Source organism: Amycolatopsis sp. MtRt-6 (assembly GCF_017308975.1).
Taxonomy (GTDB): Bacteria; Actinomycetota; Actinomycetes; order Mycobacteriales; family Pseudonocardiaceae; genus Amycolatopsis.
Map to the genome: position 1 here is coordinate 57,672 of NZ_JADWPD010000028.1, position 57,003 is coordinate 114,674.

Annotated in this window: 52 protein-coding genes and 1 pseudogene (2 of these 53 running past the window's edge); 27 read left to right on the forward strand and 26 right to left on the reverse strand. The window is 71.6% G+C overall.

All coding sequences use genetic code 11. From position 1 onward, the window contains the following. The 6 genes in view from I4Q55_RS36105 to I4Q55_RS36130 are tightly spaced (at most 19 nt apart) and all read left to right on the forward strand, a layout consistent with a single transcriptional unit that may run on beyond the window. Positions 1 to 615 carry the 3' portion of an ABC transporter substrate-binding protein gene (locus I4Q55_RS36105; RefSeq protein WP_242546940.1) on the forward strand. Its footprint begins 315 nt before the window's first position, so 615 of the gene's 930 nt are visible here — the last part of the coding sequence; its start codon lies beyond the left edge, outside the window; its stop codon occupies positions 613 to 615. Then, positions 615 to 1,538, forward strand: a complete 924-nt coding sequence (locus tag I4Q55_RS36110) for an amino acid ABC transporter permease (protein WP_242546939.1) — start codon at positions 615 to 617, stop codon at positions 1,536 to 1,538. Before I4Q55_RS36105 ends, I4Q55_RS36110 begins: the two co-directional genes overlap by 1 nt. After that, positions 1,535 to 2,302: an amino acid ABC transporter ATP-binding protein gene (locus I4Q55_RS36115; RefSeq protein WP_206791961.1), complete on the forward strand. Its 768-nt coding sequence runs from the start codon at positions 1,535 to 1,537 to the stop codon at positions 2,300 to 2,302. The genes I4Q55_RS36110 and I4Q55_RS36115 overlap by 4 nt, the downstream gene beginning before the upstream one ends. 2 nt (positions 2,303 to 2,304) lie before the next feature. Continuing rightward, a complete protein-coding gene (locus I4Q55_RS36120) occupies positions 2,305 to 2,796 on the forward strand; it encodes a RidA family protein (RefSeq protein ID WP_206791960.1) in 492 nt (163 codons plus the stop codon). Continuing rightward, on the forward strand, positions 2,793 to 3,899 hold the full coding sequence (locus tag I4Q55_RS36125; protein ID WP_206791959.1) for an alanine racemase: 1,107 nt from the start codon (positions 2,793 to 2,795) through the stop codon (positions 3,897 to 3,899). Before I4Q55_RS36120 ends, I4Q55_RS36125 begins: the two co-directional genes overlap by 4 nt. Before the next feature lie 19 nt (positions 3,900 to 3,918). Next, complete coding sequence (locus tag I4Q55_RS36130) at positions 3,919 to 4,653, forward strand: SDR family NAD(P)-dependent oxidoreductase (protein WP_206791958.1); 735 nt, start codon at positions 3,919 to 3,921, stop codon at positions 4,651 to 4,653. A 12-nt stretch (positions 4,654 to 4,665) separates the two neighbouring features. Here I4Q55_RS36130 and I4Q55_RS36135 read toward each other — a convergent pair whose 3' ends face one another. The 6 genes from I4Q55_RS36135 to I4Q55_RS36160 all read right to left on the reverse strand — a co-directional run bounded on the left by I4Q55_RS36135 (position 4,666) and on the right by I4Q55_RS36160 (position 11,641). After that, a complete protein-coding gene (locus tag I4Q55_RS36135) occupies positions 4,666 to 5,337 on the reverse strand; it encodes a GntR family transcriptional regulator (protein ID WP_206791956.1) in 672 nt (223 codons plus the stop codon). 105 nt (positions 5,338 to 5,442) lie between these two features. After that, a complete protein-coding gene (locus I4Q55_RS36140) occupies positions 5,443 to 6,900 on the reverse strand; it encodes an NAD-dependent succinate-semialdehyde dehydrogenase (protein WP_206794600.1) in 1,458 nt (485 codons plus the stop codon). Further along, a complete protein-coding gene (locus tag I4Q55_RS36145; protein ID WP_307793334.1) occupies positions 6,897 to 7,982 on the reverse strand; it encodes a phosphotransferase in 1,086 nt (361 codons plus the stop codon). The genes I4Q55_RS36140 and I4Q55_RS36145 overlap by 4 nt, the downstream gene beginning before the upstream one ends. Positions 7,983 to 8,004: 22 nt before the next feature. Next, complete coding sequence (locus I4Q55_RS36150; protein ID WP_206791955.1) at positions 8,005 to 9,354, reverse strand: aspartate aminotransferase family protein; 1,350 nt, start codon at positions 9,352 to 9,354, stop codon at positions 8,005 to 8,007. Positions 9,355 to 9,488: 134 nt separating this feature from the next. Next, the gene (locus tag I4Q55_RS36155; protein ID WP_206791954.1) at positions 9,489 to 10,661 is read right to left on the reverse strand and encodes an ROK family transcriptional regulator; all 1,173 of its coding nucleotides are present in this window, start codon (positions 10,659 to 10,661) and stop codon (positions 9,489 to 9,491) included. 287 nt (positions 10,662 to 10,948) lie between these two features. Then, positions 10,949 to 11,641, reverse strand: a complete 693-nt coding sequence (locus I4Q55_RS36160) for a type 1 glutamine amidotransferase domain-containing protein (protein WP_307793333.1) — start codon at positions 11,639 to 11,641, stop codon at positions 10,949 to 10,951. Positions 11,642 to 11,825: 184 nt separating this feature from the next. Between I4Q55_RS36160 and I4Q55_RS36165 the strand changes: the two genes are divergently transcribed. Next, on the forward strand, positions 11,826 to 12,677 hold the full coding sequence (locus tag I4Q55_RS36165) for a helix-turn-helix transcriptional regulator (protein ID WP_307793332.1): 852 nt from the start codon (positions 11,826 to 11,828) through the stop codon (positions 12,675 to 12,677). Here the strand turns inward: I4Q55_RS36165 and I4Q55_RS36170 are convergent. Continuing rightward, a complete protein-coding gene (locus tag I4Q55_RS36170) occupies positions 12,624 to 13,055 on the reverse strand; it encodes a winged helix-turn-helix transcriptional regulator (RefSeq protein WP_374194514.1) in 432 nt (143 codons plus the stop codon). The genes I4Q55_RS36165 and I4Q55_RS36170 overlap by 54 nt on opposite strands. A gap of 94 nt (positions 13,056 to 13,149) precedes the next feature. Between I4Q55_RS36170 and I4Q55_RS36175 the strand changes: the two genes are divergently transcribed. From I4Q55_RS36175 to I4Q55_RS36200, 6 genes are all read left to right on the forward strand, one after another. Further along, positions 13,150 to 14,022 (forward strand): alpha/beta hydrolase, encoded by an 873-nt coding sequence (locus I4Q55_RS36175; RefSeq protein WP_307793331.1) that lies wholly within the window; start codon positions 13,150 to 13,152, stop codon positions 14,020 to 14,022. Positions 14,023 to 14,215: 193 nt separating this feature from the next. Then, complete coding sequence (locus tag I4Q55_RS36180) at positions 14,216 to 15,496, forward strand: sensor histidine kinase (protein ID WP_206791951.1); 1,281 nt, start codon at positions 14,216 to 14,218, stop codon at positions 15,494 to 15,496. Continuing rightward, positions 15,493 to 16,122 carry a response regulator transcription factor gene (locus I4Q55_RS36185; protein WP_206791950.1) on the forward strand — a complete coding sequence of 210 codons (630 nt, stop codon included), beginning with the start codon at positions 15,493 to 15,495 and terminating at the stop codon, positions 16,120 to 16,122. Before I4Q55_RS36180 ends, I4Q55_RS36185 begins: the two co-directional genes overlap by 4 nt. 120 nt (positions 16,123 to 16,242) lie before the next feature. Beyond that, on the forward strand, positions 16,243 to 17,148 hold the full coding sequence (locus tag I4Q55_RS36190; protein WP_206791949.1) for an ABC transporter ATP-binding protein: 906 nt from the start codon (positions 16,243 to 16,245) through the stop codon (positions 17,146 to 17,148). A 10-nt stretch (positions 17,149 to 17,158) separates the two neighbouring features. Next, on the forward strand, positions 17,159 to 17,902 hold the full coding sequence (locus I4Q55_RS36195) for an ABC transporter permease (RefSeq protein WP_206791948.1): 744 nt from the start codon (positions 17,159 to 17,161) through the stop codon (positions 17,900 to 17,902). After that, entirely contained in the window at positions 17,893 to 19,389 is a 1,497-nt protein-coding gene (locus I4Q55_RS36200; RefSeq protein ID WP_206791946.1) for a glycosyltransferase family 39 protein, read from the forward strand. Before I4Q55_RS36195 ends, I4Q55_RS36200 begins: the two co-directional genes overlap by 10 nt. Before the next feature lie 23 nt (positions 19,390 to 19,412). On the opposite strand, the gene I4Q55_RS36205 is transcribed toward I4Q55_RS36200, so the two are convergent. Then, a complete protein-coding gene (locus I4Q55_RS36205; protein WP_206791945.1) occupies positions 19,413 to 25,769 on the reverse strand; it encodes a beta-ketoacyl synthase N-terminal-like domain-containing protein in 6,357 nt (2,118 codons plus the stop codon). Between the two features lie 641 nt (positions 25,770 to 26,410). On the opposite strand from I4Q55_RS36205, the gene I4Q55_RS36210 reads away from it, so the two are divergent. Next, positions 26,411 to 27,163, forward strand: a complete 753-nt coding sequence (locus I4Q55_RS36210) for an SDR family oxidoreductase (protein WP_307793329.1) — start codon at positions 26,411 to 26,413, stop codon at positions 27,161 to 27,163. Here I4Q55_RS36210 and I4Q55_RS36215 read toward each other — a convergent pair. Next, a complete protein-coding gene (locus tag I4Q55_RS36215; protein WP_206791944.1) occupies positions 27,121 to 27,990 on the reverse strand; it encodes a trans-aconitate 2-methyltransferase in 870 nt (289 codons plus the stop codon). The two genes, I4Q55_RS36210 and I4Q55_RS36215, sit on opposite strands and share 43 nt — an antisense overlap. A gap of 12 nt (positions 27,991 to 28,002) precedes the next feature. After that, the gene (locus tag I4Q55_RS36220; RefSeq protein ID WP_206791943.1) at positions 28,003 to 29,277 is read right to left on the reverse strand and encodes an MFS transporter; all 1,275 of its coding nucleotides are present in this window, start codon (positions 29,275 to 29,277) and stop codon (positions 28,003 to 28,005) included. Positions 29,278 to 29,297: 20 nt separating this feature from the next. Here I4Q55_RS36220 and I4Q55_RS50745 point away from each other — a divergent pair, with 20 nt between their 5' ends. After that, entirely contained in the window at positions 29,298 to 30,518 is a 1,221-nt protein-coding gene (locus I4Q55_RS50745; protein WP_206791942.1) for a glycosyltransferase family 4 protein, read from the forward strand. An 8-nt stretch (positions 30,519 to 30,526) separates the two neighbouring features. Here I4Q55_RS50745 and I4Q55_RS36230 read toward each other — a convergent pair whose 3' ends face one another. After that, positions 30,527 to 31,321, reverse strand: coding sequence for a phytanoyl-CoA dioxygenase family protein (locus I4Q55_RS36230; RefSeq protein WP_206791941.1), 795 nt, complete (start codon positions 31,319 to 31,321; stop codon positions 30,527 to 30,529). 182 nt (positions 31,322 to 31,503) lie between these two features. Here I4Q55_RS36230 and I4Q55_RS36235 point away from each other — a divergent pair, with 182 nt between their 5' ends. After that, entirely contained in the window at positions 31,504 to 31,977 is a 474-nt protein-coding gene (locus tag I4Q55_RS36235; RefSeq protein WP_242546938.1) for a DUF6130 family protein, read from the forward strand. A 22-nt stretch (positions 31,978 to 31,999) separates the two neighbouring features. On the opposite strand, the gene catC is transcribed toward I4Q55_RS36235, so the two are convergent. From catC to I4Q55_RS36255, 4 genes are read right to left on the reverse strand one after another with little or no spacing between them, the layout of a single operon-like run. Continuing rightward, positions 32,000 to 32,281: a muconolactone Delta-isomerase gene (gene catC, locus I4Q55_RS36240; protein WP_206791940.1), complete on the reverse strand. Its 282-nt coding sequence runs from the start codon at positions 32,279 to 32,281 to the stop codon at positions 32,000 to 32,002. Further along, positions 32,281 to 33,123: a catechol 1,2-dioxygenase gene (catA, locus tag I4Q55_RS36245; protein WP_206791938.1), complete on the reverse strand. Its 843-nt coding sequence runs from the start codon at positions 33,121 to 33,123 to the stop codon at positions 32,281 to 32,283. Before catA ends, catC begins: the two co-directional genes overlap by 1 nt. Before the next feature lie 13 nt (positions 33,124 to 33,136). Beyond that, the gene (locus I4Q55_RS36250; RefSeq protein ID WP_206791937.1) at positions 33,137 to 34,240 is read right to left on the reverse strand and encodes a mandelate racemase/muconate lactonizing enzyme family protein; all 1,104 of its coding nucleotides are present in this window, start codon (positions 34,238 to 34,240) and stop codon (positions 33,137 to 33,139) included. Continuing rightward, entirely contained in the window at positions 34,240 to 35,145 is a 906-nt protein-coding gene (locus I4Q55_RS36255; protein WP_206791936.1) for a LysR substrate-binding domain-containing protein, read from the reverse strand. The genes I4Q55_RS36250 and I4Q55_RS36255 overlap by 1 nt, the downstream gene beginning before the upstream one ends. A gap of 612 nt (positions 35,146 to 35,757) precedes the next feature. Here I4Q55_RS36255 and I4Q55_RS36260 point away from each other — a divergent pair. Genes I4Q55_RS36260 through I4Q55_RS36270 form a run of 3 tightly spaced genes read left to right on the forward strand, consistent with a single transcriptional unit; the run spans position 35,758 to position 38,404 of the window. After that, positions 35,758 to 36,204 (forward strand): CBS domain-containing protein, encoded by a 447-nt coding sequence (locus I4Q55_RS36260; RefSeq protein ID WP_206791935.1) that lies wholly within the window; start codon positions 35,758 to 35,760, stop codon positions 36,202 to 36,204. A 16-nt stretch (positions 36,205 to 36,220) separates the two neighbouring features. Beyond that, complete coding sequence (locus tag I4Q55_RS36265) at positions 36,221 to 37,513, forward strand: SLC13 family permease (protein WP_206791933.1); 1,293 nt, start codon at positions 36,221 to 36,223, stop codon at positions 37,511 to 37,513. Positions 37,514 to 37,534: 21 nt separating this feature from the next. Next, on the forward strand, positions 37,535 to 38,404 hold the full coding sequence (locus I4Q55_RS36270; protein WP_206791930.1) for an SAM-dependent methyltransferase: 870 nt from the start codon (positions 37,535 to 37,537) through the stop codon (positions 38,402 to 38,404). A 53-nt stretch (positions 38,405 to 38,457) separates the two neighbouring features. Here I4Q55_RS36270 and I4Q55_RS36275 read toward each other — a convergent pair whose 3' ends face one another. The 7 genes and pseudogenes from I4Q55_RS36275 to I4Q55_RS36300 all read right to left on the reverse strand — a co-directional run bounded on the left by I4Q55_RS36275 (position 38,458) and on the right by I4Q55_RS36300 (position 44,399). Further along, a complete protein-coding gene (locus I4Q55_RS36275) occupies positions 38,458 to 39,030 on the reverse strand; it encodes a hypothetical protein (protein WP_206791929.1) in 573 nt (190 codons plus the stop codon). Between the two features lie 187 nt (positions 39,031 to 39,217). After that, entirely contained in the window at positions 39,218 to 40,315 is a 1,098-nt protein-coding gene (locus tag I4Q55_RS36280) for a hypothetical protein (RefSeq protein ID WP_242546937.1), read from the reverse strand. A gap of 118 nt (positions 40,316 to 40,433) precedes the next feature. Continuing rightward, a complete protein-coding gene (locus tag I4Q55_RS49720; RefSeq protein WP_242546936.1) occupies positions 40,434 to 40,742 on the reverse strand; it encodes a hypothetical protein in 309 nt (102 codons plus the stop codon). Positions 40,743 to 40,758: 16 nt separating this feature from the next. Then, a pseudogene (locus I4Q55_RS51085) lies at positions 40,759 to 41,091 on the reverse strand (thioesterase domain-containing protein); the annotation flags it as partial. 189 nt (positions 41,092 to 41,280) lie between these two features. Beyond that, complete coding sequence (locus I4Q55_RS36290; RefSeq protein WP_206791927.1) at positions 41,281 to 42,756, reverse strand: alpha/beta hydrolase; 1,476 nt, start codon at positions 42,754 to 42,756, stop codon at positions 41,281 to 41,283. 26 nt (positions 42,757 to 42,782) lie between these two features. Beyond that, complete coding sequence (locus I4Q55_RS36295; RefSeq protein ID WP_206791926.1) at positions 42,783 to 43,502, reverse strand: ABC transporter permease; 720 nt, start codon at positions 43,500 to 43,502, stop codon at positions 42,783 to 42,785. A 12-nt stretch (positions 43,503 to 43,514) separates the two neighbouring features. After that, positions 43,515 to 44,399, reverse strand: coding sequence for an ABC transporter ATP-binding protein (locus I4Q55_RS36300; RefSeq protein ID WP_206791924.1), 885 nt, complete (start codon positions 44,397 to 44,399; stop codon positions 43,515 to 43,517). A gap of 108 nt (positions 44,400 to 44,507) precedes the next feature. Here I4Q55_RS36300 and I4Q55_RS36305 point away from each other — a divergent pair, with 108 nt between their 5' ends. Then, positions 44,508 to 45,641 carry a sensor histidine kinase gene (locus tag I4Q55_RS36305; RefSeq protein ID WP_206791922.1) on the forward strand — a complete coding sequence of 378 codons (1,134 nt, stop codon included), beginning with the start codon at positions 44,508 to 44,510 and terminating at the stop codon, positions 45,639 to 45,641. Continuing rightward, positions 45,638 to 46,240 carry a response regulator transcription factor gene (locus tag I4Q55_RS36310; protein ID WP_206791921.1) on the forward strand — a complete coding sequence of 201 codons (603 nt, stop codon included), beginning with the start codon at positions 45,638 to 45,640 and terminating at the stop codon, positions 46,238 to 46,240. Before I4Q55_RS36305 ends, I4Q55_RS36310 begins: the two co-directional genes overlap by 4 nt. 158 nt (positions 46,241 to 46,398) lie before the next feature. Here I4Q55_RS36310 and I4Q55_RS36315 read toward each other — a convergent pair whose 3' ends face one another. Further along, on the reverse strand, positions 46,399 to 46,698 hold the full coding sequence (locus I4Q55_RS36315; RefSeq protein WP_206791920.1) for an EthD family reductase: 300 nt from the start codon (positions 46,696 to 46,698) through the stop codon (positions 46,399 to 46,401). 312 nt (positions 46,699 to 47,010) lie between these two features. Here I4Q55_RS36315 and I4Q55_RS36320 point away from each other — a divergent pair, with 312 nt between their 5' ends. Beyond that, positions 47,011 to 47,880: a universal stress protein gene (locus I4Q55_RS36320; RefSeq protein ID WP_307793328.1), complete on the forward strand. Its 870-nt coding sequence runs from the start codon at positions 47,011 to 47,013 to the stop codon at positions 47,878 to 47,880. A 298-nt stretch (positions 47,881 to 48,178) separates the two neighbouring features. On the opposite strand, the gene I4Q55_RS36325 is transcribed toward I4Q55_RS36320, so the two are convergent. Further along, on the reverse strand, positions 48,179 to 49,090 hold the full coding sequence (locus I4Q55_RS36325; protein ID WP_206791918.1) for an NADP-dependent oxidoreductase: 912 nt from the start codon (positions 49,088 to 49,090) through the stop codon (positions 48,179 to 48,181). Between the two features lie 105 nt (positions 49,091 to 49,195). Further along, positions 49,196 to 50,044, reverse strand: coding sequence for a MerR family transcriptional regulator (locus I4Q55_RS50750; RefSeq protein WP_307793327.1), 849 nt, complete (start codon positions 50,042 to 50,044; stop codon positions 49,196 to 49,198). 179 nt (positions 50,045 to 50,223) lie between these two features. Between I4Q55_RS50750 and I4Q55_RS36335 the strand changes: the two genes are divergently transcribed. The 5 genes from I4Q55_RS36335 (at position 50,224) to I4Q55_RS36355 (ending at position 55,988) form a co-directional block, all read left to right on the forward strand. After that, positions 50,224 to 50,466, forward strand: a complete 243-nt coding sequence (locus I4Q55_RS36335; protein ID WP_242546935.1) for a hypothetical protein — start codon at positions 50,224 to 50,226, stop codon at positions 50,464 to 50,466. Between the two features lie 356 nt (positions 50,467 to 50,822). Next, positions 50,823 to 52,052, forward strand: a complete 1,230-nt coding sequence (locus I4Q55_RS36340) for an HNH endonuclease signature motif containing protein (protein ID WP_206791917.1) — start codon at positions 50,823 to 50,825, stop codon at positions 52,050 to 52,052. A 104-nt stretch (positions 52,053 to 52,156) separates the two neighbouring features. Continuing rightward, entirely contained in the window at positions 52,157 to 53,044 is an 888-nt protein-coding gene (locus I4Q55_RS36345) for a pyridoxal-phosphate dependent enzyme (RefSeq protein WP_307793326.1), read from the forward strand. Positions 53,045 to 53,166: 122 nt separating this feature from the next. Further along, a complete protein-coding gene (locus I4Q55_RS36350) occupies positions 53,167 to 54,219 on the forward strand; it encodes a prolipoprotein diacylglyceryl transferase family protein (RefSeq protein ID WP_206791916.1) in 1,053 nt (350 codons plus the stop codon). Positions 54,220 to 54,299: 80 nt separating this feature from the next. Next, positions 54,300 to 55,988: a DUF4157 domain-containing protein gene (locus I4Q55_RS36355; protein ID WP_206791915.1), complete on the forward strand. Its 1,689-nt coding sequence runs from the start codon at positions 54,300 to 54,302 to the stop codon at positions 55,986 to 55,988. A 14-nt stretch (positions 55,989 to 56,002) separates the two neighbouring features. Here I4Q55_RS36355 and I4Q55_RS36360 read toward each other — a convergent pair whose 3' ends face one another. After that, positions 56,003 to 57,003: the 3' portion of a tryptophanase gene (locus I4Q55_RS36360; protein WP_206791914.1), read on the reverse strand. 397 nt of this gene lie beyond the right edge of the window; the window shows 1,001 of its 1,398 coding nt (coding positions 398-1,398); its start codon lies beyond the right edge, outside the window — the gene reads right to left on this strand; the stop codon is at positions 56,003 to 56,005.

The window sequence follows — 57,003 nt, forward strand, 5'->3', positions numbered from 1 at the left end:
AAGCTCCAGATCGACAACGTCAAGTTCGACACCATCGTCCCCGGCCTGCAGGGCAACAGATTCGACTTCACCGCCACCACCATGGGCGCCACCGCGGAACGGCTCAAGGTGCTCGACATGATCAACTACTTCCAGAACGGCACCGGCGTCGCCGTACCGCGCGGCAACCCGCAGAAGCTCGCCGTCCACGAGCTGTGCGGACGCCGCGTCGGCGTGCAGTCCGGCACCACGGCGGAAATCAAGTGGCTGCCCCAGCTGAGCGACAAGGACTGCACGAGCCAGGGAAAGCCGGCCATCACCGGAGTCACCCTGCCCAGCGTCAACGACTCACTGACCCAGCTCTCCTCCAAGCGCCTCGACGCGGTGATGTACGACTTCACCTCGCTGTCGTGGACCGCCAAACGACAGCCCAACGTCCTGGAAGTCCTTCCGGAGCGGGTGGTCTCCGCGACGGTGAACGTCGCACTGCCCAAGGGTTCCCCGCTCACCCGCGCGATCCAGGCGGCGATCCAGTCCGTCATCGACAGTCCCAAGTACACCGAAGCACTCGACCGCTGGGGCTTCCAGGGCCTCGGCATCAAGACCGCCGCGATGGCCGTTCCGCTGGGGCAGTGATGACGACGAACACGATCGATCCGACGACCAAGGGCCGGCCGTTGCCGGAACTGCTGCCGGAGAACAAGAAGCGGATCACACCGAAACGTCCGCGCGACGTCGCCTGCTGGGCGGTCGCGATCGCGATCGTCGCCGGTCTGATCTACACCACGGCGACCAACGAGAACTACCAGTGGCCGGTGGTGTTCGGCTACTTCACCACTCAGTCCATTCTGGACGGACTGGTCCTCACCCTGGTCCTGACCGTGGTCAGCATGGGACTGGGCGTGCTGCTCGGGTTGCTGCTCGCCGTCATGCGCATGTCGCACCAGACACCGATTTCGGGCCTGGCGCGGCTCTACATCACCTTCTTCCGCGGCACACCCGTACTCGTGCAGCTGATCTTCTGGTTCAACATCGCCGCGCTGTACCCGCACATCTCCCTCGGCATCCCCTTCACCGACATCTCGACCCCCGTGGACGTCAACGCGGTCATGACCCCGCTGACCGCCGCCATCGTCGGCCTGACGCTGAACGAGGCCGCCTACATGGCCGAAATCATCCGCGGCGGCTTCGCCTCGGTCAGCCGTGGCCAGTACGAAGCCGCGGACTCCCTGGGCATGCGCGGTTTCACCAGGCTCCGCCACGTGATCATCCCGCAGACCATGCCCGCGATCATCCCCGCCACCGGTAACCAGGTGATCGGCATGCTCAAAGGCACCTCACTGGTCAGCGTGCTCGGCGTCGCCGAACTCCTCAACAGCGCACAATCCATCTACGCCCGCACCTACCAGACCATTCCCCTGCTCATCGTCGCCAGCCTCTGGTACCTGGTCATGACACTGGCCCTCAGCGTCCCCCAGTCCATGATCGAACGCCGCTTCTCCCGCTCCACCCGCCGGCCGGCCGCAGTCGCCACCGCGACAAAGGAGTCGTTGCTGTGAAAGCAGACGGAACGATCGTCGCGCGCAAGCTGCACAAGAGCTTCGGCAGCCACCAGGTCCTGCGCGGAATCGACCTGGCCGTGGCGGCGGGCGAGATCTCGTGCATCATCGGCCCCAGCGGATCCGGCAAGTCCACACTGCTGCGCTGCGTCAACGGACTGGAAACCATCGACCGCGGCGTCCTGCGGGTCAACGGCGAAGACTTCGGCTACACCGAGACGGACAACGCCTACCTCGCCCTCCCCCCGCACCGACTGGCCGAGCAACGCGCCCACATCGGCATGGTCTTCCAGCAGTTCAACCTGTTCCCCACCATGACCGCCGAAACCAACGTCATGTCCGGACCAGTACTGGTCAAGAAAACGAACCGCAAGACCGCCAGGGAACAGGCCCAAGAACTCCTGGCCCAAGTCGGGCTCGCCGGCTGCGGCCACAAATACCCCGCCCAGCTCTCCGGCGGCCAGCAACAACGCGTCGCCATCGCCCGCGCCCTCGCCATGAACCCCAGCATCATGCTGTTCGACGAACCCACCAGCGCACTCGACCCGGAGCTCGTCGGCGAAGTCCTCGCCGTCATGCGCGACCTCGCCCACAACGGCATGACCATGCTGCTGGTCACCCACGAAATGGGCTTCGCCCGCGACGTCGCCGACGAAATCCTCTTCATGGACGACGGAATCGCCGTCGAACGCGGCGACGCCCGCGAAGTACTCGCCAACCCCCAAGAAAAACGAACCCAAGAGTTCCTGGAAAGGGTGCTGTGACTGTGCTCGAAAGTGCTGTGAAGGCAACGGAGCGGCTCCGGGCTCTCGGTCTGGAGCTGCCCGCCCTCGGATTCGGTGCGAGCCCGCACTTCGTGAACCACCGGACGGTGGACTCGAGCGTCCACATCTCGGGCCAGTTGCCGTACCGGGACGGCGTGCTGCTGGGCCAGGGCATCGTCAGCCGGGACGTCGACGTGCCGACGGCGCGCGACCTGGCCCGGCAGACCGCGCTCAACGCACTCGCCGTCGCCGCGGACGCGGTGGGAGACCTGGACCGGGTCCGGATCGTGCAGATGCTGGTTTTCGTGGCAAGCACACCGGATCTGGGCGAGCAGTCGCGCGTCGCCGACGCGGCCAGTGACCTCCTCGTCGACGTGCTCGGTGAGAACGGGCGGCACGCGCGCACCGCGATCGGCGTCGCGGGGCTGCCGCGCAACAGTCCGGTCGAGATCCAGCTGGTCTGCACCGCGGTGGAGGAGAGGAGTGCACCGTGAGCCGGCTCCAGCACGCGCTCGCCGCCTTGGCGGGGCGGATCGACACCCCGGCGCCGATCGTGCTGGTCGACGTCATGCAGGACAACATCGACCGCATGCAGGCCTTCGCCGGCCGGCACGGTCTCCACGTCCGGCCGCACGTCAAGACGCACAAGTGCGTCGAGATCGGCAGGCGCCAGCTCGCGGCGGGAGCGGTCGGCATCACCGCCGGCAACGTCGGTGAGGCCGAGGTCTTCGCCGCGGCCGGATTCGACGACATCTTCCTCGCCTACCCGGTCTGGCCTTCGGGAACCAAGGGGGCGCGGCTGCGCAGGCTGGCCGAGTCCGTCCGGCTGCGGGTCGGCGTGGACAACGTCGCGGCGATCGACGCACTCGCCGACGCGATGGCGGGCGAGCCGGAGCGGCTGGAGGTCGTGATCGAGGTGGACTGCGGCGCCCGGCGCTCCGGGGCACCGCCCGAGCTCGCGGGCGACCTCGCGCTGGCCGCCGGCCGGCGCGGCCTGGTGCCGGTGGGCGTCTTCACGTATCCGGGTCACGGCAGTGCCGGTCCGGACGCTCGCCTGCGCGCCGCGCGCGACCAGGACGCCGCGCTCGTCACCGCGGTGCGCAGCCTCTCCGGTGCCGGGATCAGCGCGCAGGTGGTGAGCGCCGGCTCCACCCCGACCGTCGAGTTCACCAGCAGCGGCGTGATCACCGAGATCCGCCCCGGCGAGTACGTCTTCGGTGACCTGGACAACACCCGGCTCGGCTCCTGCACGGACGACCAGGTCGCACTGTTCGTCGCCACCACCGTGGTCAGCGACTGGGTCCCCGACCAGGTGATCGTCGATGCGGGCACCAAAGCCCTCAGCCGGGAAGGCAGCGCCGAACGCGGCTACGGCGGCGTCGCCGGCACGAAGGCCGTCCTGACCAAGCTCAACGAGTACCACGGATTCCTCGGGCTGCCCGCCGGTGAGTTCCGCCCCGGCATCGGCACCGTCCTACCGGTGGTGCCGAACCACGTCTGCCCGGTCGTGATCAACTTCGAGGAGCTGATCGTCACCGACAGCACGGGCACGTCGCTGGAACGATGGCCGATCGACGCCCGCGGTTTCCTCAGCTGACCCACAGGAGTTGCCCGACATGAGACTCGACCACGTGACGGCGCTGGTGACCGGTGCCGGCAGCGGCATCGGCGAGGCGGTGAGCTCCCACTTCCGCCGCGAGGGCGCACGACTGCTGCTCACCAGCCGGAGGGAGCGACTCGACACGGCGCAGCCCGACGACCGGTACGTCCCCGGCGATCTCAACGACGAGGCGTTCGTCGAAGCCCTGGCCCGCCAGGCCGCCGAGTCGTTCGGCACCGTCGACGTCGTCGTCCTGAACCACGGCCTGCAGGCCAGCAGCCCGCTCACCGAGATGACCGGCGAGGCCGCGAAGAACGTGCTCGACAGCAACCTGCTCAGCGCGTTCCTGGTGATGAAGCACTTCGCGCCGCTGATGCCCGCCGCGGGAGGCGCGTTCGTCTGCGTCAGCTCACGGCTCGGCATGGTCGGCAAGGCGGGCGAAGTCCTGTACTCCGCGGCCAAGGGCGGCCTCATCATGCTCGCGAAGGGCGCGGCGATCGAGTGGGCCCCGCGCAACATCCGCGTCAACGTCGTCGCCCCCGGCCTCACCGTCACGCCGATCATCGAGGCGTCGTTCCGGCGCAGCGCCGACCCCGAGGCCCATCGTCGCGAGCGTGAGACGCAGATCCCGCTCCAGCGCCTCGCCACCCCGGAAGAGGTCGCCGACGCGGTTCTCTTCCTCGCGTCCGCGGAATCGACCTACATCACCGGAGCGGTGCTGCCGGTCGACGGCGGCTACACCGCCTTCTGACCCGGCCCGGCCTCACGCCTTCCGGGGGTGGACCTCGGCCTTGCCGCTCAGTCCCGTCCGGAAGTGGGCGGCTAGCTCCTCGCGGAACTCGTCGATGTCACCCTCCAGCGCGACCGCGGCCAGCCTCTCGTGCTCGACGGCCAGCTCGCGCGGGTCGCTGTAGGTCTGGTGATCGACGCTGAGGTAGAGCCGCAGCTTGGCCTCCCAGCCGTTCCAGAGGTTCTGCAGAGCGCCGCTGCCGGAGAGGTCGTAGAAGAGCCGGTGGAAGCCGAGGTGCGCGTCGACGCTGGCCGGGATGTCGTTCTTCGCCAGGGCCTGGTGGAGGTCCTCGACGGTCCGCAGGAACCTCGACCGCTCGGGACCGCGCAGCGCTTCGTAAGCGAGCTCGGCCGCGTACGGCTCGACGAGCAGGCGGATCGCGTCGATCTCGGCGATGTCCTGAGCGCTCACCTCCGCGACGAACGCCCCGCGGTAGGGGATCTTGACGATGAGCCCCTCTTCCTCCAGCTTGGTCAGCGCCTCGCGCAGCGGGGACCGGCTGATGCCGAGGTCCGTGGCGATGTGCGCCTCACGCAGCGGCCCGCCAGGAGGCACGGTCCCGTCGAGGATGGCAGCACGCAGCACGCGGTAGACGCCATCCGGCGTCGTCGTCCGGTCTTCGATCCACTTGAACTTGCGGTCCATTCCCCCGCCGCCCTCCCGATTGTCTTTTGTCGACTATACCGGCCCGGCACGGGCGGACGGGGGCCCCTCGGCGGATTCACCTCGGGGCAAGGCCCCGGCGCGGCGTCAGTTCCCCGTGGGGATCGCGATGTACTTGTACTCCAGGAAGCCGTCCATGCCGGCCCGTCCGCCTTCCCTGCCGAGGCCGGACTGCTTCACACCGCCGAACGGTGCGGCGGGATTGGAGACGACCCCGGTGTTGAGGCCGACCATGCCGCTCTCCAGCCGCTCGCTCACCCGCAGCGCGCGATCGAGATCGCGGGTGAACACGTAACCGACGAGACCCCAGTCGGTGGCGTTGGCGGCGGCGACGACCTCGTCCTCGTCGTCGAACGTGCGCAGCGCCGCCACCGGACCGAAGATCTCCGTCCGCGCGATGGCGGCCCCGGCGGTGATTCCGGTCAGCACGGTCGGCGGGTAGAAGCAGCCGGGGCCGTCGGGCAGTTCGCCGCCCGTGACGAGCTTGGCGCCGTGCCGCACGGCGTCGAGCACGAGCTGGTGGACCTTGCCGCGGCCCGTGTCGTCGATGAGGGGGCCGACGTCGACGCCCGGTTCGGTGCCCACGCCGACGGTGAGGGCTTGCATGCGGCCGGCCAGGCGCGCTGCGAACTCCTCCGCGAGCGAGCTGTGGACGAAGATCCGGTTGGCGGCGGTGCAGGCCTCGCCCATGTTGCGCATCTTCGCCTGCATCGTGCCCTCGACCGCGATGTCCAGGTCGGCGTCGGCGAAGACGATCACGGGTGCGTTGCCGCCCAGTTCCATGGACGCGCGCACGACCGTGTCGGCGCACTGGGCCAGCAGGATCTTGCCGACCTGGGTGGAGCCGGTGAACGAGAGCTTGCGGATCTGCCCGCCGCGCAGCAGAGGCTCGACGACGCCTGCCGCGTCCGAGGTGACGACCACGTTGAGCACGCCGTCGGGCAGCCCGGCCTCGGTGAGGATCGCGGCGAGCGCGAGGGTGGACAGCGGGGTCTGCGGAGCCGGCTTGAGAACCATGGTGCAGCCGGCGGCGACCGCGGGGCCGATCTTGCGGGTCCCCATGGCCAGCGGGAAGTTCCACGGGGTGATGAGCAGACAGGGACCGACGGGCTGACGCAGCACCATCAGGCGGTTCTTGCCGTCCGGGGCGGTCGTCATGCCTCCGTCGACGCGGACGGCCTCTTCGGAGAACCAGCGGAAGAACTCGGCGGCGTAGGCGACCTCACCGCGCGCCTGGTCGAGAGGTTTGCCCATCTCGAGGGTCATCAGCAGGGCGAGTTCCTCGGTGCGGGACACGATGATGTCGTAGGCGCGGCGAAGGATCTCGCTGCGGACGCGGGGTGCGGTCGCGGCCCAGCCGGGCTGGGCCGCGACCGCCGCTTCGGCGGCGCGCCTGCCGTCGGCGGGCGAGGCGTCGGCGACCAGGCACAGCTCCTCGCCGGTGGCCGGGTCGTCGACGGCCAGGGTGCGGCCGGACTCCGCGTCCTGCCAGGCACCGGCGATGAACAGCTGCTTGGGGACGTCCTTGATCACAGTCGGGCTCATGGGTGCTTCCTCGGAGTTCGGCTTCGGCGGAGTTGGGCGACGACCTCGTCGAGGGGCACGGCGAGCGCCTGCTCGACGTTGCTCCAGTCGTCTTCGGCGTGGGCCAGGAGGTAGTCACGCCGTTGTGGGACACGCTGCGCGCGCCAGTTCGTGATCAGCGCGCGCAGCGTGAGCCGGGCAAGCGCGGCGACGGGCAGGAGCGCGAGTTCCGAATCCTCGACCGGCCGGACGCGCTCGTAGCCCTGCAGGAAGGCGCAGGCGTCCTGCCAGGGGTTCTCCTGGCCGCGGCCGAGCAGGTTGGCCATGGGCACGGCGGGGTCGAAGATCAGGGCGCTGCGCACCGTGTCACCGAAGTCGATGACGCCGGTCACGAACGGCTCGCCGTGCGGGTCGACGACCACGTTGTGCGGGCTGTAGTCACCGTGGATCACCTGTGTTTCCAGGCCGTTCAGGCGCGGTAGGACGAACTCGCCGAACAGCCGGGAGACCTCCCCGGCCAGCCGGCGGTGCCCGGCGTCCGGCGTGTGCGTGACCAGCCCGGCCAGGTGGGGGAAGTGCTTGATGTCCCACGCCAGCCCCCGCCCGCCGGCGGGGTGGGCGAATCCTGCGAGTGCCACGTCGATCCGCCCGAGCATCTCGCCCGCCCCGGCGAGCTGCCGCGCGTCCCGGTTCGCCCCGGCCCAGACCGGGCCGGGGACGAAGCCGAACACCCGCAGGATTCGCGTTCCGTGGCCGTCCCCGCCGACGGCCACGCAGTCGTTCCCGTCGACGGTCAGCCGCACGCGCTGGACCGGCAACGCGGGAGCGGTGGCCTCCAGAAAGCGCATCGCGGCGGTCTGCAGGTCGACGACGCTCTCGTTCTCACCCGGCGGCGACACCTTCACGAGGTGGTCACCGGAGCCGGTCATGAGCCGGAACGTGTCGTCCTTCTCCGTCGCGAGCCGCGCGAGCCGTCCGCGCAGCCGGTAGTGCTGCTCGAGGAGCGTCCCCACCAGCGTCACGTCGACGGGTTCGTGGGCCGACGCCAGTCCGCTTTCGACCATGAGGCGCCTGCCGGGGTCCGCCGGCGGTGAGGTGGTCACGGTGCGTCCCTCCGGTCAGCCGCTACAGCCGGTCCCGGGCGACCTGGGCGAAGGTCTCCAGGAACCGGGTCACGTCAGCGGCGTCGAAGGCCAGCGGAGGGCGGATCTTCAGCACGTTCGCCCCGCGCGCGGTGCCGCTGATGAGCACCCGCCGGTCACGCAGATCGTTGATGACGTCCTCGGCGAGCGCACGGTCGGGTTCGCGCGTCTCCCGGTCCTTCACGAGCTCGACGCCGACGTAGAGGCCGCTGCCGCGGACTTCGGCGACGTACGGCGACTCCCGCGTGATCTCCTCGAGCCCGGCGCGCAGTGCCCTGCCGTTTTCGAGGACCCGCTGCTGCACGTTCTCCCGCTCGAAGACGTCCAGCACCGCGGCCGCCGCCGCCACGGGGATCGAGCTGCCGCCGAAGGTGTTGAAGTAGCGGACGTTGCGCCCGAACTCGTCGGAGACCTCGGGGCGGAAGACCACCCCGGAGACCGGCAGCCCGTTGCCCATCGGCTTGCCCATGGTCACGATGTCCGGCACCACGCCGTGGCGCGCGAAGCCCCACATGGACTCCCCCAGCCTGGCGAACCCGGACTGCACCTCGTCGGCGATGTAGACACCGCCGGCCGCGTGCACCTCCTCGACCACGGCCTTCAGGTAGCCGACCGGGTCGGTGAAGATCCCGTCACTGGTGTGGGCGCAGTCGGTGATCAGGGCGGCGAGCCGGTAGCCGTGGCGCTCGAGGTCGTCGATCGCGCCACGCACCTGCGCACGCATGTGGTCGGCCAGCGTCGACCCCGGCGCGACGAGCCGCGGGTCGGGCGGGTCGATCAGCCTGACGTTCGGCCCCAGCGGCGATCCCGCGCCCAGGTGCGGCGAGAAGCTCGCGACCTCGCTGGTGATGCCGTGGTAGGCCCAGCGGGTCACGATGATCCCGGTGCCGCCGGTGTGGAACCTGGCCACGCGCACCGCGAGGTCGTTGGCCTCCGAGCCGCTGCACGCCACGCTCAGCTTCGACAACTCCGCGGGAAAGGTCGCGAGCAGTCGTTCCGCGTAGTCCACCAGCGAGTCCTGGACGTAGCGCGTGTTGGTGTTGACCGCCGACATCTGCCGGGCGACGGCCGCCACCACGTGCGGGTGCGCGTGCCCGACGCACGGGACGTTGTTGTAGGCGTCGAGGTAGTCGTTGCCGTCGCGGTCGACGAGGTGCGCGCCGTGACCGGAGACGAACTCGACCGGCGTGCGGTAGATGAGGGTGTAGCCGGGTCCCAGCACCTCGGTCCGGCGCCGGATCGTGTCCTGGAGACGGTCGGGGAGCGCATCCAGCACGGCCGGGTCGAAGCGGTTCGGGTAGTTGGCGATCGCCCGGCTCAGTGTCGAAGTCATCGGCCGTCACTTTCCGTCTGGTTCCGCCGGAGTCTCCTCCGCTGGTGGTCTCACCGTACCATTTGTTGTTCCAGTTCCAAACTGAAACTTTTTGGGTGCACATCGTCCCCCGGCGGGACGATGTCACGGGCGGCTCAGAAGGCGGGCGAGGGCCGCTGGTCCGCTTGCGGCGCTTGACAACGTGCGTCGAGCAGCGCCTCCCGCAACCGGGCCTGAGCCAGCGCCAGGCACGAGTGCACCGCGCCACGCGCTGTCGACAGCCCGAGCACCTGCGTGGCGACGGTGACCCGCGGAACGGCGGGAAGACGCTCCTCAAGGCGTTTGCGCACCTCCGGCAGGACTTCCTCGACCAGCGTGCGCAGCCTGCCCACGAGGTAGATCGACTCCGGGTCCAGGGTCACGACGACGGTGGTCACAGCAGTCACCAACGCCGTGGTGAACGCCTCCACCACCGCCGTGCGCGCCTCGTCGTGGTGCGTCTCACCCCAGAGATCGTCGATGCGTTCCAGCCCCAGCCCCTGCTCACGCGCGAACGCGAGCAGGCCTCCCGTGCTCAGCAGGCCGTCGAGAGGTTTGCCGCGCACTCCGGAGAAGAGCACGCCGACGTCACCGAACGACGGAGTGCTCCCGCGCGCCGGCTCGCGATCGGCGCGGCAGGCGAAGCTGAGCATGCTGCTGAGACTGAAGAGTGCGGCGTTCCCGATCGTGACGTCGTCGGTGAGGATGCCCAGCAAAGACGCGTTCGCATCGCTGTCGAGCAGCACCGGAGCGCCGACCAGGTCCGCCAGCGCGCCTTGCAGGCGGGAGCCGGCGAGGTAGGTCATCGACTCCGCCGGGCCGAAGATCTCGCCACCGTCGCGGACCCGGCCGGGCACGGCCACGACGACCTGGCGCAGCGGCCCTGCCGCGGGCCGGCTGGCGCCGGCGACCAGGCCGGCCAGCCAGGCGGCGGCCTTGCCGGCGTCGTCGTGGTTCGCGGTGGGCACGATCACGTGCTGGATTTCGCGTCCTCTCAGGTCGCTCACGAGAACACCGGTGGTCTGCGCACCGAAGCTCACGCCGGCGACGTGCCCGGTGGTGCCGGGAATGTCCAGGCAGGTGGACGGCCGGCCACGACCGGCGACCGCGTCGACCCCGCGGTCCACGACGAAGCCGTCGGCCCGCAGTTCCTCCACCGCCCTCGACACCGTGGCCTTGCTCAGACCCGTCAGCTCGATGAGCTTGTTGCGCGTCATGGGCGCCTCAGCGAGAACGACGTCGAGGACCGACGCTTTGTTGTGGTCGCGCGTGGTCGGGTTGATCGGCACACCGCCACCATAACAAAGGTTTCAGTTTGGAACTGGAATAATAGCTGGTGGCGCCTGCCCGCCGCACAGAACCTGGTTGTCCACCACTGCCACGCCTCCGCCGGTTCGGCAGACCGTCACGAAAGACACTCGGCCGAACCGCCTCGGGCAGGGGGCAGTGCGGCGAGAAGCCACGCGGCCTGGCGGATGGCTTGTGCGGCAGGCCGGTTGCCGTTTTCCGGTGTCAGGTGGTCCGCATCGGCGTAGGGGGATCGGGCCGGGGCAGAGCGGCGATCACGGGTTCCTCGCTACTCGAGCGCGCCGATCATGGCCTCGGCCATGGGGGCGCTGGAGGCCGGGTTCTGGCCGGTGAAGAGGTTCCGGTCCTGCACGTTGTACGCCTGGTACGCCGGTCCCCCGGAATGCTTCGCCCCCTTCTGACGCAGCGTCCCGGCCAGGAGCCACGGAGCGCCTTCCGCGGTGCCGAAGCTCTGCTCCTCTTCGTCGGTGAAGGCCGTCATCTCCCGGCCCGCGAACAGCCATTCGCCGTCTTCGTCCACAGCGGACAGAAGGCCGGCGGGGCCGTGGCAGACGGCGCCGATGATCTTCCCGGCCGCGTCCGCCTCGGTGAGCAGCCGGCCGAGGTCGCGGTCCTGGTAGAGGTCGACCACCGGGCCGTGCCCGCCGGGGATGACCACGGCGGCGTAGTCGTCGATGTCGATTTCGTCCAGCTTGAGCAGCGGACCGAACTCACTCAGCGCCCGCGCGGCGTGCGCCACGTAGTGCGCGCAGTCCGGGCCGGCGATCTCCGGGTCGGCGCTGTGGGCGTCGAGCGGCTGCAGCACGCCGCCCGGGGAAGCGAAGTCGACCGTGAAGCCGGCCCGCACGAACTTCTCGTGGGGCGCGGCGACCTCTTCGGCCCAGTATCCGGTCGGGTACTCCGAGCCGTCGGTGCGCTCCCAGATGCTCGCGGCGGACATGACGATCAGGATCTTGCGCACGATTGTTCCTTCCGGTAACGAGTCGGCGAAGTCGGTGACGCCGGCGGTCTGTGCGGTGGCCTCAAGCGTCGCCCACCGCAAGCCCTTCCGGGGGCCCATCTCGCGCCCTGCGGAGACGCGGTCTTCGGAACCTGGGACTCGCCGGTCCACCCAGGGCCGCGCCGGCTCGGGGGATACTCGACCCGTGCCCAGGACCAACCCGGAACTCGCCGATTTCCTGCGGCGGGCCCGCAGCCAGATCGATCCCGCCCGCGCCGGCCTGCCCCCCGACGGGCGCGTCCGCCGCGTACCCGGCCTCCGCCGCGAAGAAGTCGCCCGCCTCGCCGGCGTGTCCACCGACTACTACGCCCGCCTCGAACAAGGCCGCCGGATCGTTCCCTCCGCCGCCGTCGTCGAAGCCATCGGCCGCGCCCTCGGCCTCGACGCCGCCGGACGCGCCCACCTCGACGACCTCATCGGCCTGACCTCGGCACCGGCCCACCGCCGAGCCCGCGACGTCCAACGCGTCCGCCCCGGCCTCTACCAGCTCCTCGACGCCCTCGACGGCGAGCCCGCCCTCATCCTCGGCCGCCGCACCGACGTCCTCGCCGCCAACCGCATGGCCAAAGCCCTCTTCACCGACTTCGACCAGCTCCCCGCCGCCCACCGCAACTACGCCCGCTGGATGTTCCTCGACGACGGCGCCCGGGCCCTCTTCCTCGACTGGCCCGACCAAGCCCGCGCCGCCGTCGAAAGCCTCCGGTTCGAAGCCGGCCGCCACCCCGACGACCGCGTCACCACCGACCTCGTCACCGAACTGCGCGAACACAGCCGCGAATTCGACCAGTGGTGGGAACAACACCGCGTCCACCAGCGCACCCACGGCTCGAAACGCCTCCGGCACCACCTCGTCGGAGACCTCACCGTCGACTACGAAACCCTCACCCTCCCCGGCGACCCCGAGACCACCCTGTTCGTCTACACCACCGAACCCGGGTCGCCCTCACGCCGAGCCATCGACATCCTGGCCAGCTGGACCGCCACCACCCCCACCTAGCGGGAACGCGGCGTCGAACGCCGAACCGTGGTGCTGCACCACGGACATGTACTGCTCAGCCCACGCTCGCAGGCTCCCCAGTGGCGCGACGAGCGTCGTGCCCAGGCCGGTGAGCCGGTAGTACACCCGCGGCGGCTTGCTCGCCTCGACACGACGACCGACGAGCCCGTCTCGTTCCAGCGCCCGGAGGGTCTGCGCCAGCATCTTCTGCGACACACCGGCCATCCCGCGTTTCAGCTCGCTGAACCGCAGCTCGCCCTCGGCGGCGGCGAGCGTCAGCACCGCCATGGTCGTCCACCGCGACCCCACCCGGTCGAGCAGCTGCCTCGTCGGACACCGAGGATCGAACAGGTCCCCCTGCCGCGAGGCGGTTACCACGGGGTTACCTGGTGCGGGAAAAGTGCCTTCTTCCCCGTTCATCGGGGGTTTCCTACGGTGACCACGTTCCCGACCGTAACCAAGGAGAGTTCCTGTGCGCCAGCTGACCCTGTCCGCTCACCTTCCGGGCGCGACCGTGCACCGGGTACCGATCGACGGGGTCGAACTCGTCGTGGAGACCCTCGGGCAGGGCCCGGCCGTCCTGCTGCTGCACGGCTTTCCGCACACCCGCGCGATCTGGCGCGGTGTCGCGCCCCGGCTGGCGGCGGCCGGGTTCCGGGCCATCGCGCCCGACCTGCACGGGCTGGGCGACAGCACGCCCGCCGTCCGTGGCTACCACGCCTCCGCGATCGCCGCGGACCTGCTCCGGATGCTGGCCGTCCTCGGTGACCGCGAGGCCCACGTCGTCGGCACCGATCTGGGTGTCACGCCGGCCTTCGCCCTGGCGGCATCGTCGCCCGGGCGCGTGAGCAGCCTGACCCTGTCCGAAGGGCTGATCGGGCTCCTGCCCGGTGCCGAGGCCTTCCTGCGGCAGGGGCCGCCGTGGTGGTTCGGCTTCCACCAGGCGCCCGGTGGCCTGGCCGAGGACGTCCTGGAGAGCTCGGCGGAGCGCTACGTCCGCTTCTTCCTCTCCGCCGGCAGCCGCCGGGGTGTGCCGGCGGACCTCACCCGGGTGATCGTCGAGGCCTACCGGGGCAGAACAAGTCTCGGCAACGCCTTCGACCACTACCGCGCGATGCCGGCCACCGCGGAATGGATCGGGAACTGGGCGCGGGACCGGCGGCTGACGACGCCGGCCCTCGCCATCGGCGGTGGCGTGCTCGGCGCGGCCACCGCCCGCCAGCTCGAGCCGATCACCGGCCACCTCGACCAGCACCTGCTCGAAGACTGCGGTCACCTCACCCCGATCGACCAGCCGGACGCCTTCGCCGACCTCCTCGTCGAGCACGCCAGGGCCACCCCGTAGTCCTCCGATCGGTGGATACGGCTTGGCCGTCCGGTGGACCGGGTTTCCACCGCCGGCCTTCGATTCGGTCGATGTGTGCCCGGTGCCGGTGTGGGACGGTGTGCCGGGACGGGAAACCAGCACTTCGCTTGCGGAACCAGGAGTTGTCCGGCATGGGCACCACCGGCGCGAAAGCGTGCGATCATTGCAGGTCGTGAGTGTCGAGGCCGAGTTGCGCGAGGAGTTCTCCCGCTGGGAGCGCAGGGAGACCGCGATCCTGAAAGTGCTCCCGTACCCGCTGCTGGCGGTCAGCGTCGTGCTGCCCCTGCTGCAGCCGCTGTGGAACGCGGAGGTCCAGCTTCCGGCGGTGCTCGGGCTCTCGGCCCTGCTCACGGCGTGGGTCGTCTGGTTCCACACGTTCCACCCGGAGTCGCACCGCAACGCGCCCTTGATGGGCCTGTACTACACGGGGCTCGTGGTGTTGACCGCCTTCCTGGTGCTGCTCACGCCCTGGTTCGGCTTCTTCGCCTTCATCGGCTACGTGCACGCCTTCCAGTACCTGAAGGGCCGGTGGCGGTACGTCGGCGTGGCCGTCACGTCCGCGGTCTCGGCGGTCTCCTACGTGGGAGGGGCCGACGGCATCACGGCCGACCAGTGGTGGAAGTGGCCCGCCGTCAGCGTGCTCACCACGGTGATGGCCACGGTGGCCTTCCACGCCGACGTGATGTCCGACCGGCGCAATCACCGGCAGAAGCGGGCGCTGGTCGAGCTGCACAAGACCAACGCCGAGCTGGAGAACGCTTTGGCGGAGAACGCGGGCCTGCACGCCCAGCTGCTGGCGCAGGCCCGCGAGGCCGGCGTGCTCGCCGAGCGGCAGCGGATGGCGCGGGAGATCCACGACACCCTCGCGCAGGGACTGGCCGGTATCCTCACCCAGCTCCAGGCCGCCGAGCAGGCGACGGACGAACCGGCGGTGTCGCGCCGGCACGTGGCGAACGCGATGGACCTGGCCCGCGACAGCCTCACCGAGGCCCGCCGGACGGTGCACGCGGTGGGACCGTCCGCACTGGCGCAGGCCCGCCTCCCGGACGCGATCGGCGACGTGGCCGAGCGCTGGTCGAAGCTGAACCGCGTCGAGGCGGTGCTGACCACGACCGGCGACGCCCGGCCGATGCACACCGACGTCGAGGTGACACTGCTGCGGACCGCGCAGGAGGCGCTCACCAACGTCGCCAAGCACGCGGGGGCCAACCGGGTCTCCCTGACCCTGTCGTACATGGAGGACCTGGTGACGCTCGACGTGCTGGACGACGGAGTGGGTTTCCGGCCCGGCGCCGAGCGTGCCGGCGGTTCCGAGGACGGGGGCTTCGGGCTCGCCGGCATGCGGCAGCGGGTGCAGCTGCTCGCCGGGCGGCTGGACGTCGAGTCCGAGCCGGGCGGGGGCACCGCGATCACGGTGACGGTGCCGGCGATCCCCGCCGGGAGCGAAAGTTGATCTCCCTGCTGATCGTCGACGACCACCCGGTGGTGCGGGACGGGCTGCGCGGCATGTTCGGCGCCGATCCACGTTTCGAGGTGGTCGGCGAAGCCGGTGACGGTGCGGAAGCGGTCTCGGCCGCGGAGCGCCTCCGCCCCGACGTGATCCTCATGGACCTGCGGATGCCCGGGACCGACGGGGTCGCCGCCATCAAGGAGCTGGCGAAGCGCGGGGTGCCGGCACGGGTGCTGGTGCTCACCACGTACGACACGGACAGCCACGTGCTGCCGGCCATCGAAGCCGGCGCCACCGGCTACTTGCTCAAGGAGGCGCCGAGGGCGGAGCTCGTCCGCGCGGTGGAGGCCGCGGCACACGGACAGGCGGTGCTTTCCCCCGCCATCGCGACCCGGCTCCTGGGACAGGTGCGCAAGCCGGCCCAGGCACCGCTGTCACAGCGCGAACTGGAAGTGCTGGAGCTGATCGCCCAGGGCTCGACGAACCGCGAAGCGGCGAAGCGGCTCTTCATCAGCGAAACGACGGTCAAGACGCACCTGCTGCACGTGTACGCGAAGCTGGGCGTCAACGACCGGGCAGCCGCCGTCGCCGCCGCGTTTTCCCGCGGCTACCTGGCGCCGCGAGACTGACACACCGATCACCGCATCCTCCGAACGAAGGAGGCGATGCGGACCGTTGTGCCGACGCGCCGGGCCGGGGCGCCACGGGATTCTCGATCCGTCGGAAACGGATCGGGAAGGGACGGCGGCATGCCGGTCATCGAGGTCGAGCACCTCCACAAGCGGTACGGGGACAAGGTCGCGGTCGACGACGTTTCGTTCGACGTCGAGCGCGGGGAGATCTTCGGCATCCTGGGCCCGAACGGCGCGGGCAAGACGACGACCGTGGAGTGCCTGGAAGGGCTCCGGGTGCCCGACGGCGGGAGGCTGTCGGTGCTGGGGCTCGACCCGCGCCGCGACCGCGCCGAGCTGCGCCAGCGCGTCGGCGTCCAGCTCCAGGAGAGCCGGCTGCAGGACAAGCTGCGGGTCGGCGAGCTGCTCGACCTCTACGCCGCGTTCTACCGGACGCCGGCCGATCCCGGCGAGCTGCTGGCCACGCTCGGCCTGACCGAGCACCGGAACACCGCGTACAAGAAGCTGTCCGGGGGCCAGCAGCAGCGGTTGTCCATCGCGCTCGCGCTCGTCGGGAGCCCGGAGCTGGCGGTGCTCGACGAGCTCACGACCGGCCTCGACCCGCAGGCCCGCCGCGACACGTGGGACCTCATCGAGACCGTGCGCGCCAAGGGCGTGACCATCCTGCTGGTCACCCACTTCATGGAAGAAGCCGAACGGCTCTGCGACCGGATCGCCGTCGTCGACGCCGGCCGCGTCGTCGCCCTCGACTCGCCGGCCGGGCTGATCGCCGGGGTGACCGACAAGCAGGTCGTGCGGTTCCGGCCGTCGGCGCCGCTCGACCCCGGCGCGCTCGAAGCGCTGGCGGATGTCCGCCGCGTCGAACGGCGCGGCGAGCAGTTCGTCGTCAGCGGCCACGGCAACGTGCTCCACGCGGTGACGTCGCTGCTGGCCCGGCGGGGAGTGATCGCCGGGGACCTGCGCGTCGAGCAGGCCGGCCTCGACGACGCGTTCGCGGCCCTGACCGGCCACCGGCCGGAATGAGGGGGAAACCATGTCCGTCCTGACCAAGCTGACCACCGCCGAGGCGAAGGTGTTCCTGCGGGACCCGGGCGCGCCGGCCATCGTCGTCGGCATCCCGCTCGCGCTGCTGCTGGTGTTCGGGCTGCTGCCCGGGGTGAACGAGCCGGACCCCGAGTTCGGCGGGCACAGCGTACTGGCCACCTTCATCGCGCCGATGGCCATCACGATCCTGCTGGCCATGCTGGCGCTCACGCTGTTCCCGGCCGCGATGGGCACCTACCGCGAAAAGGGCCTGCTGAAGCGGCTTTCCGCCAGTCCCGTGCCGCCGAGCCTGCTGCTCGCCGCGCAGCTGCTGGTGAACCTCGCCGCCGCCGTCGCCGTGGTCGTGCTGATCGCCGGGGTCGGAGGCCTCGCGCTCGGCATCCCGTTGCCGGGCAACCCGGGCGGTTTCCTGCTGTCACTCGTGCTCGGGGCCGTCGCGCTGTTCTCCGTCGGCCTGCTGGTGGCAGCCCTGGCCCCGACCGGCCGCGCGGCCAGTGGCATCGGGAGCGCGCTGTTCTTCCCGATGCTCGCGCTGGGCGGGGTGTGGGTGCCGAAGGAGAAGCTGCCGGTCTTCCTGCAGCACGTCGCCGACGTCCTGCCACTGGGCGGCACGCTCAACGCGCTGCGCGCCACCTGGGCCGGCGACGCCCCGGAGCTGCTGCAGCTCGGCGCGATGGCGGTGTTCGCCATCGGCTGCTCGACGATCGCGGCGCGGGTGTTCCGATGGGAGTGACGACCGCGCCCGCCCCCGCCCGGCTCCACCCGGTCGCCGTGAAGCCGGTGGCGGTCGTGATGGGGGTGCTGGCGATCCCGTTGCTGCTGACGGCGAACCGCTACGGCTACTTCGGCGACGAGCTGTACTTCCTGGCCGCCGGACGGCACCTCGCCTGGGGATACGTCGACCAGCCGCCGCTGCTTCCGTTGCTGGCCCAGGCGATGGACGCGCTCGGGCACTCGCCGTTCGTGCTGCGGATCCCGGCGATGCTGGCCATGCTCGCCGGAATCGCGCTCACCGCGCTGATCGCCCGCGAGCTGGGCGGCGGCGGGAAAGCCCAGACGCTCGCCGCGGCCACCTTCGGCGTGTCGTCGCTGTTCCTGGCGGGCGGGCACTACCTCGCCACGTCCACAGTGGACCCGCTTTTGTGGACACTGGTGCTGTGGCTGCTGGTCCGCTGGCTGCGCACCCGCGCCGACGGCCTGCTCGTCTGGGCCGGCGTCGTCACGGCGATCGCGCTGTACACGAAGTTCCTCATCGCCGGCTTCTGGCTCGCCGCCGGTGTCGCGGTCCTCGTGTGCGGACCACGGGAACTGCTGCGCCGGCCCGGGTTGTGGCTCGGCGCGGCGATCGCCGCGGTGGCGCTGGTGCCGACGCTGCTGTGGCAGGCCACGCACGGCTGGCCGCAGCTGGGCATGGGCGCGGCGATCTCGGCGGAAGTCGAAGACACCTGGGGCGGCCGGCTGACGTTCGTGCCGGGGGCACTGTTCGTCGCCGGCCTCCCGGTCGGCGCCGTCCTGCTCTGCTACGGCCTGTGGCGGCTCTTGCGCAACCGGGAACTCCGCTTCCTCGGCTGGACGGTGGTGCTGCTGACCGTGGTGTTCCTGGCGGTGAACGGCCGGCTCTACTACCTCGCCGGGCTGTACCCGGTGTGCTGGGCCATGGCCGCGGTCGCGCTCGAACGGGGAGAGCCGGCGCGCTGGTGGCGGTGGATCACGACCTGGCCGTGCTACGTGCTGTCCGCGTTGCTCGTCCTGCCCCTCACGTTGCCGATCTGGCCGCGGGCGTGGCTGACCGAGCACCCGTCGCTGCCGTCCCCGCCGCTGGCCTACGCCGAGATCGGCTGGCCGGAGGCCGCCCGCTCGGTGGCCGGCGCGTTCGCGCGGCTGCCCGAGCGGGCTCGGACCGCGGTGGTGACCGAGACCTACTGGGAAGCGAGCGCGCTCGACCGCTACGGCCGCGACCTCGGCCTGCCGGAGCCGGCCAGTGGCAACCGCGGGTACGCGACGCTGGTCGTGCCGTCCGAGGAGATGACGGACGTGCTGTTCGTGGGCGCCGACCCGCGGCCGCTGCTCGGGCACTTCGCCGAGCTGCGGCCGATCGGGAAAGTCGACACCGGCGCCGCGAAACCGAGCTACTTCGACGGCGTGCCGTTGTGGCTCGCGAGCGGCCGGACCGAGCCGTGGTCCGCGCTGTGGCCGAAGCTGGTGAACACCCGCGCATGAGCCACCGCCCCGGTGCGGTGTTCCTACCGAGCAATGCCCGCGGTACGCCGGAGATCCAGGAGGTGCCGCGCCAGCTCGGCGACCGTGGGCCGGTCGAAGACGACGGTGGCGGGCAGGTCGATGCCCGACAACCCGGCGAGGCGGGTGCGCAGCTCGATCACGGTGAGGGAATCGAACCCGAGTTCCGGGAACGGGTGGTCGTCGGCGATCACGGCGGCGTCCGGGTGGCCCAGGACCGCCGCGACCTCCGCTCGCAGCAGCTCACGCAGCTCCGGCTCGGCCGGGTTCTCCGGCCAGCTCTGCCGCGCCGCGGGCAAGCGGGCGGACGAACCGGCGGTCGGCGGTGCCAGCGGCGCCGCCGGGTCGAACCGGACGGGCACCAGCACGGGTTCGGCCGAGCCGAGCGCGGCGTCGAACAGCGCCAAGCCCTGCTCGGCCGTCAGCCCTTCCACGCCGGACGCGCGGATCCGCCGCCGGGCCGTGGCCGAGATCCGGTCGCCCAGACCGGTGCCCAGCTCCCACAGCCCCCACGCCAGCGACAACGCCGGCCGTCCGGCCGCGCGGCGGCGGCACGCCAGCGCGTCCAGCACCCGGTTCGCGGCCGCGTAGTTCGCCTGCCCGGCCTTGCCGAACACGCCGGCAACCGAGGAAAACAGGATGAAGGCCGTCAAGGGCAGATCCCGGGTCACCTCGTCGAGGACCAGCGCCGCGTCCGCCTTGGGGCGCAGCACCGCGTCCAGGCGTTCCGGCGTCTGGGCCGCCAGGACACCGTCGTCGACCACGGCCGCGCTGTGCACGACCGCCGTCAACGGCGGATCGCAGCTGCCGGCCAGCCGCGCCACGGTGGCCCGATCCGCGACGTCGGCCGCGACGATCCGCACGTCCGCGCCCAGTGACCGCAGGGACGCGAGCAGTTCGCCGGCTCCGGGTGCCGCCGGCCCGCTGCGGCTCACCAGCAGGAGGTGCCGGACGTCGTGCGCGGTGACGAGGTGCCGGGCCAGCAGGGCGCCGAGGGCCCCCGTCCCGCCGGTGATCAGCACCGTCCCGGACGGGTCGACCGGCTGCGCCGGCGCCGGGGCGGCGCGGGTGATCCGCAGCGCGTGCGGCACGCCGTCGCGGACGGCGACCTGCGGCTCCGCGCTGCCGCCGGCGAGGTCCGCGGCCCGCGCCGCGGGGAACCCCGGTTCGAGGTCGACCAGGCCGATCCGGCCCGGGTGTTCCGCCGCGGCCGCGCAGCCCAGGCCCCACGCCGCCGCGGCGGCCGGGTCGGGGTCGGGGCCGGTCGCGTTGCGGGTGACGAGGAGCAGCCGGTCGCCGCTGCCCTGCCAGTCCTGCAGCACAGTGAGCGCGTGCCCGGCCGCCGCGCGCACGTCACCCGGCGTGATTTCGACGGTCCGGACCGGTTCGGTGGCCGCCACCGGCGACATTGGAATCCACTGTGGACGGTAGAGCATCGTGTCGGGCGCCGCCATCGGCCGGGTCGTCAGCGATTCGACCACCGCCACCGGGTTCCCGGCTTCGTCGTACAGCGTGACGCGGACCGCGCCGGAGCCGAGGCGGACACCGTGCACCCGGGCCCGCCGGGCACCGGGCGCGTAGACCTCGACCCCGCTCCAGAGGAACGGCACCCGCGGCTGCGCCGCCGGCCCCTCGGCGAGCGCGGTCGCGTGCACGGCCGCGTCCAGCAGGACCGGGTGCAGCTCGAACCGGCCCCCGGCGCCCGGCGGCACCTCGACCTCGGCGAAGAACTCGGCATCGCGCGCCCACAACCGTCGCACGGCTCGGAAAGCCGGTCCGTAGGCGTGCCCGCGGTAGGCCTCGGCGACGTCGGCTTCCGCGGCCCCGGCCGGCGGCCACTCCCCGCTCCAGCCGGACGGCCGCGGACCGCGCGGGCGCAGCTTCCCGCCGGCGTGCTTCCGCCAGTGCTTCTCGTCGCGCCCCCGGGCGTAGACGTCGATCCTCGGCTCGTCCACCACGACCTGGACGTGGACGTCCTCGGTGCCGAGGCGCAGCGGGGCTTCGATCGCGAGTTCCCCGACGGCCGCGCCACCGGCGTGCAGGGCCAGCTCGGCGAACACCGTCCCGGGCACCAGCACGGATCCGCCGACGACGTGGTCGGCGAGCCACCGGTGGCGGCGGACGCCGAGCGAGCCGCCGTGGACCACCCGCGGCGAGCCGGGCGCCTCGAGCGCGGGGCCGAGCACGGCGTGGTCGCCGCCATCCTGTTCCGGGGCCGGCTGGTCCAGCCAGTACCGGGTGCGCTTGAACGGGTACGTGGGCAGCGGCGTGATCCGCGCGCCCGAGCCGGCGAACACCGCGGGCCAGTCCACCCGGCCGCCGGCCGTGTGCACCGCGCCCGCCGCGGCCAGCATCCCGGAGTCCGACTTCGTGGCCGTCACGACCGGCATGACGCCGGCGGCCAGGCGGCCGAGCACCGGAGCCGGGCCGATCTCGAGGCCGACGGCCGGACCGGGCGCCGCCGCCGTGGCGAGCGCGTCGGCGAACCGCACGGTCGAGCGGGCGTGCCGGCGCCAATGGCCGGGTTCGATCTCCTCGACCGGTTCTCCGGTCACGCAGGAGACGAGCGGAAGCACGGGACGGTGGTGCCGCAGACCGGCGGCGACCTCGTGGAACTCGTCGAGCATCGGCTCCAGCAGCGGCGAATGGAAGGCGTGGCTGACGCGCAGCAGCGTCCCGCCGCCGAAGCGATCGGCGAGTGCCGTCGTCGCGGCCCTCTCCCCGGAGAGCACCACCGAACGCGGCCCGTTGACCGCGGCGACGGCCACCGCGTCGCCCACGTGCGGGACCACCTCCGCCTCGGTGGCCTCGACGGCGATCATCACCCCGCCGCCGGGCAGCGCGGCCATGAGCCGGCCGCGCGCCGCCACGAGCGTCGCCGCGTCCGCCAGCGTCAGCACGCCGGCGACGTGCGCGGCGGTGATCTCCCCGATCGAGTGGCCCAGCAGGACGTCCGGGCGCAGGCCCCACGACTCGAACAGCCGGTACTGCGCGACGCCGAAGGCGAACAACGCGGCTTGGGCGTGGTCGGTGCGGTCCAGCGCTTCCCCGCCGGAGAAGGCGATGGCGCGCACATTGCCCCCCAGGGCTTCGCACGCCTCGTCGAAGGCGTCGGCGAACACCGGGAACTGCTCGGCCAGGTCCCGGCCCATCCCGGCCCGCTGCGCGCCCTGCCCGCCGAACAGCACGGCCAGCCGGGTTCCACTTCGGACGGTCCGGCCGGGCACGCGCCCTTCGGCAACGGCTCGCAGGGCCTCCCGGTTCGCCGCGGGCACCAGCACGCGGTGGGCCAGAGGCGTCCGCCGGGCCAGGGTGTAGGCGACGTCGACGGTGTCGGGCGCTTCGGCCAACCCGGCCGCGACGAGCCGGAGGGCGTCGCCGTCCGCGGCGCTGAGCAACCAGGGCGCCGCGGGGAACGGCCGCCGCGCCGGCGCCTCCGACCGCGGTGCCTCCTCGACGATCACGTGGGCGTTGGTGCCGCCGATCCCGAACGCCGACACGCCCGCCCGGCGGACCCGGTCCGTCCGCGGCCACGGCCGGCCCTCCGCCAGCAGCGCCACCCCGCCGGCCGGCCAGTCGACGTGCGGGCTCGGCTCGTCCGCGTGCAGCGACGGCGGCAGGTGCTCGTGCTGCAACGCCGTCACCGCCTTGATCACGCCGGCGATCCCGGCCGCGGCCTGGGTGTGGCCGATGTTCGACTTCACCGAGCCCAGCCACAGCGGCTCCCGGCGCGGGCCACGCCCGTACGCCGCCATCAGCGCGTCCGCTTCGATCGGGTCGCCCAGCGGCGTTCCCGTCCCGTGCCCTTCGACGGCGTCGACGTCCGCGGCGGCCAGTCCCGCGTCCGCGAGCGCCGCCGCGATCAGCGCCTGCTGGGCGCGTCCGCTGGGCGCGGTCAGGCCGTTCGACGCGCCGTCGGCGTTCACCGCGCTGCCGCGCAGCACCGCCAGCACCGGGTGCCCGTGCCGGCGGGCGTCGGACAGCCGTTCGAGCAGGATCACCCCGGCGCCCTCGGACCACGCCGTGCCGTCCGCTCCGGCCGCGTAGGACCGGCAGCGGCCGTCCGGTGAGAGGCCACGCTGCCGGCTGAAGGCCAGGAACGTCCGCGGGGTGGCCATCACGGTGGCCCCGCCGGCGAGGGCGAGCGAACACTCGCCTTCGCGCAGCGCCTTCACCGCGAGGTGCAGCGCGACCAGCGACGACGAGCAGGCCGTGTCGACGGTGAGGGCCGGTCCGGTGAGCCTGAAGGTGTAGGAGATCCGGCCCGAGGCCACCGCGTGCGAGGAGCCGATGCCCAGCCACGCCTCGAGTTCGTGGGGAGTGGTGAACCGGCTCGCGTAGTCCTCGTGCATCACGCCGACGAACACGCCCGTGTCGCTGCCGCGCAGCGCGGCGACGTCGAGGCCCGCCCGTTCGAACGCCTCCCAGGACGTCTCCAGCAGCAACCGCTGCTGCGGGTCGGTGGCCAGGGCTTCCCGCGGGGAGATGCCGAACATCCCGGGGTCGAAGTCCGCGAACCCGTCGAGGAACCCGCCGCGGCGGGTCACCGAGTGCCCGATCCGGTCCGGATCCGGGTCGTACAGCCCCGCCACGTCCCAGCCGCGATCGGCGGGGAATTCCCCGGTCGCGTCCACCCGGTCCGCCACGAGCCGCCACAGGTCCTCCGGCGAACGCACCCCGCCGGGAAACCGGCACGCCATCGCCACGACGGCGATCGGTTCCGCGGACGGCGCCTTCTCCGGTCGCGCCGGCACCGCCGGGCCCGCCGAGCGCAGCCGCGTCAGCTCGGCGATCACCGCGCCCGGCGTGGGGAAGTCGTAGATCAGCGAGTGCGGGACGGGCACGCCGGTCAGCGCGGTGATCCGGTGCCGGAACTGCACGCCGGCCAGGGAGGACAAGCCGAGGTCGGTGAAGGGCCGGTCCCGCCAGCCGTCGCCGCCGTCGTGTCCGCAGAGGGCCGTCAGCTCGGCCCGCACCACCGCGGCGAGATCCGGCTGTTTCAGGGCGTTCCGCTTCGGTTTGCCCGACGCCGTCCGCGGGATCGAGCCGACTTCGACGTAGGCCACCGGAACTTTGTGCAGGGAAAGCCGGCTCAGACAGCGGCGACGCAGCTCTTCGGCGTCGAAGCCGTCCGGCCCGGCGACCACGAAGGCCACCGGCACCTGCCCGACGACGTCGTCGGGCCGGCCGGTCACGAGGACGTCCCGCACCGAAGGGGACTCTTCCAGCACCGCCTCGATCTCGGTCGGGTGGACGTTCTGGCCACCGCAGACGATCACGTCGTCGACCCGGCCGTCGAGCACCAGCCGGCCGCCTTCGAACCGGCCGGCGTCGCCCATGCGGTACCAGCCGTCCCGCACCGGCGACCCGGTCTGCCCGTGGTAGCCCAGCATCAGTCCCGGGCCGCGGACGAGCACCTCCCCCGCGTCGATCCGGACCTCCATGCCGGGCACCGGGACCAGTCCCGGCTCACCGGGCCGCTCCACCGCGACCTTTCCCGTTTCGGTGCTCCCGTAGCCGTCGAGCAGCGGAAGGCCGAACAGCTCCCGGACCGCGGCGCGGGTCGCCGGCGTGCACGGCGCGCCGCCGGTCAAGCACAATCTCGGCGGGGTCACCGGGCCGTCGGCCTCCTGCCGGAGCCGGAGGTAGGTGGCCGGCACCCCGGCGAGCACGCAGCCCGGGTACTCGGCGAGCAGGTCCGGCGAGCAGCCGTCGGCGAGGCGGGTGTGGGCGCCGAGCGCGATCGTGGTGGTGAAGGCGAGCGACAGGGCGTAGGCGTGATGGAGCGGCAGCGGCCACACGACGGTGTCACCGGCTTCGATCCCGTAGACGGGGGCGTAGCAGGCGGCGGCCGACCACAGCATCGCCCGCTGCGAAAGGCGAACGCCCTTCGGCCGTCCGGTGGTCCCGGAGGTGTAGAGCAGCCAAGCCGGCTCGTCCAGCCCGAGGTCGTCCCGCGGCGATCCCGCGGCCGGCGGTGGGTCCTCGACGAGGAGCACCCGCAGCCCCAGCCGTGCTCCCAGCTCGGCGTGCCGCGCCTCGGTGATCAGGAGCGTCGCCCCCGAGTCTTCGGCCAGGTGGGCCAGCTCGGCCTCGGTCGACCGCGCGCTCACCGGCACCCCGACGGCCGCCGCGCGCAGCACCGCCAGCAGGGCGACGACGAACTCGACCCGGTTGCCGACGTGGACCAGCACGCGATCGCCTCGGGAGACGTCGAGGCCGGTGGCCAGATCGGCACTGGCGCGGGCCAGCTCACCGTAGGTCAGCGTCCGCCGGCCGTCGGAGTAGGCAGGGCGTTCCGCGGGATGCGCGGACAACGCCGTCAGCAGCGGCCTGATGAACTCGGTTCGGATTTCCTCCACTGCTCCGGGTATACCGCAATCACCGCGGCTTCGTGCCGGGCCGCTCGCGCCGCAGCTCAGCCGGGGCTCGCTCCGGACGCAACCCCACGCCGACGAGATACACCGCCAACGTCCTCAGGACCGGCAGCCACTGTGCCGCGGTCATGAGCCGGCCCGCCGGATCCGGGCGAGGTCGGCTTTCCGCACCGCGCCCCCGCCGCAGCCGCCCGGCCGGCCCGGTCGCGGATGAAGAACCTGAACTCGTTGACGAGGACGACGACCGCAGCGTCCTGGCTGTGCTCGAGTATCCGAACCGCTGACCGGCGCGTGCCGGGTTGCGGCCTTCCCACATCCGCTGCGGGATTCTCGAACCGTTGGACAGGGTATTGTCCCCCGGGGCCGCGGCTTTCCGCTGCTGCGGTTGCCGGTCCGGTCAGCCGGCCATGGCCAGTGTGACACCGGCCGCCGGCATGGCAAAGCGCGCGATTGTCTTCGCCGCCGTGTCTCGACCCCCAGCTGATTCGTTCGGCGCTTCGTGTGTCAGCCCCAGCCTAGCAGTGGGCCGCGTCGCCCGCGAGGCTTTCAGCTACAGCCGAAACCGCGTGGGCACCTGTGCGGCTTGCGCATTGCCTTCTCGGGTGCGGGGGCGGCAGAATCGACTGGTGAGCGATCCGCTACTTTCAGGCAAGGCAGCGTTCGTTTCCGGTGGGACGAAGGGGATCGGGCGAGCGGTGTGCGTCGCGCTGGCTGGTTCCGGCGCGCAAATCGTCACTTGCTACAGCACGGACAGCGCGGCGGCGGAAAACACCCGGAGTCAGCTGGCCGAACTCGGTTCGCATGTCGTCGTCAGGGCGGACATCAGCAGTTCGGAGGGTGTCGAGCACGTTGCCGATGTCTGCGCGGAAACCTTTCCGGACGGCCTCGACACAATAGTGAACAATGCAGCTCTTGTCCATGGTGCCCCGCTCACCGAAGCTTCGGCCGAGTCACTTCGCCAGATGGCCGACATCAATGTCGTCGGTCCGCTCCTGGTGACCCAACGGCTCTTGCCCATGGTTCGAGAGGGCGGATCCGTCATCAACATCGGATCGCGGATCGCGGCGCTCGGGAGGAGCGGCAGGGTTGGCTACACGGCCGCCAAGGCGAGTCTCTTGGGGCTGACCCGGTCCTTGTTCCGGGAGCTCGGTCCGCGGTCCATCCGGGTCAACCTGGTCACGCCCGGGATGATCGCGCCACCCGATCCGGTCGATTTGCCGGCCGCAGAAATGGCGGCGATAAGGCAACGTCTTCGGACACAGGTAGCTTTGGGACGACCGGGAACATCGGCCGAAGTCGCGGAAGTGGTCCTGTTCCTGGCAAGCGATCGCTCGAGTTACGTCAATGGCGCCGAAATATCGGTCGATGGCGGGATGTAGTGGAGCGGTTTTCGCGTCCACACGGAGACGAGGGTCGGCGACAACTGGTACGACCACGGATTCGTCCGGTAATGCCGGCGCAGATCCCGCTCGAAGCGGCGCAGCTCCGGCTCGCTGACTGTCTTGGTCGCGAGCGCGGTCGAACGGAACGCCTCCAGCGCGCCCAGGAGTTCGGCAGCTCCTTCGGGTCCCTGCGAGCTGATCCAGGAATTTCCTCGCAGGTCGACCGGCCCGGTTGCCCCGGCGGCGCGCAGCAGGAGAGGTAGCCGGTAGGCGAGTTGCGGGTCTTTTCCCAACGCGCTGAATGTGGCGGCGAGTGTTCTTCGCGGCAGATCCGAGCCGTCGAACGGTGGGTGAACCTGCCAGGATGTGTTGTCGAACTCCTGAAGCAGCAGTATGCCACCCGGAGCCACCGAGTCGTACAGCTTGCGCACGATCCCGGCAGGGTCCTCGACATGCGGCAGCAGCAACCGGGAGAAGACCACGTCGTACGGCCCGCCGGGCACGGCCGGCACGAGTTCGATGTCGATCTGGCGGAAGTCGAAGCCGACCGTCGACGACGTCCGCAGTTCCGACAGGGAATCTCCGGGCAGGCTCGCGTGGAGGTCCATACCGGTCACTTTCCCGCCCGGCTCGACCTCGGCACCGAGCAATCGCATCACCTCGCCTGGTCCGCAGCCCATGTCCAAACAGCGCATACCGGGGGACACGCCCGCGGACCTGAGCACCGCCCGGGTCGGCTCTTCGCACGCCTGCGCCAGCCGGCGCAGGCGGGTCTGCTCGGCGGCGGGGTTCGCGAACGTGTACTTGCCGTCGCCGGAAGACATCTGGCCGAGCTCCTACTGGTCGATGCGGATGGTTCGGGTGTCCGGGAGGCGCAGCGCGGCCAGCAGGCCGATCGATCCACACGCCATCAACACGAGAGCGGGCGCGAGTGTGTGGCCGACCGAGGTCGACGACAGCAGCTGGATCACCACCGGTGGCAATCCGGAGAAGACCAATCCGCCCACGGTACTCGCCAGTCCGCCTGCCGTGGCGCGAATGTCTCTGGGATACAGTTCCATCGACACCGCGTGAATCGAGCCGAGACACAACGGAATCGGCAGGGCGAGGAGAATGCCGCCGATGATGGCGCCGGCCAAGGTGCCGCCGGTCGCTATCGAGAAAGCCGGGACGGCGGTCGCGATACTGACCCCCGCGGCCAGCAAGAGGGGCACTTTCCTGCCGAGGCGATCGCCGAGTACGCCCACCACGGGATTGAGCAGCGCGGACCCGGCGATCAGGATCAACGGCATCAGCCGCGCCTGCGCTTCGGGCAGCCCGGAGACGCGGATCAGAAAGCTTGGATAGTAGACAATCAGCAGGTAGACCGGGGTGCCGAGGCCGCCCAGCAGGCTGAGCTGGGCCACGGTTTTCCAGTTCGCGCGAATTTTCCTGAACCTGAATCGGAAGCCTTCGCGGTCCCGGCCGGGGAGCGGCTCGGAAAGCTTGCGGCGAAGGTGGAACCCGAGAACGGCGAGCGGGATCGCCGCCAGGAAGGGAGTTCGCCAGCCCCAGGAGTCGAAGGCGGCCGGCGGAAGCCGGGCGGACAGGGTGGCGCCGGCCAGCGCCGCGAGCACCGTGGCCGCGTTTCCGGCTACCGCGATCAGTGAGGTGATGAGACCACGCCGCCTCGGCTCCGCCTGCTCGCCGAGGTAGACGGGGATCACCGTCGTCTCGCCGCCGGACGCGAATCCTTGAACTATCCTGCATACAAAGAGCAGAATCGGTGCCAGGGTTCCCGCTTGGGCATAGGTCGGCAACGCGCCGACCGCGGCGGTGGCCGAGCCGACGGCCAAAATGGTCGCGACCAGCGTCTTCTGCCGCCCGATGCGATCGGCGAGAAGGCCGACGGCGATACCGCCGATCGGCCGCGCCACGAAAGAAACACCAAACACGATGAGCGCTGCCAGGAAGGCCCGGTCGTCGTTCCCTGCCGGGAAGAACGCTTTTGCGATCGGAAGGACAAACAATCCGTACAGTGCGGCATCGTAGACTTCGATGAAGTGCCCTGTCACGGCGGCGAGCACCGGACGTTTCTTCTCCGTGTCTCCGGCGGATTCTTGCCGTGCCATCCGTCTCCCCCGTAGAGTACGTGACATACAGGGACCAGTTCCGACGTTACTCGGGGGAATTGTCAATGACTCGGATATCGCCTTCGCAGCACATCTTGACTCTACACACGGAGTGGTCGGGACACAACGGGATATCGGTCTTCAACCAGCAACTGAGCCAGGCGCTTGCGGGCGTCGGTTGTCAGGTGACGGCGCGTGTCGCGGAACCGGGCGCGAGTGACGGTCTCGTCCGGGTGCAGGCACTCGATCCGCTGCCGGGAATCGATTCGGCCGGCCAGCTCCTGCGCACCGAAGAACTTCCCGGAAAGGTCGACCTCCTGATCGGTCACTCCCGGTTTTCCGGTTCGGCTGCCGTCTATTTGCGGAATCGGGTATACCCGGACGCGAAGGCCGCCCTGTTCATCCACACCAGCCCCGAGGAAGGGAATCGGCTCAGAGGGCTTCGCGGGCGCGCGGACCTGCTCGCGGAGATCGACGTGTCGATCGCCGGGGCAGCGGACATCGTGTTCGCCCTGGGACCGCTGCTCACCATGCGGGCACGTCGCCTCGCGGCTTCGCACGGCGTGCCCGCTGAACGCATCCGGGAGATCGTGCCGGGAATCAGCGACAGCGCGGTGGCGGAGAACGGGCACCACGGCGACGAGTTCCGGATTCTGGTCCTCGGCCGGCTCGATGATCCGATCAAGGAGTCCGGCTTGGCCGCCGACATCGTCGGCGTCCTGAGGCAGAACGGGATGAGAGCGCAACTCGTGCTGCGCGGCGCCCGCGAAGAGTCGATCGACGGCCTGGAGCGAACCCTCTCCGAACGCGCGCGGTCGCCGGTGTGGGTTCGGCCGTTCACGACCGACAGGACAGCGGTCGAGCGGGAGCTTCGCGCGGCCGATCTGCTGCTGGTGACCTCTCAGCACGAGGGGTTCGGGCTGGTGGCGTTCGAGGCTGCCAGCCACGCGATCCCCGTCCTCGTCAGCCGGGAGAACAGCGGGGTGGGGATGTTCTTGAGCGATCCACGACGGGTACCGGCCGCGCTCGGCCTCTCCGGGACGGTGTCCGACAGCTATGTCCACGAAGAGCGCGTGAGATTGTGGTCCGACGCGTTGACCCGAACGCTGACCGACCTCGACGAGGCTCGCCGCCGAGCGAGGGAACTTCGTGAGCACCTGCTGGCGCGGTACAGCTGGAGCGCCTGCGCCGAGACAGTGCGGTCCGAAGTCGCGACGCTTTCGGCCGAGCGATCGGGGTGACACCGGCTTCAGGGCCGGACCAGTTCTCGCACCTCGACCGGCCAATCCGCCATGACCTCCGCCGGCGCCTCGAGGGACGCGTGGTTGCGCCAGGCGACCCAGTTCCTTTTGTAGACCAAGGAAAGCATCATGCGGGGCGCGGTCGTGTGGTTCGGCGTTCCCCGGTGCCAGAGCCGAAGGTCGCGGATGACGGCGGACCCCGCGGGCGCGTTCGTCCGGGTCGCGGGCCACCCCTCGGTCCGCTTCTCGAGATCCGTGGCGCCGGCTGTCCCGCGCAGGGTGTCGACGATGAGATGCGTCCCCGGCCAGACTTCCGTGCTGCCGTTTTCGGTGGTGAAATCGCAGAGCAGGATGTTCACCGCCAACAGGGATGGCGGGGTCGGGACGCTGATCTCGCCGTCGAACGTGGGCGGACAGTCCCGGTGCACTCGTTGGTAGCTGGACCCCGGCTGGGTGAGGTTCGAGTTGCAGAAGGCAATCTTCAGACCTGCGCCGAGGATCGGCCGGAGACACTGCAACACTGCGGGATTCGCCAGGTAGAGCGCGCCGCCGAAGCGTCCGGCCAGGTGCGGCTGGATCTGGTAGTGACCGCTTCCGCTGTGGCTGGTCTGCAGCCGCGTGCTGTTCGTTGCCTTGAACTCCTCGAAGGTTCGCAGGTACTCGGCGCGTGCGGCTTCGACCTCTTCTCGCGGGATGACGTTTTCGAGGATTGCGTATCCGCGGTCGTGGAGATGCAGTACGACTTTGTCGACGTCTTCGGGGGAGAGCTGACGGCTCCGTACCTCGAGTGACTCCGACGTCATGCTCTGCCCATCCTTCGGATCGGGAGGACCTCGTGTCCTTCCTGCATAGCACATCATCGAGAGCTGCCAAGCCTGACATCGAGCTTCGCCGGCGACCGTCGACCCGGCTCGCGCTCGTGACCTACAGCGGTGACGTCGTCCGACGGACGCCGGGACGGTCACGGTGCGCTTACCGTCGGTTCATGATCCACAAAATCGCCGTCGGCGGCTTCGTCACCGCCACTGTCGTCCTCGCGGCCGCATGCGCGCCGAACACTCCAGCTCCCGCCGCGCCACCGTCACCGGTGGCCGTCGCCGACCCGAGCTGGTCACCCGCGCCCGTCGTTCCGCTGGAGTCCCAGCCCAAACCCGCGCTGGTGGTGGACGCACCGCTCCCGGACCAGCTCGCCAAAGGACTGGTCGTGATCCGCTACCAGGCCGAGAACCTGCGGATCGTGCCGGTCTACGGCCCGAACGCGCTCGACGTGTCACCGCGGATCGGCCACATCCACGTCACGGTCGACGACGCACCGTGGCACTGGGCCGACGCCAGCGGCGAACCACTGATCATCCAGGGGCTGCCCGCGGGACCCCACCGCGTGTGGATCGGACTGGCCGATCCGACGCACATGATCATGGACAGCAAGACGGTGGACTTCGTCGTCCCCGCGCACTGAGCGCCTCCGGTAACCGAGCCGTTCAGCCCGGGAGCTTCGACGGGTGTCTCGCGAGTGGCGTGACCGCGATGTCCATGTGCGGGAACAACGGCAGGCCCGACAGCAGCGCGTGCAGCTCGTCGTGGTCGGCGACGTCGAAGATCGAGAAGTTGGCGTACTCGCCGGCGATCCGCCACAGCTGCGGCCACTTCCCCGCCTTCTGCAGCTGCCGGCTGTACTCCTTCTCCCGCGCCAGGAGGTCCGTGCGCTCCGCCGGGTCGAGGTCCGGAGGCAGGTGGACGTCCATGCGCACGTGGTACAGCATCAGGACCGCTCGGGGTCGAGGACGAAGCCGTACTCGACGGTCTCGCCGCCGTCGACCGGACGCGGCGACAGCATCAGTTCCGGCTTGACCGCCGAGGCGATGTCGTCGTCGTTGTGCTCGTCGCCCGGGAAGTACAACTGCGCGGTCAGCAGTTCGTGGCCCGGGGCGGACACCTTGACGTGCAGGTGCGCCGGGCGCCAGGCGTGCCAGCCGGCCGCCGCGATCAGCTTGCCGCACGCGCCGTCGGTGGGGATCTGGTACGGCGCCGGGCGGACCGTGTGGATCTCGAAGCGGCCCTCGGCGTCGACAGTAAAGGACGCGCGCAGGTTCCACTCCGGGATTCCCGGTGCGAACTGGGAGTAGAACCCGTCGGCGTCGGCGTGCCACAGCTCGATCTTCGCCCCGGCCGGCGCGGTGCCGTCGGTGGAGGTGACCTGGCCGGTCCAGGTCAGCGGAGTGCCGGGCTCACCCTCCCGCATCGGGACCGAGCCGTGTGCGCCCCGCTCGGGGGCGCCGGGCACGTAGTACGGGCCTTCGATGGTGCCCTTGTTGCCTTCGCGGTGCTCGGTGGCGACCTCTTCGACGACGTGCTCGACCCACACGTCCAGGAACAGCGGCCACTCACCGTCCTCGCCCACGCTGATCAGCCACGCCTTCAGCGCGTTGTACTCGGCGTAGGTGACCTTGTGGCGACGGATGGTCGCGTGCACGGCGTCGAGCACCTCGCGGGCGAGCAGGTCGACGCGCTCCGGCGGCGTGCCCGCCGCGCCCGCGAGCTTGTCGGACTTGAACCGTTCGGTGGCGTTGGCGCCCGAAGCGGCGGCAGTGGCGGTGGCGGTCATGACTTCTCCTTGTTCAGCGGTCCTGGCGGTATCGCCGGAGTTTGCCGGGGTCGATCGCGGCGCCGAGGCCGGCGCCGGGCCGGACGGCCAGTTCGCCGTCGCTGATGGACAGCGGCTCTTCCAGCAGGTCGTCGGTCATGTCGAGGAAGTTGGACAGCTCGCCCGCGCGGCGCGACGTCAGCTCGTACGCGGCACCGAACGCGACCGTGCACAGAGAACCGAGCTGGCCGTCGATCTGGTTGCCCATCACGACCTCCAGGCCGAGCCCCTCGGCGAGGTGGTGGGTGCGCTGCGAGCGGGTGAAGCCGGTGCGGGCGGTCTTGATGCTCACCGCGGTGGCCGAGCCGCCCAGGATCTCGCGGGTGACATCGGCCGGCGTCACGGCGGATTCGTCGGCGATGAACGGGACGTCCAGCTGCCGCACCAGCCAGCGGCGGCCGAGGACGTCGTCGGCCGGGCACAGTTCCTCGGCGAAGAGCAGGTCGAGGTCGGCCATCTCCCGCATCGCGCGGGCGGACTCGGCCGCGGTCCAGCCGCGGTTGCCGTCCACGTACAGGTCGGCACCGTCGCCGAAGTGCTCGCGCAACGCCCGCACGACCGCCGTGTCCAGGGACACCGGACGGCGGCCGACCTTCACCTTGAAGGTCGTGATGCCGTAGGTGTCGCGCATCTTCCCGGCTTCGGCGACCATCGCGGCGGGCTCGTCGAAGCCGAGCATGTGCGACACGCGCATCCGGTCGGTGTAGCCGCCGAGCAGCTCGGTGACCGAGACGTCCAGGGAGCGGCCCAGTGCGTCCCAGATCGCCATGTCGATGGCCGACTTGGCCGCCGGGTTGCCGACGGTCCGGGAGAGTCGCGTGTGGACGGTCTCGCGGTCGAGCAGGCTCAAGCCCACGACCTGCGGGGCGAAAATCGAGTCGATCACGGCGACGATCCCGGCCTGGGTCTCGCCGTAGGTGAACGGCCGCGGCGGTGCCTCGGCGACGCCGACGATCCCGTCGTCGGTGTGCACCCGCACGAGGACGTGCTCGGCGGCGCGCACCTCGCCCGAAGCGAAGCGCAGGGGTTTCCGGTACGGGATGGCGAACGGGATCGCCTCCACGCGGGTGATCTTCATCAGGTGACCGCTGCCGGTGGCCGGGCGGACGGGAAGACGTCCTCGAGCGCCGCGAGGACGGTGGTGACCAACGGAGACGGCGTTTCGCGGTGCCACGCGAGCGCCAGTTCGACGGTCGCCGCGCCGGCGAGGTCGCGGAAGACGACCCCGGCCAGCGGCAGCGACCGGGCCGACGCGGGCACGACCCCGACGCCGAGGCCGCCGGCGACCAGGGCGAGCAGCGCCGCGGTGCCCGGGGCCTCGTGCCGGCGGTCCGGGGTGAACCCGGCGTCCCGGCAGCTGCGCAGCACCGCCTCCCGCACGACGGAGTCGCGTCCCTCGTAGGTCACGAACGGCTCGGTCCGCAGGTCGGTCATCGCGACGACGGGCTCCCCCGCCAGCCGGTGGTCGGCCGGGACGGCGAGGACCAAGGGCTCGACTTCGATGACGCGGTAGTCGATGCCGGCTCCGGTGACCGGCGGCCGGAGCACGCCGATCCCGAGCAGACCGCCGCGCAGCCGGTCGCACTGCTCGGCCGTGAGGAGGTCGGCGCGGACCTCCAGCTCGACCCGCGGCAGCCGCTGGGTGAGCGCCCGGGCCAGCCGCGGCAGGTGTGAGAAGGCGGCGGTCCCGGTGAACCCCACCCGGACGAGGCCGAGCTGTCCTTCGCCGATCCGGCGGGCGCCGCGCACGCCGGCGTCCACCGCCGCGAGCACCCGCTGGGCCTCGGCGAGGAAGAACTCCCCCGCCGGGGTGACCCGGACCTGCCGGGTCGTGCGGGCCAGCAGGGCCACGCCGAGCTCGTCCTCCAGCTGCCGGATGGCGTGGGACAGCGCGGGCTGGGCGACGTGCAGCCGGTCCGCCGCGCGGCCGAAGTGACACGTCTCGGCGACGGTCGCGAAGTACCGCAGGTGCCGCAGTTCCATGCGTGGCCTCCTCCCGCGTCTCCGTCGCCGATCACCTCACCGTAGGGAGCGCACTGATCGAAGACAAAGACTTGTTTTCCGATGATTGATCGATGCTGTTTATCAATAGCACCTCGCCCACGAAAGCCGGAGGGGCGGACTACACTCCGTGAAACGAGTGGTCACGGTCACTCGTCCCGGCCGAGTGGAGTGATCATGGCGCAGTTGTGGGGACCACTCGTGCTGATCGCGACGTTCCTCCTGCTGGTCGCCGCGCTGCGGTTCGCGCACAAGCGGCTCGATCGCGGCTCGCGAGGGTAGCCGGCTGCCGTACGTCGCAGCTCCTGTCATGGCGCGGTAGCCGGTTTGCTTCGCCCGGGCCTTTGCGGCATCTTTACGCGTGGAGCGCCGGGAAGTCTGGTCGGCCCTCCGCCCGGAGCGGGTGGAGGACCCGGCTCGAGGACGGAATTTCCATGGCGCTCGTACTGGCGTTCACCTCCTCCCATCTGGACACGGTCGGGACCGAGCTGGTCCTCGGGCCGGCGATCGGCCCTGCCCACCGGGCGTCAAGAAACCGGCAGGAGGGACCGATAGTGCGCCGCGAACCCGGCCGCAGGGTCGTACGCTGGGCGGATGCATGCTGTGGAGATGGCCGAGGAGTACCCGGTCGTCGACCTGGACTCCGCTGCCCTGGACGCGGTACGGCTGCTGGCCGAGCGCCGGTTGCCGGGCATCGTGGTGACCGACGCCGCGGGGTGCCCGCAGTCGATCCTGCCCGCGTCGCAGGTGGTGCGTTTCCTGGTGCCCGGCTACGTGCGCGACGACCCGTCCCTGGCCGGGGTGCTGGACGAGTCGATGGCCGACCGGGTCGCGGACAAGCTGAACGGCAAGACCGTCCGCACGCTGCTGCCGGAAAAGCCCTCGGAGCTGCCGCGGGTGCAGGCCGACGACACGATCGTGGAGGTCGCGGCCATCATGGCCCGCCTGCGCTGCCCGCTGGTCGCCGTCATGGAGGACAAGCGGCTGCTCGGCGTGATCTCCGCGTCCCGGCTGCTGGAGCTGGCCCTCACCCACCGCTGACCGCGGCGGCGGGGCGATGAGCACCGTCCTCGCCATCGCGGTGTTCGTCGTCGCCTACGTCTTCATCGCCACCGAGAAACTGCCGAAGACCGCCGTCGCGCTCGCCGGCGCCGGGATCGTGCTGGCGTTCGGGGTGACCGATTCGGCGGACGCGTTCTACTCCCCCGACACCGGCATCGACTGGGACGTCGTCTTCCTGCTGTTCGGGATGATGGTCATCGTCGGCGTCCTGCGCCGCACCGGCGTGTTCGAATACGTCGCCATCTGGGCGGCCAAGCGCGCCAAAGGCTCACCGCTGCGGATCATGGTCCTGCTGGTCATCATCACCGCGGTCGCGTCGGCGTTCCTGGACAACGTCACGACCGTGCTGCTGATCGCGCCGGTCACCCTCCTGGTCTGCGACCGGCTCGACATCAGGCCGACGCCGTTCCTCATCGCCGAAGTGCTGGCCTCCAACATCGGTGGCGCCGCAACGCTGATCGGTGACCCGCCGAACATCATCATCGGCAGCCGGGCGGGCCTGTCGTTCAACGACTTCCTCGTCAACATGACCCCGATCGTCGCGGTCGAACTGGTCGCGTTCACCCTCGCGCTGCGCTGGGTGTTCCGCGGCTCGTTCGACGTCGACCCGGCCCGCGCCGCGTCGGTCATGCGGCTCAACGAACGCGAAGCGATCCGCGACCACCGCCTGCTGCTCAAGTGCGGGGTCGTGCTGCTCGCGGTGTTCGCCGCCTTCGTCAGCCACTCGGTGATCCACGTCGAGCCGTCGGTCGTCGCGCTGCTGGGCGCCGGCGTGCTGGTGCTGATCTCCCGGGTGGAACCGCGGGACTACCTGGCCGGTGTCGAGTGGGAGACGCTGCTGTTCTTCGCCGGGCTGTTCATCATGATCGGCGCCCTGGTCAAGACCGGCGTCATCGGCACGCTGGCCGAGTGGGCGGCGCGGGCGACGGGCGGGAACGCGCTGGTCGCGGTGATGCTGATCCTGGTGGTGTCGGCGCTGCTGTCCGGGGTGATCGACAACATCCCGTACGTGGCGACGATGAGCCCGCTGGTCCTGGCGCTGACCCAGGACATCCCGGATCCGGCGCACTCGGAGGCGCTGTGGTGGTCGCTGGCGCTGGGCGCGGACTTCGGCGGCAACATGACCGCGATCGGCGCCAGCGCCAACGTGGTGATGCTGGGCATCGCGGCGCGGTCGGGCAGCCCGATCTCGTTCTGGGAGTTCACCCGCAAGGGCGCGCAGGTGACCCTGCTGACCGTGCTGATCGCCGCGCCGTACCTGTGGCTGCGCTACTTCGTCTTCGGCTGAGCAAGGTGGGAGGAGCACGCCATGAGCAGGACCGCCGACGGGACCGCGCTGGGGCCGATGGTCATCGTCGCCGTCGACCAGTTCGAGCCCGCACCCTTGATCCACGACCCGTTGGCTGCCGAACTGCTGCCCGCGAGCGGGAAGTTCGCGGTCGCGCTCACGCGGTGGCCGCCGCTGCGCCGGGCGATGGTGTCGGCGACGGAGAAGAAAGTTCCGGGGTTGTGGGCGGGCATCCTCTGCCGCAAGCGCTATCTCGACGACCAGCTGCTCGAGGCCGCGGCGGGCGGTCTGGACGCGGTCGTCGTCCTCGGTGCCGGGTTCGACACCCGTGCCTACCGGCTGCCGCCGCTGCGCGGGATCCCGGTGTACGAAGTGGACCTGCCGGCCAACGTCACCCGCAAGGAAGCCGCGCTGCGCAAGCACTTCGGCCGGGTTCCCGTCGGCGTCACGCTGGTGCCGGTGGACTTCGAGACCCAGCAGCTCCGGGCCGAGCTGGCCCGCCACGGCTTCACCGGCGGCCGGAAGACGTTCGTCGTGTGGGAGGCGGTGACCCAGTACCTCACCGAACCCGCCGTGCGGCACACCCTCGCCCAGCTGACCGACCTCGGCCCCGGCAGCCGGCTGGCCTTCACCTACGTCCGCAAGGACTTCCTCGACGGCGAGGAGTTCTACGGCGCCCGCGCCGCCCACGACGACTTCGTGACCAAGTGGCGGCTCTGGCGCTTCGGGCTCCGGCCCGGCGACGTCGCCGGCCTGCTCGCCGAGTACGGGTGGCGCGAACGCGAACAGCTCGGGCCGGCGGAGTTCACCAGCCGCTACCTGCGCCCGGCCGGGCGCGACCTGCCCGTGTCGGAGATCGAGCGCTCGGTGCTGGCCGAGCTCACCGGCTGACGACGTCCGCTCCGAGATCGATCACCGCATGATCGCGGTGAGGTGCACGATGATCAACGCACGAAGGTCACCGGGATGTACAGGTCGTAGGAGCGGTCCGCCGTCGCCGTGAAGTCCGCACGGGTGACGATCGCGCAGCGGACGTTCACGTCGCACACGACGCCGTCGGCGAGCTCCGGCCGCAGGTTCGTCAGGCTCGTGACGAAGGACCCACCTTCGCGGTACGGAATCGTGATCCCCGGCGTGCCGGTCGCGGCGTCGGTGATCCGGCGAGACGACCCGTCCTTCGAGTCGCGCCCGGGCAGGCACGGCGTCGGCGGGCTGAGGTAGGTCGCGGGGTTTCCCGGCCGCACGGCATCGGGAACGGCGCAGAAAGCGAGGAAGATGCCCTGCGCCCGGTTGTAACCCGTACCGGCGACGAAAACCGTTCCCCCCGTCGCGGGCAGGACGGTGGGCCCCGCGAACAGGTTCGGTTCGAAGGTCCTGCCGCCGACGGCCACCGTGCGGTGATCGTGCCCGGCCGCGGGCGCGGCTGTCGCCGTTCCCGGGGCGGCGGAGACGACGGCCAGGGCCGCCGAGACCGCGGCCGCGCCGCGCCGCAGCATGTTCCTGATGGGCTTCCGCACGGAAGAGACCCCCTCTTCGCCGGCAAGGGACTGTTCCCTGATGATGTCCGATCCGGCCGGGCGTTGCCGAGATTTCCGCTCGATGCGGAGTTCGTTCCGCGGAAGGACGAAGAGGGTCCCGTTCGCGCTTCTCGCAAACGGGACCCTCTTCCCTACGCGACGTTCCGGATCGCGGCGACCGCGTGCCTCAGGACTTGTCTGCCGCGTCGGCGATGAAAATCTCGGTTTCCAGGAACGATCGCCACTGGGCGGGCGATGCACTCTGCACGGCACGGTAGGCGGCGGCCTGCACCCGCGAGCCGGACTTCGCCCTGGTCCAGATCTCGCGGACCAGCGGGCCTTCCTGGAGGTACCTGGCGTACCCGGCCTCGATACCGACGACGGCGGCGGCGCGAACCTTGATGTTGTCCACCTTGTCCTTGGCCGCGGCGGTGAAAATGCCGGTGTCGATGAACGCTCGCCACTGCTCCGGCGTCCGGCTGAGGTAGGCCTGGTAGTACACCTCGGAATCCCGCGGTGCCAGGTCGTCGAACCAGATGGCCTCCACGAAGTCCTTGTCCGTCAGCTGCGCGGCCAGCGCCGGGTCCATGCCGACGACGCCGGCCGCCTTCACCCGTGCCTCGCGAAGCTTCTTCTCCGCCGCTTCCTTCTCGGCCGCCTCCTTCGCCGCGTCCACGTCACGCTGGTGCTGGACGAAGATGCCGCGAACGATGAACTCCTTCTGCTCCGCCGGCGTTCCGCTGTACACGGCAGCCGCGGCCGACTTCACGAACGAACCGCCGGCGGCCCGCTCCCACAAGGTGAAGACGAAGTTCTTGTCGTCCTTGGTCAGCAGGAGCGCGGTCAGCTCGAAACCGAGCAGCGTGGCCGCGGGCTGCCGCTCCGCACGCCTCGCCTCGTACATCGCCGCACGGTCCAGATCCCGCTGGTGTGCCTCGTGGATCCCGGTCGCGAGGAAGTACGACGTCCTCCCGGAGATGTAGGCGTCACTCGCCGCGGACTGGACTTCCTGCGCGACCTCGCCCTGCCGCGTCGCGGCCTTGAAGATCTCGTAGACGAAGTTGCCTTCGCTCATCCGCAGCAGTTCCGGGGTGACCGTGAGCCCGACGACGGCGGCCGCGTTGACGCGCACCTCGTCCGAGGTCTCCGCCACCGCTGCCGGGGTCCCGGCCGAAGCCGCGCTCGCCACCGGGGCGAGGACACCGGTCACCACCGTCATCGCGGCGAGAACTGCCACAGAAGACGTCACCAGGCCACGAATTCTTGCCTTGCTGATAGTTTTCATGTGTTCGGTTGTCAGTTCAGTTCTGCTCGCCGGTGCGGTCGAGCACGAGGAACCCCACCCAGACGACAACCCCGGTGCTCCCCAGCCATACCGGATATATCCCCATGATCGGCAAACGTTACCGCCGGGCCGGCCACCTCGACGTGGGCGAACGGCAGCGTGTGGCACTCACGCCGCCGTCCGCGAGGGCCTTCCACGGCGTCGGGTCGCTCTCCGGGCCGCCGCAGAAGAGCAGCTCGCCGCGGTAGGGGCCGGGTGTGAACTCCGCGGCCAGCCGGGCGTTCGTGGCCGCCACCTCGGTGACGGCGGTCAGGCCGGGCTCGCCGAACTGCGCCAGGGTGCCGGGGTAGTGCTCGGCGAGCAGCCCGCGCATTTCGTCGAGCGCGATCGCGTGGGGCAGCCTCGCCGGCGGGTCCACCACCAGCAAGGGCACCTCCTCCCCGCGTCTGCAGCGCCGTCGCCACGGCGTGCGCGTTCGGCGCGCCGAACGCGCAGCCGGACAGGTGGTACGGCCCGTGCAGGCGCAGCCGCCGGATCTCGGCGGCGAAACCGGCCACCAGCTCGTCGAGCGATCCGGCCAGCCCGCCCTCTCCGCGCAGCCCGCGGCACTGCAGCCCGTACACCGGCCGTCCGCCCAGCGTGCGCAGCAGGCCGGCGTACCGCCAGGTCAGCCCGGTCAGCGGCGGCAGGCAGAACAGCGGGTCCCCGGTGCCGTGCGCGCGCAGCGGGAGCACCACGGCGAACGGGTCCCCCGCGGGAGAGCCGGCGTCGAGCACCGCCGGCAGGCGGGCCGGGGTGGGCGCCTCGAACAGTTGCCGGATCGACAGGTCCGCGCCGGACAGCTCCGCCAGCAGCGCTCCCGCGGGCCGGCCGCGGTGCGGGTGGACGCAGCCGAGCTCCTCTGCCGGGAAGAGGCGGACGTCGCAGCTCAAGCGGCCACCGGCAAGGACCCGACGACAACCAGCCTAACTCCGGAAAAAGCGCAGGCTGCCGCCGTCGTTTTCCCCGGGCGCCGGGGCCTGAGCCGCGCAGCGCGCGTCGTGCGCGGGCCGCTCCCCGGTCACCAGGAAGTTCGTCACCGCCGTGTTGCCGCACTGGTTGGCCCCCGGGTAGACGCCGTGGCCGCCCTGGTCGACGGTCACCATCCTGGCTCGCTCGCCGAACGCCGAGCGCAGCTCGAGGGCGTTCACCAGTGGCGTCGCCGGGTCGCGTTCGTTCTGCACCAGCAGGACATTCGCCGGGCCGCGGCCGGTGATCCGCACCGGCGGCTCCTTCGGGGGCGCCCAGTAGGCGCACGCCGAGATGTTCGCCGCGGCCGCGCCGAGCAGCGGGTAGCGGACGCGGTCGACCGCCACGTTCACCTGGTACGTCCCCACCGACCGCGGCCACGCCGAATCGCCGCAGATGACCGCGAACCGGGCCGCGAACACGTTCTCCACCGAGCCCGGCAAGGTGGCCGGCTGCGGCGGCCGCCCGTTGTCGAGGGCCTGCCAGTCCGAGGCCAGCGGTGCCAGGTCCGTCGCGTACAGGCCACCGAATGTCAGGCCGCGGAAGATCGAGCCCGTCACGTCCGCCACCGGGGCACGGTCGAGGCGTGCCGCCAGCTCGTGGAACTTGGCCGTCACCTGGGCCGGCGTGCGGCCCAAGCCGTACTCCGGGTGTGCCGCGGCGAACTTCGCGAAGTCCGGGAAGCGGTCTTCCATGCCCCGGGCGAACGCGCGCATCGCCGTGATGTCGTAGCCGCCCGGGCCGAGGTTGCTGTCCAGCACGATGCGGTCACTTCGGTCCGGGAACATCGTCGTGTACACCGCGCCCAGGTACGTGCCGTAGGAACCACCGAGGTAGGACAGCGTGGACTCGCCGAGCGCCGCCCGGATGCGGTCCATGTCCCGCGCGGTGTTCGCGGTGGTGACGTAGGGCAGCATCGACCCCGTCGCGGCGTCCCGGCACTGCTGTGCCTCGGTTTTCGCCAGCTTCGCCTGCTTCACGACGTCGGCCGGGCCGTGGGCGTAGGGCAGGTTGCCGATCGCCAGCTGCGCCGGGGTGAGGTCGCACGTCACCGGCGTGCTGCGGCCGACGCCCCGCGGGTCGAACCCGATCACGTCGTAGGTGTCCAGCACACTCTCCGGCAGCTTCAGGTACTTCAGCAACTGCGGGTAGTCCAGGCCTACGCCGCCGGGGCCACCCGGGTTGGTGAACAGCACGCCTCGCCGCTTCTCCGGGTGCTTGCTCGGCAGGCGCGACACGGCGACGTCGATCGTCCGGCCGCCCGGGTCGCGGTAGTCCAGCGGCACCCGCATCGTCGTGCACTGCAGGTCCGGGACCGGGAAGGCGCCGGCCGGACACGGTCCCCAGGGGAGGCCGGTCGTGGCGGCCGCCGGGGGCGCGGCCGTCGCGCCGAGCACGGCGACCGCGGCGGTGAGCAGGGCTTCGCGCAGCATCGTTGATCCTTTCGTCCGGCCGCGGTTCAGCGGCGCGGTTCCCAGCGGAAGAGCCGCGTGGCGAGCGCGACGGCGACGGCGACCCAGGCCAGGGTGGGGCCGAAGAGGACGAGCGAATCGGCGAGCGGGACGCCGCCGTTCCAGGCGTTCAGCACCAGCTCGGTCGCCGAACCCCCGGGCAGCAGGCGCTTGAGCAGCGTCAGGTCGCCGGTGCCGGTGAGCCCGACCCAGCCCGACACGGCGAGCACGCCGACGCTGACCGGCAGCGTCGTCACCTGCGCGTGCTCGGGCGAGTTCGTCAGGCCGGCCGTGGCCAGTCCCAGCGCGGCCATCATGGCCACCACGGACACCGCCGCCGCGACCAGCAGCAGCGGATCCGCCGGCGTGCCGGCGACCGCGGCCAGCGCGCCGAGGATGACGGCGAGCTGCGCCACCGACAGCACGGTGACCGGCAGCAGCAGCCCGGCGAGGATGCCCGCGTCCCCCGCCGCGGTGGAGCGCAGGCGCTTGAGGAACAGGTTCTGGCGGCGGGCGGCCAGCGTGGTCACCGACGTCGTGTACAGGCCGATGCTCGCCACGAAAAACAGGACGAGGGTGGCGATGTAGCCGAGACTGCCCATTTCGGTGAAGGCGTCGCGCTTCGTGATGAAGAACGCGCTCAGCGCGGCCGGCAGCACCAGGGCGGTGACCAGCACCAGGCGGTTGCGGAAGATCTGGATCAGCTCGCCACGAGCGATCGTGAGCATGGAGTTCCCTTCTCAGGCGGGTTCGATGGCGCGGAAGACGTCGTCGAGGCGCGTCGGTCCGGCCTGCAGGTCCTGCAGCCGGACGGCGTGGTCCTGGGCCCAGCCGAGCAGTGAGTGCAGGTCCTTCTGCAGCTCGAAGGTCTCGACGAGGAACGTGCCGTCCGCGTCCCGCGAAGCCAGCAACGGCGGGGCCGGCGCGCGCGGCGGCAGTCCGAAGTGGATGGTCGACGGCAGGGTTCGCGTCAGCTCGGCGACGGTGCCCTCGCGGTGGAGGGCGCCCTGGTGCATCAGCCCGATGCGGTCGGCGCGCTGCTGGGCCTCTTCGAGGTAGTGGGTGGTCAGGACGACGGTCGCGCCGTCCTCGCGCAGCCGGTCCACCGCGTCCCACAGCGCGTCGCGGGACTGGATGTCCAGGCCGGTGGTGGGTTCGTCGAGGAAGACCAGCTCGGGCGTGCCGTAGACGGCCGTGGCGAAGTCCAGCCGCCGCTTCTCACCGCCGGAGAGCTGCCCCACCTTCGTCCCGGCCTTGCGGGTGAGGTCGACGACGCCGAGCACGCGCCCGGCGTCGTCGGACCGTTCGGTGAGCCGCCCGATCAGCCGGACGGTCTCGGCGACGGTCAGGTCGGGCGAGAACCCGCTCTCCTGCAGCATGATCCCCATCCGCGGGCGGACGGCGGCGCGGTCGCGGGGGTCCTTCCCGAACACCCGCACGGCGCCCGAGGTCGGCGCGCGGTGGCCTTCGACCGTTTCCAGGGTCGAGGTCTTCCCGGCGCCGTTGGTGCCGAGCAGGGCGTACAGCTCTCCGCGTTCCACCTGGAACGAGAGGTCCTTCACGGCGGCGAACCCGCCGTAGGTGAGGTTCAGGCGATCGACGTCGATGACCGGTGTCGTGGACATGCCCCGAATTCCAGCGGGATCGGCGCGCGCCCGGCAGTGTGCCGACGTCATGCCAAGATGTGACGCGGTGTCACTGGTGCGGCCGGCCCAGGCCGATACGCTCGGCCCGTGGAGGTACCGAAGATCGCGCGCAGGAGCTCCTGGACCGGCGGGGCGGTGCAGGAGCGGCTGCGCCGGCTGAACCTCATCACGACGGTGCCGCCGCTGGCGTTCGTCGGCGTGCTGCTGCTGGCACTCACCGCCCGGACCTGGTGGCACGCCGGCATCCAGGTCATCGGGCTCGTCGCGGCGCTGGCGACGGCCGAACGCTGGACGGCAGGCGACTACCTCCGCGTCGCGCGGCCGAGCCTGGCCGTCACCGCGGTGGTCTGGCTGGCCGGCGCGCTGACGAACGACACCGCCGCGTTCTACGGCGTGTCCGTCGTCGGGTCGTTCCTCATCCCGCCGCTGCGCCGCCACCGGCTCGCGGCCCTCTTCGGGCTCGCCGCGCTGGTCGCGGTCCTGGGCCTGCCGAACGTGCTCGTGCACCCCGATCGCACCGGGCCGCGGCTGCTGCAGTACGTCGCCGTCCCGGCGATCGCCGTGCTGCTCTCGGCCGGGTTCATGTTCGCCACCCAGCGGTTGTTCGACCTGGTCGCGGAACTCGAGCAGGCGCGCGAGCGAGAGGCGGAACTGGCCGTCGCCCGGGAACGCGTCCGCTTCGCGAGCGACCTGCACGACATCCAGGGGCACACGCTGCACGTGGTGAAGCTGAAGGTGGCGCTCGCGGAGAAGCTCCTGGACGCCGACCCCGGCCGCGCGCGGGAGGAGCTGCGGGAGGTGCACACGCTCGTCGGTGACACGATCGTCCAGACCAGGGAGCTCGCCTACGCCCAGCGGCGGCTCAACCTGACCGCGGAGCTGGAGAACGCGAAGAACCTGTTCGAGGCCGCGGGCATCCACGTGCGCCTCGAACGGGAGGCCGAGCCGGACGCCCGCGTCGGCGAGCTGCTCGGCCAGGTCCTGCGCGAGACGACGACGAACATCCTGCGCCACGCCGAAGCCCGGCACGTGCGGATCACGCTCGGCCGCACCGGCATCGCGATCGTCAACGACGGCGCGGCGGAGCCGGGCCCGCTCGGCGGGCTCTCGGCGTTGCGGCAACGGCTGGCGGAGCACGGAGGAGAGCTCGAGGTGTCGCACGAGGACGGCCGGTTCCTGACGGCGGTGGCGTTCCCGGAGCTCGCCGGAGCCGTCCGATGACGACCGTGGTGCTCGCCGACGACGAAGCCCTGCTGCGCAAGGCCTTGGCGGCGCTGCTGCCGCTGGAGGGCGGGATCACCGTGCTCGCCGAAGCCGAGGACGGCGAGCAGGCGGTGGCGGCCACCCTGCGGCATCGGCCCGACGTGCTCGTCATCGACCTCGAAATGCCCACAGTGGACGGTCTCGGCGCGGTCGCGGAAATCCGGCGGGCACGGCCGGAGCAGGTGATCCTCATGCTGACCCGGCACGCCCGCCCCGGCGTGCTGCGGCAGGCGCTGAAGCTGGGCGTCCAGGGGTTCGTCAGCAAGGCCGCGGAACCCGCGCACATCACCGCGGTGATCCAGACCCTGCGCGCGGGCAAGCGCTGGATCGACCCGGACGTCTCGGCCCTCGCCGTCGTCGACGACTGCCCCCTGACCGAACGCGAGCTCGACGTCCTGCGCGCGACGCGCGAGGGGTATTCGGTGGCCGAGATCGCGGGCCGGCTGCACCTGGCCGAGGGCACGGTGCGCAACTACCTGTCCAACGCGATGCAGAAGACCCAGACCCGCACCCGCCACGAAGCGGCCCGCTACGCCCACGAGCACGACTGGCTGTGACCGCCTCGGCCGGCCGTGCTGTCGGTCAGCTGGGCGCGGCGCCAAGCCACCGGCCGGGTGACGCCGCTCGCGAAGAAGGTGCGAAGGTCGCCGACGACGGTGGCCGCGTCGAACCGTCGCGAAAGGACGGTCCGGTCCGGTTTCCCGATCCCCCGAGCTCAGCTGAGCGGGTAGTGAATCATCTCGACCCCACCGGTCGCGTAGTTCGGCACATCCGCGGCCACCGCCTTGCCCTCTTCGGACCCCAGCGCGGCGGCCATGGCTTCGGCCGACTCGAAGTCGGCGTGGAACACGGCGAAATACCGGGGCTTCCCGCCGAGCGAGGCCACGTCGAAGGAGTACTGCGACTGCACGAGCCCGGGCAGCTTCGCCGCGAGCGGCAGGTGGGTGCCGACGTAGTAGGCACGGAAGTGGGCTTCGTCGGCGGGCGGCGGATAGAGCACGGTGAGCCGGTGCATCGGGTTCCTTTCGGCGATGGTGGCTCCCAGCCTGTCATACCCGCGCCCGCCCCGATCGGAATGTCAGCCACAAGATCACTCACCCGGCGTGGACGGCCGGGCCGCGCCCCGTGGGCCGGACACCGCGTGGCAGGTCGGGTTCGGGTTCGCCGGTGAGGACGTGGGCGGGATCGGCGCGCCACGCCGCTGCCACGATTGGCACACCGCCCAGCGGGTAGCCGGTTGTCACGGGCTTGGCGGGCGCGGGGTCCACCAGGCGGCGGGACTGGAGGTTGCGCGATGTCCGAAGCGCCCACAGCACAGCGTTGGGTCGTGGCCGGTCACGACGGGTCCGAGCAGGCCCGGGCCGCGGTGGACTGGGCGGCAGAGGAGGCCGGCAGCCGCGGCTGCGCGCTGGCCGTGGTCCAGGTCGTCCACTGGCCGCCGCCCGGACCGCATCTCGTTCCCGGCACGGAGGAGGCGGAACAGCAACTGACCGCCCGCACGCACGCCGAAGCCCTCCTCGCCGACATCGCCGAGGAACTCGGCAAGTCCCGGCCGGAGCTGACCGTGCGAACCAGCGTCGAATCGGGCCGGACCGGCGAAGCGCTGACCCGGGCGGCTGAGCAGGCGGAACTGCTGGTGATCGGGGCATCCGGGCAAGGCGCGCTGCCGCGGGTCGTGCTCGGCTCGACAGCAGCCGAGCTCCTGCACTCCTGCGCGCGACCGGTCGTCGTGGTCCGATCCACCGACTCCTACGCCGAGAGCGGGCCGGTCGTGGTCGGCGTCGACGGGTCGGACATCAGCTCCGCGGCCATCGCCTTCGCCTACGACTTCGCCGACCGGCACCACCGCGAACTGCTGGCCGTGCACGCCTGGGCCGATCTGCCGATGCATGTCGCGGAACCCGTCAGCGGCTGGGCGGAGGACTGGCAGGACACCAGCCGGCGCGGGCAGCGGGTGCTCGCCGATGCCCTGGCGAGTCATTCCGAGCGGCATCCCGAAGTCGTCGTCCGCCGGACCGTCAGCATCGACCGGCCCGCCCGAGCACTGCTGGACACCGCCGACGGCGCCGCGCTGCTGGTCGTCGGCAGCCACGGCCGCGGCACCCTCGGCAGGCTGCTGCTCGGCTCGGTCAGCCACGCGATGGTCTACCACGCCCCCTGCCCGGTCGCGGTCGTGCACCCACCCACGAAGAGCTGAGCGGAGCCCAGCCCGTCACCGGATCGCCCAAAGCTGGTTGAGCGCCATCCACTGGGCGACCGCCCGCCGTCGCCGGTCGGCGAAGGCGGGGTCGTCGGAGCCTCGCACTTCGAAACCGCTGCGGGTGGCGGGCTGGTCGAGGTCCTGGCGGGGTGGTGAGCGAGAACTGGCTCAGCGCCCGCGAACGCCCGCGGCTGGAACCGGCCCCGGCCCGGGAGCGAAGCCGCCGCCGGTGGCCGCCGCGAGGATCGCCGCGGCCACTGCCCGGGCGGCCGTGCCGGCCTCGGCACGGAACTTCTCAGGTCACCTTGACGACGACCTTGCCCGCGGCATGCCCGTTCTCGACGGTGGCCAGCGCGGCCGGGGCGTCCGGCAGCGGGTGGACCGCGGTGATCACCGGCGCGAGAACACCGTCGAGCGCCAGCCGGGCGGCGCGCTCCAGGTTCGCGCGGCCGAGGCGGCGCTCGACGAAACGGCCACCCAGCTCGGACACCGACTGGTCCCCCACGGCGATGACGTCGCGCGGCTCACGAGCCAGCGGCGCGACCGCCCGCAGCGAGGCCCCGCCGACCAGGTCCACGATCCCATCGACGCCGCCCGGAACCAGCTCACCGACGTCTTCGGCGGTGTAGTCGACGAACCGCACCCCGATCGCTTCGGCCTGCGCGCGCTTGGCGGCACTGCCGGTACCGACCACGCGCAGCCCGCGCGCCGCGGCCAGCCGGGCGACCGCGAGGCCGACCCCGCCGCCCACCCCGTTGACCAGGATCGTGGCGCCGGCCGGGAGGCCGAGCTGGTCCAGCGCGTCCACCGCGGTCGTCCCCGCCACCGGCAGCGTCGCCGCCACGGTCGCGGACAGGCCCTCCGGAACGAGTACGGTGTTCGGCGCCGACAGCACCGTCGTCTCGGCGTACGTGCCGCCACCCGTCAGCGCGAAGCCGAAGACCGCGTCCCCGGCCTCGAGCCCGTCGACGTCCTCCCCCAGCGCGAGCACGGTTCCGGCCGCTTCCATGCCCAGCACGCGGGGGAACGGCCGCCCGCCGTCCAGCCCGGGGACCAGACCGGCGCGCACGAGGTGGTCGAGCGGGTTGACGCCGGCGACGTCGACCCGGATCAGCACCTCACCGGGACCGGGAGCGGGATCCGGACGCTCGAACAACTCCTGCACCTCGGGCCCGCCGAACCTGCCGAAACCCCACGCCTGCCCCATTTTCCGCCGCCTTCCGGATGACCGCCCGGTGGTTCCGGGCGCTGCGGCCATCCTCACCGCTCACACCGGTGTCAGGGGCAACCGGCTGAGGCGCGGGTCACAGCTTCAGGCCGACCGGGTCACCGGCTCCGCGGCCAGCGCCGCCCGGTGCCGGCTGTTGGCCTCGATCACCACGTCGAGCGCGTTCCGGGTCTCGATCAGGCGCGCGACCTCGGCGTCGATCCGGGCGCGCTCGCGGGTCATCGTCGCGAACGCCTCCTCGGCAACCCCGGGGTCGCCGGGGATTTCCACGCACGGCAGCACCGCCGCGATCACCCGGCTCGACAGGCCCGCGTCGAACAGCTGCCGGATGAGTGCCACCCGCTCGACCTCGGCGTCGGAATAGTGCCGCTGCCCGGCCTCGGAGCGGGAACTGGTCAGCAGGCCCTGTTCTTCGTAGTACCGCAGTGAGCGCGAACTCACGCCCGTACGCCGGGACAGCTCGCCGATCCGCATGCCAGACAGCCTACGCGGCACTGTGCCGGACCCCGGGAATGAACAGCGCCAGACGCGTCCGGCACCCTGCCCCGGCGGCGATGCGAGCGATCGTCGTGACCCGGCCCGGATGGTGCGCGAGGGCGTGGGGGTCGTCGACCAGGCGCCCGCGGACAGTGAGCTGCGTCCGGGGCAGCAGGTGGCGACCGTGATGGGCGGCATGGGCCGCTTCTTCGACGGCTCGTACGCGCAGTACGTCACGGTCCCGGCGACGCAGGTCATCCCGTTCGCGACCAGCCTGCCGTGGGACGTCGCCGGTGCCCTGCCGGAGACGTTCCAGACCGCCCGCGGGTCGCCGGCCACCGGCCTGGGCCTCACCGCCGGGCACACTCTGCTGATCCGCGGCGGCACCTCCACGGTGGGCCTGAGCGCGCCGACGAACTGCGGGCCATGGGCGTCGACGTGCACCTTCCGCTTCACCGGCGCACTGCTACGCGGGTGCGGCCACCGACCTGCCGGCCGACGTGTTCCAGCAGCAGCTCGAGGCCCACACCGGCGTCGAGTCCGGGCAAGCAGGTGGTGCTGCTCCACGACTGAGACACCCAACGAAAGGACCGGCCCGTGGGCAAACCCGCTCCGGATGCGATCACGGGGCGCGCGTGCACAACCTGGAGGACGTCGTCTACCTCGCCACCGCCCCGAGGTCCATCGCCGCCAAGCGCACCGGCTCACTCATGCCGGCCGCCCACGTCCTCAACGCCCGCTTCTCCGGCGCCGACTGCTTCCCCGGCGAAATGAACCGCGAGACCTACTACCAGCCCACCCGGAACGGCTACGAGGTCGAGAGCGTCGAGCGTCTGAGCCGTTGGGCTGCCTCGCGCGCTCGCCGGCGACGCGGCTGACCGGCCGATTGCTAGATCCCGCGCTGTTCCTTTCACTTCTGCCTCAGCCGCCCCCGGCCGCCGGGGTCGGCGCCTCCTCGGCCGCACGTCTCGACTTGTATCCGGTACGGCTTCGGCTATCGGAAGATCAGTGGGCGGTGAGAAGAGGTGGCTGGGTTTCAAGCACGGCTTCGCCGCGGCGTGGGAAATCGGCGCTCCAGGGGTTGGGTCGCGTTGTTGGTCGCCAGCGCCGATTCCCCACGCTTCGGTTGCCCTGCCGTGGTTTCCGGTGTTCTCGGGTGCGGACAGCGGCTTTACCTTTTGTTCCCACCGTATCGAGTGATGACCCTGTGTTCGATCGCCGGTAGCTTGGAGACATGACCAACGACGCGACCCAGTCCCCCGAGGCGGTGGCTCTCGCCGACCGCCTCGGTGAGCTGGTCGCGCGCATGCGGTCCGCGGAGGCCGAACTTGGTGCGGTGCTGGTGGAAATCGAGCAGCGCGGGGTGATGGAACTGTTCGGCTACCGCTCCGCAGCCCGGCTTATGGAGCACCTCGCCGATATGCCGAAGCCGGCTACGGAACGGCTGATCAAACGCGCCCGCTTGGTGAATCCGGGCCGCAACCTCGACGGCTCCCCGATTCCTGCCTTGGCTCCCGCCACTGGTGTTGCGGCTCGGGCGGGGCGGTTGAGCAACCCGATGATCGACGTGATCACCAACGTGCTGGCCCAGGTCCCGCCCGAGCACTGCGTGAGCGCCGAGACCAACCTGCTGGCTTTCGCTGAGGAGGCCGGGCACAAGCAGGTCGCCGCCCTCGGTGCCCGCATCCTCGCCCACCTCGTCCCCGACGGGCCCGCACCCGACGACACCGAACCCGCCGCCCCGACCCGGGAGCTGTTCCTCCGCCGCAAAAGAACCGGCATCTGGGAGCTGAGTGGCCGGTTCGACGACGAAACCGGCACCCGCGCCCACGCATTGTTGGATGCTTTGGCCGAGCGTCGCACCGGCGACGACGGCCCCGACTTCCGCACCACCCCACAGCGCTACGGCGACGCCTTCTCCGACGCCATCGACCTCGCCCTGAATTCCCCAGACCTGCCGATGCAGGCCGGAGAACGAGCCCACGTCATGGTCGCCGTGTCGTTCGAAGACCTGAAATCCGGCCTCGGCAAGGCCACCCTCGGCGACACCGGCACCATGACCGCCGCCGAAGCCCGGGTGCACGCCTGCGACGCCATGATCATCCCCGCCGTCCTCGGCGACAAAAGCGAACCGCTGAACCTCGGCCGCCTCCGCCGCCTCATCTCCGCCGGACTCCGCCGCGCCCTCTTCCTCCGCGACCGCGGCTGCGCGTTCCCCGGCTGTCATCGGCCACCCCGGCACTGTCAAGGCCACCACATCCGCCACTGGGCAGACGGCGGCCCCACCAACCTCACCAACCTCGTCCTGATGTGCGCCCACCACCACCGGCTACTCCACCGCTCCGGCTGGGAAGCCCGCATCGCCACCGACGGCCTCCCCGAATTCCTCCCACCGACATTCATCGACCGACGCCGCAAACCCCGGCGCAACAACCTCCACGAACCACTCCCATTCACAGCCTGACCACGGGACAGGCCCGCAGCCACACGGCTACGGGCCCACACCCACGAGCACACCAGCCCACACCAGCTCGACACAACTTCGGCACAAGCCCTAAGGTGCCTCGGGTGAGCACCGTCGGAGACCGGATGGCCGCCCTGGCCACCCTGCCGTCGCCGCTCGCGGAGCTGCGTGACGAGCGGCTCGAGCGCCGTGGTGTCCACCTCCAGCTCAAGCGGGACGACCTCATCAGCCGCGATGTTCCCGGGAACAAATGGCGGAAGCTCCGCCACAATCTCGAAGCCGCTCGGCATCAGGGCTTCACGCGGCTCCTGACCTTCGGTGGCGCATACTCGAACCACATCCGCGCGACCGCGGCCGCCGGCCGGCACCTGGGGTTCGAGACCGTGGGCGTCATCCGCGGTGAAGCGCGTCGACCGCTCAACGATTCCCTTGCCTACGCCCGCGCGCACGGGATGGCACTGACCTATTTGGACCGTGCGACGTACCGCCGCAAGACGGAGCCGGCCGTGGTCGCCGAGCTGACCCGCGAGTTCGGGCCGTGCTACGTGCTGCCGGAGGGAGGCAGCAACGGCCTTGCCGTGCGCGGTACCGCAGAACTGGTCGGCGAGATCACCACCGGCTTCGACGTCCTCTGCTGCGCCACCGGAACGGGCGGCACCCTGGCGGGGATCGCGGCCGGCCTGCGGGGCCCGCAACGCGCGCTCGGCTTCGCCGTCCTGAACGGCGGCCGGTTTCTCGACGACGAAGTTCGCCGCCTCCAGCTCGAGGCGTTCGGCACCGTCACCACGAACTGGGACATCGACACCGGCTTCCACTTCGGCGGCTACGCGAAGCGTCGCCCAGCACTCGACAGCTTCATCGAAGCCTTCCGCGACCGGCACGGGATCACCCTTGACTGGGTGTACGAGGCCAAGATGCTCTACGGGCTCTTCGCACGCGCCGAAGCCGGCGGCTTCGAGCCAGGCACCCGTGTCGTCGCGGTGCTGAGCTGATCCGCCCGCGAAACGCCCTGCCCCCACGGGCAACGGATTCTGCCCCCGATGCCGTGCGCCCGCCCCTGGCCACCCCCGGGGGTTGCGCCGACGGTTGAGGAACCGTGCCCCCGGGAGGTGCCGTGACGGACGCGACGTGGACCGTACCCGGACGCTGGGCCCGTCGCGGCTTCCCGGCCACCGGTGCCGCCGGACTGGTCCTCGCCCTGACACTGAGCCTGCTCCTGGCCCGCGCGACCGGGATGCCCGTCGCGCTGGTCCCGGCCCTGGGCGCCGCGATGCTGCTCGCCTTCCTGGCCGTCGCGGCCGGGGGCGGGCTCGTCACCGGGCGGCCCCGGCTCGTCTGCCTGCACGGCGAGGCGGCGGCGTTCGCGGCCGCCGCCGGGCTGCTCCTCCTGCTGCACCGGCCGGTCCTGGACGGGCTCGGCGTCGTCGCTCCGGGCGTCGGGCTGTTCCTGGCCGCCGGGCGGATCGGCTGTCTGTCGGCCGGCTGCTGCCACGGCCGGCCGGCCCGGTGGGGTGTCCGGTACGGCGAACGGCACGTGGCGGCCGGGCTTCCGGCCGAGTACGCCGGTGTGCCACTCGTGCCGGTGGCCGCGGTCGAGGCGGTCGCGCTGGCCGGCACGGCCGCGGTCGCGGCCCTGGTGACGGCGGGTGGCGGGCCGGGGTTCGGCTGGTACCTCGGACTGCACCTGGTCGTCCGGTTCTGGCTGGAGTTCCTGCGCGGCGACGAGGACCGGCCGGTGTTCGGCCTGCTGACCGAGGCGCAGTGGACGGCGCTGGCCGGGACCGGGGTGCTGGTGTCGACCCCGGCCGGCCCGCCGGCACCGGTGAGCGCCGTCCTCGTGGTGCTGCTGCTGGCCGGGGTCGGCGTCGCGGCCCGGCGGGCCGAGGCGACGCGGTTGTGCCGCGACGGTCACCTGCGCCGCCTGGCCGGGCTGGTCCGGCGGGCCGCCGCGGCCCCGGGTGACCCGGTGCTGATCGACGAGGACCGCGGCCTCCGCCTGTCGGCGTCCCACCGGCACTACGCCTTCTCCCGGCCCGGCGCCCCGCTGGGCCGGGCCGGGCTGGCCGCGCTCGGCCGGGTCGTCGCGGCCACCGGACCGAGCGGGCGCCCGCGGCGGCTGACCTCGCCGAGCGGCGTGCACCACGTCTCGATCGGCGTGGACCGATGACCGCCCGCGAGCGACGCCCCGCACCGGACGGCGACACGCCGGCCACCGCACTTACCCCCGAACATCGCGGGTCCTTGCCCGTGGCCCTGCCGACCCACGGCGACTCAGGCTCCCGGGCCGCCCTGATCTCGCACCTGCAGCAGGCCGCGGGCAACGCCCGGGTCCAGCGGCTGCTCGTGAGCCGGGAGGCCGGTGACGCGGGCGGAGCCGACGGCGGGTTGATCGTGCCGGACTCGGCGGCCGGCCTGGAGCCGGGGCAGATGCGGCGTGGACCTTTCCTGGCCGCGCTGCGCGGTGCGGTCGAGGCGGCGCTGGGCGGGGCCGACCCGGTCACCGCCGCCGACGCGCGGGCCCACTTCGCCGAGGTCTTCGGCGGCATCGAAAGCCAGGACTGTCCCGGACTTGAGCGCTCACTGCGGGAGAACCTGCCCGGCGTGGCGATCACCGACGCCCAGTCCTACGTGACGGCGGCGGCCACCGCCGTGCGGGACCGGGTCGGGGGCTCCGCCGCGCCGGCTCCGGGCGGGCTGGTCGGGCGGCTGGTGTCCGCCGTCGGGAACCTGGCCGGCGCGCTGTTCAAGGCCCGTGACGGAGTGGCCGGCGACCGTGACGTCCGGGTCGTGCGCGGCCGGCTCGGCGCCGGGCAGGCCCTCGACGGCGGGGTGCGGGCCGACCTGGAGTCGGCCTACGGGCGGGACTTCGGCGGGGCGCGGGTGCACACCGACGCCCGGGCCGGCGCGCTGGCCGAAGAGCTCGGCGCGCGGGCGTTCACGGTCGGCGAGGACATCGCGTTCGCCCCGGGCGAGTACCAGCCGGGCACCCTCGGCGGGGACGCGCTGATCGCGCACGAGCTGGCCCACGTCCAGCAGCAGCGGGACGGCGCCGGCGGGAGCGCGGTCGACGGGCTGGAAGAGGACGCCGACCGGGCCGCGGTCGGGGCCGTGGTGTCGCGCTGGTCCGGGTCGGCCCAAGGGCTGGGTGACGGGCTGGTGCCCCGGTTGCGGGCGGGACTGCGGCTGCAGCGCTGCGGGGGCGGCCAGGCCCGCGCGGCCGGGGCACAACCGCCGGTCCAGCTCACCCCGGACCAGTGGCGCGCGGCGGTCACCGCGGCCACCCAGCTGCCGCCCGGCCGGCAGGGCGCGGCCATGACCAGCCTCGCCCAGCAGGCCGTCGGCGGGCTGGGCATCACGGTGCGCCAGGCCGGCACGCGCCACCCGGACCAGGTCCACCCGGACGACTACGCCGAAACGCCCGCCCTCAACTTCGACCCCCGGCTCAACCTCAAGACCCGCTTCGGCCGGAGCGGTGGGGGCCGGCCGATCGGCACCAACGTGGGCTACAACTTCGTCGTCGGCAACCAGCGGACCGGCGTCCGGCGGTACGCGATCATCGGCCCGAACTCGCTCGACCCCGACACCCAGCTGACCACCCGGCAGTACGCCCAGCACGAGCTGTCCCTGGCCGCGGCGAGCCAACCGGGCCGGGAGCAGGATGACGACGTGCAGGAACTGCGGCAGTGGACCGAGGACTTCCGCGGCTACTTCCACCAGTACGCCGCCCTGCCGCTCCCCCAGCGGCCGACATGGAGCCCGCTGGCCCGCTACTACGAGCGGGCCGAGGCCGCCGACCGGCAGGCGGCCGTCCAGCGGCTCGTGCAGTACTTCACCGCGCAGCCCGAAACGGTACAGCGAGCCATGCGCACCTGGGCCCGGCGCTATCCCAGCGCGCTCACCAACGACCTGACCGCCGCGCTGCCCGCCGCCCGCTGACCAGGAGGCAGACCTCACCTGAAGATGCTCGCCCCGGACACCGGGGTGAACCGCGCCTGGAAGAACCTCAGGTGCCGCGGTTCGGTCTCGAACCGCAGCCCGCGGGCGATCCGGTCGCGGTCGCGGTGGACGGCGATGACGGCGTCGGCGACCAGGTCGATGTGGGCCCGGGTGTACACGCGGCGCGGGATGGCCAGGCGCAGGAGTTCCAGACGCGGCAAGCGGTTCTCGCCGGTGACCGGGTCGCGGCCGGCCGTCACGGCGCCGCGCTCGACGCCGCGGACCCCGGCCTGCAGGTACGTCGCGCAGGCGAGCGTCTGGGCGGGGAACTCCGTCCGCGGGACGTGCGGGAGCGCGGCCGCCGCGTCGACGCAGACGCAGTGCCCGCCGAACGGGCGCACGACCGGCACCCCCGCGTCGGCCAGGCGTTCGCCGAGGTACTCGACCTGGGCCACGCGGGCCCGGATGTGGTTTTCGTCGACCGACTCGGCGATGCCCGCCGCGATGGCTTCCATGTCACGGCCGGCCATGCCGCCGTAGGTGTGCAGACCCTCGTACAGCACCACGAGTCCGCGGGCCTGCTCGGCCAGCGCGGGATCGCGCAGCGCGAGCCAGCCGCCGATGTTGGCGAGCGAGTCCTTCTTGGCGGACATGACCGCGCCGTCGGTCGGGGCGCACAGCGCGCGCAGGATGTCCGCCACCGTGCGGCGGGCCCAGCCGGGTTCGCGCTGCTTGACGAACCAGGCGTTCTCCACCGCGCGGGCGGTGTCGAGGAACACCGGGATCCCGTGCGCGTGCGCCAGTTCGCACGTTTCGGTCAGGTTCGCGACGCTGATCGGCTGCCCGCCCGCCATGTTGACCGTCGCGGCGAGCGAAACGTACGGGATCGCCGCCGCCCCGAACTCGCCGATCACGGCCTTCAGCTTGCCGAGGTCGACGTCGCCCTTGAACGGGTACGCCGAATCCGGGTCGTGGGCTTCGTCGACGATGACGTCGTGGAAGACCGCCCCGTTCA

Coding starts and splice junctions, on each gene's coding strand:
- I4Q55_RS36110 (WP_242546939.1), top strand. CDS start 615: ATGACGACGAACACGATCGATCCGACGACCAAGGGCCGGCCGTTGCCG.
- I4Q55_RS36130 (WP_206791958.1), top strand. CDS start 3,919: ATGAGACTCGACCACGTGACGGCGCTGGTGACCGGTGCCGGCAGCGGC.
- I4Q55_RS36135 (WP_206791956.1), bottom strand. CDS start 5,337: ATGGACCGCAAGTTCAAGTGGATCGAAGACCGGACGACGACGCCGGAT.
- I4Q55_RS36140 (WP_206794600.1), bottom strand. CDS start 6,900: ATGAGCCCGACTGTGATCAAGGACGTCCCCAAGCAGCTGTTCATCGCC.
- I4Q55_RS36150 (WP_206791955.1), bottom strand. CDS start 9,354: ATGACTTCGACACTGAGCCGGGCGATCGCCAACTACCCGAACCGCTTC.
- I4Q55_RS36190 (WP_206791949.1), top strand. CDS start 16,243: ATGCCGGTCATCGAGGTCGAGCACCTCCACAAGCGGTACGGGGACAAG.
- I4Q55_RS36195 (WP_206791948.1), top strand. CDS start 17,159: ATGTCCGTCCTGACCAAGCTGACCACCGCCGAGGCGAAGGTGTTCCTG.
- I4Q55_RS36200 (WP_206791946.1), top strand. CDS start 17,893: ATGGGAGTGACGACCGCGCCCGCCCCCGCCCGGCTCCACCCGGTCGCC.
- I4Q55_RS36215 (WP_206791944.1), bottom strand. CDS start 27,990: ATGTCTTCCGGCGACGGCAAGTACACGTTCGCGAACCCCGCCGCCGAG.
- I4Q55_RS36220 (WP_206791943.1), bottom strand. CDS start 29,277: ATGGCACGGCAAGAATCCGCCGGAGACACGGAGAAGAAACGTCCGGTG.
- I4Q55_RS36230 (WP_206791941.1), bottom strand. CDS start 31,321: ATGACGTCGGAGTCACTCGAGGTACGGAGCCGTCAGCTCTCCCCCGAA.
- I4Q55_RS36235 (WP_242546938.1), top strand. CDS start 31,504: ATGATCCACAAAATCGCCGTCGGCGGCTTCGTCACCGCCACTGTCGTC.
- catC (WP_206791940.1), bottom strand. CDS start 32,281: ATGCTGTACCACGTGCGCATGGACGTCCACCTGCCTCCGGACCTCGAC.
- catA (WP_206791938.1), bottom strand. CDS start 33,123: ATGACCGCCACCGCCACTGCCGCCGCTTCGGGCGCCAACGCCACCGAA.
- I4Q55_RS36250 (WP_206791937.1), bottom strand. CDS start 34,240: ATGAAGATCACCCGCGTGGAGGCGATCCCGTTCGCCATCCCGTACCGG.
- I4Q55_RS36255 (WP_206791936.1), bottom strand. CDS start 35,145: ATGGAACTGCGGCACCTGCGGTACTTCGCGACCGTCGCCGAGACGTGT.
- I4Q55_RS36260 (WP_206791935.1), top strand. CDS start 35,758: ATGCATGCTGTGGAGATGGCCGAGGAGTACCCGGTCGTCGACCTGGAC.
- I4Q55_RS36265 (WP_206791933.1), top strand. CDS start 36,221: ATGAGCACCGTCCTCGCCATCGCGGTGTTCGTCGTCGCCTACGTCTTC.
- I4Q55_RS36270 (WP_206791930.1), top strand. CDS start 37,535: ATGAGCAGGACCGCCGACGGGACCGCGCTGGGGCCGATGGTCATCGTC.
- I4Q55_RS36280 (WP_242546937.1), bottom strand. CDS start 40,315: ATGAAAACTATCAGCAAGGCAAGAATTCGTGGCCTGGTGACGTCTTCT.
- I4Q55_RS36290 (WP_206791927.1), bottom strand. CDS start 42,756: ATGCTGCGCGAAGCCCTGCTCACCGCCGCGGTCGCCGTGCTCGGCGCG.
- I4Q55_RS36295 (WP_206791926.1), bottom strand. CDS start 43,502: ATGCTCACGATCGCTCGTGGCGAGCTGATCCAGATCTTCCGCAACCGC.
- I4Q55_RS36300 (WP_206791924.1), bottom strand. CDS start 44,399: ATGTCCACGACACCGGTCATCGACGTCGATCGCCTGAACCTCACCTAC.
- I4Q55_RS36310 (WP_206791921.1), top strand. CDS start 45,638: ATGACGACCGTGGTGCTCGCCGACGACGAAGCCCTGCTGCGCAAGGCC.
- I4Q55_RS36315 (WP_206791920.1), bottom strand. CDS start 46,698: ATGCACCGGCTCACCGTGCTCTATCCGCCGCCCGCCGACGAAGCCCAC.
- I4Q55_RS36325 (WP_206791918.1), bottom strand. CDS start 49,090: ATGGGGCAGGCGTGGGGTTTCGGCAGGTTCGGCGGGCCCGAGGTGCAG.
- I4Q55_RS36340 (WP_206791917.1), top strand. CDS start 50,823: ATGACCAACGACGCGACCCAGTCCCCCGAGGCGGTGGCTCTCGCCGAC.